This window comes from Fusobacterium perfoetens (assembly GCF_021531475.1).
Classification (GTDB): Bacteria; Fusobacteriota; Fusobacteriia; order Fusobacteriales; family Fusobacteriaceae; genus Fusobacterium_B.
On sequence record NZ_JADYTX010000003.1, the window covers coordinates 1 to 54860 of the forward strand.

The 54860-nt window shown below is 28.6% G+C and carries 77 protein-coding genes and 4 tRNA genes (1 of these 81 running past the window's edge); 49 read left to right on the top strand and 32 right to left on the bottom strand.

What is annotated here, in order from left to right; all coding sequences use genetic code 11:
• Window positions 1–126 precede the first annotated feature (126 nt).
• The 3 genes from I6E15_RS01055 to I6E15_RS01065 all read right to left on the bottom strand — a co-directional run bounded on the left by I6E15_RS01055 (window position 127) and on the right by I6E15_RS01065 (window position 4455).
• Window positions 127–2160 carry a transglycosylase domain-containing protein gene (locus I6E15_RS01055; RefSeq protein ID WP_235243527.1) on the bottom strand — a complete coding sequence of 678 codons (2034 nt, stop codon included), beginning with the start codon at window positions 2158–2160 and terminating at the stop codon, window positions 127–129.
• A gap of 14 nt (window positions 2161–2174) precedes the next feature.
• The gene (gene rlmN, locus I6E15_RS01060) at window positions 2175–3224 is read right to left on the bottom strand and encodes a 23S rRNA (adenine(2503)-C(2))-methyltransferase RlmN (RefSeq protein ID WP_177162010.1); all 1050 of its coding nucleotides are present in this window, start codon (window positions 3222–3224) and stop codon (window positions 2175–2177) included.
• Window positions 3225–3330: 106 nt separating this feature from the next.
• Window positions 3331–4455, bottom strand: a complete 1125-nt coding sequence (locus I6E15_RS01065; RefSeq protein WP_235243529.1) for an alanyl-tRNA editing protein — start codon at window positions 4453–4455, stop codon at window positions 3331–3333.
• A 131-nt stretch (window positions 4456–4586) separates the two neighbouring features.
• Between I6E15_RS01065 and I6E15_RS01070 the strand changes: the two genes are divergently transcribed.
• A tRNA-Leu gene (locus I6E15_RS01070) sits at window positions 4587–4673 on the top strand.
• A gap of 281 nt (window positions 4674–4954) precedes the next feature.
• Here I6E15_RS01070 and I6E15_RS01075 read toward each other — a convergent pair.
• Window positions 4955–6349 (bottom strand): aminopeptidase P family protein, encoded by a 1395-nt coding sequence (locus I6E15_RS01075; RefSeq protein WP_235243531.1) that lies wholly within the window; start codon window positions 6347–6349, stop codon window positions 4955–4957.
• A 215-nt stretch (window positions 6350–6564) separates the two neighbouring features.
• On the opposite strand from I6E15_RS01075, the gene I6E15_RS01080 reads away from it, so the two are divergent.
• A tRNA-Leu gene (locus tag I6E15_RS01080) sits at window positions 6565–6653 on the top strand.
• A 64-nt stretch (window positions 6654–6717) separates the two neighbouring features.
• Here I6E15_RS01080 and I6E15_RS01085 read toward each other — a convergent pair.
• The 22 genes from I6E15_RS01085 to I6E15_RS01185 all read right to left on the bottom strand — a co-directional run bounded on the left by I6E15_RS01085 (window position 6718) and on the right by I6E15_RS01185 (window position 15531).
• Entirely contained in the window at window positions 6718–8121 is a 1404-nt protein-coding gene (locus tag I6E15_RS01085) for a recombinase family protein (protein ID WP_235243533.1), read from the bottom strand.
• A gap of 59 nt (window positions 8122–8180) precedes the next feature.
• On the bottom strand, window positions 8181–8558 hold the full coding sequence (locus tag I6E15_RS01090) for a helix-turn-helix domain-containing protein (protein WP_235243535.1): 378 nt from the start codon (window positions 8556–8558) through the stop codon (window positions 8181–8183).
• A gap of 9 nt (window positions 8559–8567) precedes the next feature.
• On the bottom strand, window positions 8568–9248 hold the full coding sequence (locus tag I6E15_RS01095) for a hypothetical protein (RefSeq protein WP_235243538.1): 681 nt from the start codon (window positions 9246–9248) through the stop codon (window positions 8568–8570).
• Window positions 9249–9262: 14 nt separating this feature from the next.
• The gene (locus I6E15_RS01100; RefSeq protein ID WP_235243540.1) at window positions 9263–9424 is read right to left on the bottom strand and encodes a hypothetical protein; all 162 of its coding nucleotides are present in this window, start codon (window positions 9422–9424) and stop codon (window positions 9263–9265) included.
• Between the two features lie 21 nt (window positions 9425–9445).
• The gene (locus tag I6E15_RS01105; protein ID WP_235243542.1) at window positions 9446–9652 is read right to left on the bottom strand and encodes a hypothetical protein; all 207 of its coding nucleotides are present in this window, start codon (window positions 9650–9652) and stop codon (window positions 9446–9448) included.
• A gap of 132 nt (window positions 9653–9784) precedes the next feature.
• A complete protein-coding gene (locus I6E15_RS01110) occupies window positions 9785–10363 on the bottom strand; it encodes an rRNA adenine N-6-methyltransferase family protein (protein WP_235243544.1) in 579 nt (192 codons plus the stop codon).
• Complete coding sequence (locus I6E15_RS01115; protein ID WP_235243546.1) at window positions 10354–10569, bottom strand: hypothetical protein; 216 nt, start codon at window positions 10567–10569, stop codon at window positions 10354–10356. Before I6E15_RS01115 ends, I6E15_RS01110 begins: the two co-directional genes overlap by 10 nt.
• A gap of 2 nt (window positions 10570–10571) precedes the next feature.
• On the bottom strand, window positions 10572–10934 hold the full coding sequence (locus tag I6E15_RS01120) for a hypothetical protein (protein WP_235243548.1): 363 nt from the start codon (window positions 10932–10934) through the stop codon (window positions 10572–10574).
• A 12-nt stretch (window positions 10935–10946) separates the two neighbouring features.
• Window positions 10947–11597: a hypothetical protein gene (locus I6E15_RS01125; protein WP_235243549.1), complete on the bottom strand. Its 651-nt coding sequence runs from the start codon at window positions 11595–11597 to the stop codon at window positions 10947–10949.
• Between the two features lie 17 nt (window positions 11598–11614).
• Window positions 11615–12406, bottom strand: coding sequence for a hypothetical protein (locus I6E15_RS01130; protein ID WP_235243551.1), 792 nt, complete (start codon window positions 12404–12406; stop codon window positions 11615–11617).
• On the bottom strand, window positions 12406–12570 hold the full coding sequence (locus I6E15_RS01135; RefSeq protein ID WP_235243553.1) for a hypothetical protein: 165 nt from the start codon (window positions 12568–12570) through the stop codon (window positions 12406–12408). The genes I6E15_RS01130 and I6E15_RS01135 overlap by 1 nt, the downstream gene beginning before the upstream one ends.
• A complete protein-coding gene (locus I6E15_RS01140) occupies window positions 12560–12844 on the bottom strand; it encodes a hypothetical protein (RefSeq protein ID WP_235243555.1) in 285 nt (94 codons plus the stop codon). Before I6E15_RS01140 ends, I6E15_RS01135 begins: the two co-directional genes overlap by 11 nt.
• 1 nt (window position 12845) lies before the next feature.
• The gene (locus I6E15_RS01145; protein ID WP_235243557.1) at window positions 12846–13025 is read right to left on the bottom strand and encodes a hypothetical protein; all 180 of its coding nucleotides are present in this window, start codon (window positions 13023–13025) and stop codon (window positions 12846–12848) included.
• On the bottom strand, window positions 13009–13167 hold the full coding sequence (locus tag I6E15_RS01150) for a hypothetical protein (RefSeq protein ID WP_235243559.1): 159 nt from the start codon (window positions 13165–13167) through the stop codon (window positions 13009–13011). Before I6E15_RS01150 ends, I6E15_RS01145 begins: the two co-directional genes overlap by 17 nt.
• Window positions 13157–13891 (bottom strand): phosphoadenosine phosphosulfate reductase family protein, encoded by a 735-nt coding sequence (locus I6E15_RS01155; RefSeq protein WP_235243561.1) that lies wholly within the window; start codon window positions 13889–13891, stop codon window positions 13157–13159. Before I6E15_RS01155 ends, I6E15_RS01150 begins: the two co-directional genes overlap by 11 nt.
• Window positions 13892–13952: 61 nt before the next feature.
• Window positions 13953–14075, bottom strand: coding sequence for a hypothetical protein (locus I6E15_RS10135; protein WP_268827896.1), 123 nt, complete (start codon window positions 14073–14075; stop codon window positions 13953–13955).
• Between the two features lie 10 nt (window positions 14076–14085).
• Window positions 14086–14274: a hypothetical protein gene (locus I6E15_RS01160; RefSeq protein ID WP_235243563.1), complete on the bottom strand. Its 189-nt coding sequence runs from the start codon at window positions 14272–14274 to the stop codon at window positions 14086–14088.
• 9 nt (window positions 14275–14283) lie between these two features.
• A complete protein-coding gene (locus I6E15_RS01165) occupies window positions 14284–14640 on the bottom strand; it encodes a hypothetical protein (RefSeq protein WP_235243565.1) in 357 nt (118 codons plus the stop codon).
• On the bottom strand, window positions 14630–14890 hold the full coding sequence (locus tag I6E15_RS01170) for a hypothetical protein (protein WP_235243567.1): 261 nt from the start codon (window positions 14888–14890) through the stop codon (window positions 14630–14632). Before I6E15_RS01170 ends, I6E15_RS01165 begins: the two co-directional genes overlap by 11 nt.
• A gap of 11 nt (window positions 14891–14901) precedes the next feature.
• A complete protein-coding gene (locus tag I6E15_RS01175; RefSeq protein WP_235243569.1) occupies window positions 14902–15087 on the bottom strand; it encodes a hypothetical protein in 186 nt (61 codons plus the stop codon).
• A gap of 9 nt (window positions 15088–15096) precedes the next feature.
• On the bottom strand, window positions 15097–15315 hold the full coding sequence (locus tag I6E15_RS01180; RefSeq protein WP_235243571.1) for a hypothetical protein: 219 nt from the start codon (window positions 15313–15315) through the stop codon (window positions 15097–15099).
• A 66-nt stretch (window positions 15316–15381) separates the two neighbouring features.
• A complete protein-coding gene (locus tag I6E15_RS01185; RefSeq protein WP_235243572.1) occupies window positions 15382–15531 on the bottom strand; it encodes a hypothetical protein in 150 nt (49 codons plus the stop codon).
• A 312-nt stretch (window positions 15532–15843) separates the two neighbouring features.
• On the opposite strand from I6E15_RS01185, the gene I6E15_RS01190 reads away from it, so the two are divergent.
• From I6E15_RS01190 to I6E15_RS01205, 4 genes are all read left to right on the top strand, one after another.
• On the top strand, window positions 15844–16611 hold the full coding sequence (locus I6E15_RS01190) for a S24 family peptidase (protein WP_235243574.1): 768 nt from the start codon (window positions 15844–15846) through the stop codon (window positions 16609–16611).
• Window positions 16612–16639: 28 nt separating this feature from the next.
• Window positions 16640–17278, top strand: a complete 639-nt coding sequence (locus I6E15_RS01195; RefSeq protein WP_235243576.1) for a hypothetical protein — start codon at window positions 16640–16642, stop codon at window positions 17276–17278.
• A 116-nt stretch (window positions 17279–17394) separates the two neighbouring features.
• The gene (locus I6E15_RS01200) at window positions 17395–17556 is read left to right on the top strand and encodes a hypothetical protein (protein WP_235243577.1); all 162 of its coding nucleotides are present in this window, start codon (window positions 17395–17397) and stop codon (window positions 17554–17556) included.
• A gap of 150 nt (window positions 17557–17706) precedes the next feature.
• Window positions 17707–18255: a hypothetical protein gene (locus I6E15_RS01205; protein ID WP_235243579.1), complete on the top strand. Its 549-nt coding sequence runs from the start codon at window positions 17707–17709 to the stop codon at window positions 18253–18255.
• A 42-nt stretch (window positions 18256–18297) separates the two neighbouring features.
• On the opposite strand, the gene I6E15_RS01210 is transcribed toward I6E15_RS01205, so the two are convergent.
• On the bottom strand, window positions 18298–18666 hold the full coding sequence (locus I6E15_RS01210) for a YjcQ family protein (protein WP_235243580.1): 369 nt from the start codon (window positions 18664–18666) through the stop codon (window positions 18298–18300).
• Window positions 18667–18738: 72 nt separating this feature from the next.
• Here I6E15_RS01210 and I6E15_RS01215 point away from each other — a divergent pair.
• The 32 genes from I6E15_RS01215 (at window position 18739) to I6E15_RS01365 (ending at window position 41774) form a co-directional block, all read left to right on the top strand.
• Window positions 18739–18826 (top strand) — tRNA-Ser (locus tag I6E15_RS01215).
• A gap of 3 nt (window positions 18827–18829) precedes the next feature.
• Window positions 18830–18902, top strand: a tRNA-Pro gene (locus I6E15_RS01220).
• 602 nt (window positions 18903–19504) lie between these two features.
• Window positions 19505–20311 carry a helix-turn-helix domain-containing protein gene (locus tag I6E15_RS01225; RefSeq protein WP_235243582.1) on the top strand — a complete coding sequence of 269 codons (807 nt, stop codon included), beginning with the start codon at window positions 19505–19507 and terminating at the stop codon, window positions 20309–20311.
• The gene (locus tag I6E15_RS01230) at window positions 20311–21558 is read left to right on the top strand and encodes a replicative DNA helicase (RefSeq protein ID WP_235243584.1); all 1248 of its coding nucleotides are present in this window, start codon (window positions 20311–20313) and stop codon (window positions 21556–21558) included. Before I6E15_RS01225 ends, I6E15_RS01230 begins: the two co-directional genes overlap by 1 nt.
• Before the next feature lie 96 nt (window positions 21559–21654).
• Window positions 21655–21903 carry a hypothetical protein gene (locus I6E15_RS01235; protein WP_235243586.1) on the top strand — a complete coding sequence of 83 codons (249 nt, stop codon included), beginning with the start codon at window positions 21655–21657 and terminating at the stop codon, window positions 21901–21903.
• A complete protein-coding gene (locus tag I6E15_RS01240) occupies window positions 21893–22531 on the top strand; it encodes a hypothetical protein (protein WP_235243587.1) in 639 nt (212 codons plus the stop codon). Before I6E15_RS01235 ends, I6E15_RS01240 begins: the two co-directional genes overlap by 11 nt.
• An 11-nt stretch (window positions 22532–22542) precedes the next feature.
• Window positions 22543–23046 carry a DUF3310 domain-containing protein gene (locus I6E15_RS01245; RefSeq protein WP_235243589.1) on the top strand — a complete coding sequence of 168 codons (504 nt, stop codon included), beginning with the start codon at window positions 22543–22545 and terminating at the stop codon, window positions 23044–23046.
• Entirely contained in the window at window positions 23039–23164 is a 126-nt protein-coding gene (locus tag I6E15_RS10140) for a hypothetical protein (protein ID WP_268827897.1), read from the top strand. The genes I6E15_RS01245 and I6E15_RS10140 overlap by 8 nt, the downstream gene beginning before the upstream one ends.
• A complete protein-coding gene (locus tag I6E15_RS01250) occupies window positions 23164–23712 on the top strand; it encodes a dUTP diphosphatase (RefSeq protein ID WP_235243591.1) in 549 nt (182 codons plus the stop codon). The genes I6E15_RS10140 and I6E15_RS01250 overlap by 1 nt, the downstream gene beginning before the upstream one ends.
• The gene (locus I6E15_RS01255) at window positions 23712–24014 is read left to right on the top strand and encodes a hypothetical protein (protein ID WP_235243592.1); all 303 of its coding nucleotides are present in this window, start codon (window positions 23712–23714) and stop codon (window positions 24012–24014) included. The genes I6E15_RS01250 and I6E15_RS01255 overlap by 1 nt, the downstream gene beginning before the upstream one ends.
• Window positions 24015–24085: 71 nt before the next feature.
• A complete protein-coding gene (locus tag I6E15_RS01260; protein WP_235243594.1) occupies window positions 24086–24361 on the top strand; it encodes a hypothetical protein in 276 nt (91 codons plus the stop codon).
• Entirely contained in the window at window positions 24361–24594 is a 234-nt protein-coding gene (locus I6E15_RS01265) for a hypothetical protein (protein WP_235243596.1), read from the top strand. The genes I6E15_RS01260 and I6E15_RS01265 overlap by 1 nt, the downstream gene beginning before the upstream one ends.
• On the top strand, window positions 24581–24919 hold the full coding sequence (locus I6E15_RS01270; RefSeq protein ID WP_235243598.1) for a VRR-NUC domain-containing protein: 339 nt from the start codon (window positions 24581–24583) through the stop codon (window positions 24917–24919). Before I6E15_RS01265 ends, I6E15_RS01270 begins: the two co-directional genes overlap by 14 nt.
• A gap of 49 nt (window positions 24920–24968) precedes the next feature.
• Window positions 24969–25190: a hypothetical protein gene (locus I6E15_RS01275; protein WP_235243600.1), complete on the top strand. Its 222-nt coding sequence runs from the start codon at window positions 24969–24971 to the stop codon at window positions 25188–25190.
• Between the two features lie 393 nt (window positions 25191–25583).
• Window positions 25584–25766: a hypothetical protein gene (locus I6E15_RS01280; protein WP_235243602.1), complete on the top strand. Its 183-nt coding sequence runs from the start codon at window positions 25584–25586 to the stop codon at window positions 25764–25766.
• A 284-nt stretch (window positions 25767–26050) separates the two neighbouring features.
• Window positions 26051–26863 (top strand): ParB/Srx family N-terminal domain-containing protein, encoded by an 813-nt coding sequence (locus tag I6E15_RS01285; protein WP_235243604.1) that lies wholly within the window; start codon window positions 26051–26053, stop codon window positions 26861–26863.
• Complete coding sequence (locus I6E15_RS01290) at window positions 26856–27734, top strand: hypothetical protein (protein WP_235243606.1); 879 nt, start codon at window positions 26856–26858, stop codon at window positions 27732–27734. The genes I6E15_RS01285 and I6E15_RS01290 overlap by 8 nt, the downstream gene beginning before the upstream one ends.
• A 4-nt stretch (window positions 27735–27738) precedes the next feature.
• On the top strand, window positions 27739–28425 hold the full coding sequence (locus tag I6E15_RS01295; protein WP_235243608.1) for a ParB/Srx family N-terminal domain-containing protein: 687 nt from the start codon (window positions 27739–27741) through the stop codon (window positions 28423–28425).
• Window positions 28389–29045 (top strand): DNA methyltransferase, encoded by a 657-nt coding sequence (locus I6E15_RS01300; RefSeq protein WP_235243610.1) that lies wholly within the window; start codon window positions 28389–28391, stop codon window positions 29043–29045. Before I6E15_RS01295 ends, I6E15_RS01300 begins: the two co-directional genes overlap by 37 nt.
• 13 nt (window positions 29046–29058) lie before the next feature.
• Window positions 29059–29730 carry a phage terminase small subunit-related protein gene (locus I6E15_RS01305; protein WP_235243611.1) on the top strand — a complete coding sequence of 224 codons (672 nt, stop codon included), beginning with the start codon at window positions 29059–29061 and terminating at the stop codon, window positions 29728–29730.
• On the top strand, window positions 29720–31051 hold the full coding sequence (locus I6E15_RS01310) for a PBSX family phage terminase large subunit (protein ID WP_235243613.1): 1332 nt from the start codon (window positions 29720–29722) through the stop codon (window positions 31049–31051). Before I6E15_RS01305 ends, I6E15_RS01310 begins: the two co-directional genes overlap by 11 nt.
• A gap of 5 nt (window positions 31052–31056) precedes the next feature.
• Complete coding sequence (locus I6E15_RS01315; RefSeq protein WP_235243615.1) at window positions 31057–33219, top strand: phage portal protein family protein; 2163 nt, start codon at window positions 31057–31059, stop codon at window positions 33217–33219.
• Window positions 33220–33228: 9 nt separating this feature from the next.
• On the top strand, window positions 33229–33774 hold the full coding sequence (locus I6E15_RS01320) for a phage virion morphogenesis protein (RefSeq protein ID WP_235243617.1): 546 nt from the start codon (window positions 33229–33231) through the stop codon (window positions 33772–33774).
• 1 nt (window position 33775) lies between these two features.
• Window positions 33776–34570 (top strand): radical SAM protein, encoded by a 795-nt coding sequence (locus I6E15_RS01325; protein ID WP_235243619.1) that lies wholly within the window; start codon window positions 33776–33778, stop codon window positions 34568–34570.
• 147 nt (window positions 34571–34717) lie between these two features.
• Window positions 34718–35719 carry a hypothetical protein gene (locus I6E15_RS01330; protein WP_235243620.1) on the top strand — a complete coding sequence of 334 codons (1002 nt, stop codon included), beginning with the start codon at window positions 34718–34720 and terminating at the stop codon, window positions 35717–35719.
• On the top strand, window positions 35706–36056 hold the full coding sequence (locus I6E15_RS01335; protein WP_235243622.1) for a head decoration protein: 351 nt from the start codon (window positions 35706–35708) through the stop codon (window positions 36054–36056). The genes I6E15_RS01330 and I6E15_RS01335 overlap by 14 nt, the downstream gene beginning before the upstream one ends.
• Before the next feature lies 1 nt (window position 36057).
• Window positions 36058–37053, top strand: a complete 996-nt coding sequence (locus I6E15_RS01340; protein ID WP_235243624.1) for a hypothetical protein — start codon at window positions 36058–36060, stop codon at window positions 37051–37053.
• Between the two features lie 40 nt (window positions 37054–37093).
• Window positions 37094–37474: a hypothetical protein gene (locus I6E15_RS01345; RefSeq protein WP_235243626.1), complete on the top strand. Its 381-nt coding sequence runs from the start codon at window positions 37094–37096 to the stop codon at window positions 37472–37474.
• Window positions 37475–37486: 12 nt separating this feature from the next.
• Window positions 37487–37921 (top strand): hypothetical protein, encoded by a 435-nt coding sequence (locus I6E15_RS01350; RefSeq protein WP_235243628.1) that lies wholly within the window; start codon window positions 37487–37489, stop codon window positions 37919–37921.
• Between the two features lie 14 nt (window positions 37922–37935).
• Complete coding sequence (locus tag I6E15_RS01355) at window positions 37936–38454, top strand: hypothetical protein (RefSeq protein WP_235243630.1); 519 nt, start codon at window positions 37936–37938, stop codon at window positions 38452–38454.
• 51 nt (window positions 38455–38505) lie between these two features.
• Window positions 38506–39138, top strand: coding sequence for a hypothetical protein (locus I6E15_RS01360; protein WP_235243632.1), 633 nt, complete (start codon window positions 38506–38508; stop codon window positions 39136–39138).
• Window positions 39135–41774: a phage tail tape measure protein gene (locus tag I6E15_RS01365; RefSeq protein WP_235243634.1), complete on the top strand. Its 2640-nt coding sequence runs from the start codon at window positions 39135–39137 to the stop codon at window positions 41772–41774. Before I6E15_RS01360 ends, I6E15_RS01365 begins: the two co-directional genes overlap by 4 nt.
• Before the next feature lie 23 nt (window positions 41775–41797).
• Here I6E15_RS01365 and I6E15_RS01370 read toward each other — a convergent pair whose 3' ends face one another.
• Window positions 41798–42370: a hypothetical protein gene (locus tag I6E15_RS01370; RefSeq protein WP_235243635.1), complete on the bottom strand. Its 573-nt coding sequence runs from the start codon at window positions 42368–42370 to the stop codon at window positions 41798–41800.
• Window positions 42371–42450: 80 nt separating this feature from the next.
• Here I6E15_RS01370 and I6E15_RS01375 point away from each other — a divergent pair, with 80 nt between their 5' ends.
• The 11 genes from I6E15_RS01375 to I6E15_RS01425 all read left to right on the top strand — a co-directional run bounded on the left by I6E15_RS01375 (window position 42451) and on the right by I6E15_RS01425 (window position 50961).
• The gene (locus I6E15_RS01375) at window positions 42451–42858 is read left to right on the top strand and encodes a hypothetical protein (RefSeq protein ID WP_235243637.1); all 408 of its coding nucleotides are present in this window, start codon (window positions 42451–42453) and stop codon (window positions 42856–42858) included.
• Window positions 42855–44435: a hypothetical protein gene (locus tag I6E15_RS01380; protein ID WP_235243638.1), complete on the top strand. Its 1581-nt coding sequence runs from the start codon at window positions 42855–42857 to the stop codon at window positions 44433–44435. The genes I6E15_RS01375 and I6E15_RS01380 overlap by 4 nt, the downstream gene beginning before the upstream one ends.
• A 15-nt stretch (window positions 44436–44450) precedes the next feature.
• Window positions 44451–45446: a hypothetical protein gene (locus tag I6E15_RS01385; RefSeq protein ID WP_235243639.1), complete on the top strand. Its 996-nt coding sequence runs from the start codon at window positions 44451–44453 to the stop codon at window positions 45444–45446.
• Between the two features lie 15 nt (window positions 45447–45461).
• The gene (locus I6E15_RS01390) at window positions 45462–46616 is read left to right on the top strand and encodes a hypothetical protein (RefSeq protein ID WP_235243640.1); all 1155 of its coding nucleotides are present in this window, start codon (window positions 45462–45464) and stop codon (window positions 46614–46616) included.
• 12 nt (window positions 46617–46628) lie between these two features.
• A complete protein-coding gene (locus I6E15_RS01395) occupies window positions 46629–47777 on the top strand; it encodes a hypothetical protein (protein ID WP_235243641.1) in 1149 nt (382 codons plus the stop codon).
• A 331-nt stretch (window positions 47778–48108) separates the two neighbouring features.
• On the top strand, window positions 48109–49164 hold the full coding sequence (locus I6E15_RS01400) for an RNA-directed DNA polymerase (protein WP_235243642.1): 1056 nt from the start codon (window positions 48109–48111) through the stop codon (window positions 49162–49164).
• Window positions 49152–49427 (top strand): hypothetical protein, encoded by a 276-nt coding sequence (locus I6E15_RS01405; protein ID WP_235243643.1) that lies wholly within the window; start codon window positions 49152–49154, stop codon window positions 49425–49427. The genes I6E15_RS01400 and I6E15_RS01405 overlap by 13 nt, the downstream gene beginning before the upstream one ends.
• 13 nt (window positions 49428–49440) lie before the next feature.
• Window positions 49441–49959 carry a hypothetical protein gene (locus I6E15_RS01410; protein WP_235243644.1) on the top strand — a complete coding sequence of 173 codons (519 nt, stop codon included), beginning with the start codon at window positions 49441–49443 and terminating at the stop codon, window positions 49957–49959.
• 54 nt (window positions 49960–50013) lie between these two features.
• Window positions 50014–50421 carry a D-Ala-D-Ala carboxypeptidase family metallohydrolase gene (locus I6E15_RS01415; protein WP_235243645.1) on the top strand — a complete coding sequence of 136 codons (408 nt, stop codon included), beginning with the start codon at window positions 50014–50016 and terminating at the stop codon, window positions 50419–50421.
• Between the two features lie 13 nt (window positions 50422–50434).
• Window positions 50435–50611, top strand: coding sequence for a hypothetical protein (locus I6E15_RS01420; protein ID WP_235243646.1), 177 nt, complete (start codon window positions 50435–50437; stop codon window positions 50609–50611).
• Window positions 50608–50961 (top strand): hypothetical protein, encoded by a 354-nt coding sequence (locus tag I6E15_RS01425; RefSeq protein ID WP_235243647.1) that lies wholly within the window; start codon window positions 50608–50610, stop codon window positions 50959–50961. Before I6E15_RS01420 ends, I6E15_RS01425 begins: the two co-directional genes overlap by 4 nt.
• 432 nt (window positions 50962–51393) lie before the next feature.
• Here I6E15_RS01425 and I6E15_RS01430 read toward each other — a convergent pair whose 3' ends face one another.
• The 4 genes from I6E15_RS01430 to I6E15_RS01445 all read right to left on the bottom strand — a co-directional run.
• Window positions 51394–51711 carry a cell division protein SepF gene (locus I6E15_RS01430; RefSeq protein ID WP_177161994.1) on the bottom strand — a complete coding sequence of 106 codons (318 nt, stop codon included), beginning with the start codon at window positions 51709–51711 and terminating at the stop codon, window positions 51394–51396.
• Window positions 51712–51724: 13 nt separating this feature from the next.
• A complete protein-coding gene (locus I6E15_RS01435) occupies window positions 51725–52663 on the bottom strand; it encodes a DHH family phosphoesterase (RefSeq protein ID WP_235243648.1) in 939 nt (312 codons plus the stop codon).
• Between the two features lie 77 nt (window positions 52664–52740).
• Window positions 52741–54654, bottom strand: coding sequence for an HPr(Ser) kinase/phosphatase (gene hprK / locus I6E15_RS01440; RefSeq protein WP_235243649.1), 1914 nt, complete (start codon window positions 54652–54654; stop codon window positions 52741–52743).
• Between the two features lie 14 nt (window positions 54655–54668).
• Window positions 54669–54860 carry the 3' portion of a hypothetical protein gene (locus I6E15_RS01445; RefSeq protein WP_235243650.1) on the bottom strand. 12 nt of this gene lie beyond the right edge of the window, so the window shows 192 of its 204 coding nt (coding positions 13–204); its start codon lies beyond the right edge, outside the window — the gene reads right to left on this strand; it ends in the stop codon at window positions 54669–54671.

Consider the following 54860-nt stretch of genomic DNA (forward strand, 5'->3'; position numbering starts at 1 on the left):
CATATAAAGTAAAAATATTAAATTAAACAATTTTTATCATAGAAAGTTAAGATTTACAGAAAACTCTTCACACCCTCTAAAAAGAAAAAATGTTACAAACCAGTAATAGTTTGTAACACTCTTTTTTTAATTATATAGGATTTCTACTAAATCTTTTTTATATTTGCTTGCTTTTTCAAGCTCAAGTCTGTTGTCTCTTATCAAGAATTTTCTTGAGTTCCAACCATCAGATAAAAGTCCTGAGAAAGCATCTAAGTTTTGATAGTATAATTCTCCACTAGCAACTAAAGTATCTATAAACTCAAACTTACTTGGAGTATAAAGTCCCTCATTTATTATCTCTTCATAATATCTTTTCCATAGTGGTGCAACAAGTTCTCCACCTGTTGTTTCCATTTTTTTATTGTCATCATATCCAATATAAGCTGTCGTTACATATTCAGGAGTTATTCCAGCATACCAAACACTTAAAGAATCGTTTGTTGTTCCTGTTTTTCCTCCTTGCTCAATATGTCCACCTTTTTTAGTTATAACAGTAGCTCCTTTACTTGTTCCATATTTTACAGAACCTATTAAAAGATTTGTTGTAAGAGCTATATCTTTTGAGTCAAAAACTTTTTGTACAGATGGTGTATTTTTTATTAATGTATTTCCATTACTATCTCTCACTTCTGTAACAACCATAGGTTCAACAACATACCCACCATTTGAGAATATTGCAAAACCTTTTGCTAAATCTTTAGGAGTTACCGATAAAGTTCCCAAAGCTGTACTTAAATTTAAATCAGTTTCCATATTAGCATTTAATTTTTTTAGATTTTCAGATAGTTTTCTTGGAGTAACACTTTTTAAAAGTTTTATAGTAACACTATTAACAGATCTAACAAGTCCGTCAAACAGCGTGATATTATCTCTGTAAGTTACTCCATAATTTTTTGGAGCCCAACCTTGATCATATAAAACCCTTGAATCTTCTATAATTGTATTTTCAGAGTATCCATCTATTATAGCAGAAAGATATACAAATGGCTTGAATGAAGAACCAATCTGTCTTTGTGACATTATAGCTCTATTGAAATTACCCGTTACATAATCTCTACCACCTATGATAGAAGTGATATAACCATTTGAAGAATTTATTGTTATCATAGCACCTTGAAGTTCTTTATTTTTAGCAATGGCTGGATATTCGTTGAAAACTCTCTCAGCTACTTTTTGCATATCGTAGTTTAAAGTAGTATAAACTTCTAATCCACCATTATAGATAACCTCTTCATCAAAATTATCATCTAAATAATCTAAAACTAAATCTGTAAAACTTGGAGCTAAAGATTTATTAACTCTACTTCTTGGATAAACAATTGTTGTATGAGCTAAATCCATTCCCTCTTTAAAATCCTCTTCCAATACAAACTTATGTTCCAAAGCCTCTTCATATTGGTCTTTTGTTATCATATTAAAGTTATACATTTGTTTTAGGACAAGCCTCATTCTTTGAAGAGCGTTATCAAGATGTTTTCTAGGATTATAAAATCCTGGTCTATTAGGTACACCTGCTAGAAGTGCCGCCTCTGGAATATTTATATATCTAATATCTTTTTTGAAAAGAGATTTTGCCGCACTTTTTATTCCGTAATCTCCGTCACCAAAATAGATTTCATTTAAATATTTAACAAATATTTCATCTTTTGTGTATCTTTTCTCTATCTCTATTGTAAGTATCGCCTCTTTTATCTTTCTAGAAATTTTCTTTTCATGACTTAAGAAAGCGTTTCTTGCTAATTGTTGAGTAAATGTACTAGCCCCTTGTCTTCTACTTTGATATTTTATATTTACAACTATAGCTCTTAAAATACCGATTGGGTCAATACCATAGTGACTGTAAAATCTTCTATCTTCGATAGAGATAAAAGCATCTTTAGCACATTGTGGCACTTCATCAAACTTAGCTGGTATTCTTGATTCTTTGTATAAAACATCTATAACCTTTCCATTGATGTCATACACTTTTGTAGGAAGTGATGGAGAGTAAGATTCTATCAAAGTTTCAATATCTGGCAGTTGTTTTTTATAGTGGTTAATCACTAAGAATACACTTAAAATCCCACTAAAAAATAGAAATACAAAAGCTAATAAAATAATTTTAAAAATTTTTTTCATATGACTTCTCCATATTATTTAACAGTTCTTTGTCTTAATTGTCCGCAAGCTCCGTCTATATCAGTTCCTTTTTCTCCTCTGATGATAACATTAACTTTTCTATCATTTTTTAGATAGTTGTAGAATTTTTCGATTTTCTTGTCACTAGGTCTTTCAAAATCATTTTCAACAACTGGGTTATAAGGGATTAAGTTCAAAGCGTGGTCAAATTCGTGAACAAAATCTGCTAAAGTCTCAGCATCACTTTGAGAAACATTAAAGTCTTTTATTAAGATATACTCAAAAGTTATTCTTCTATTTGAAGTTTTTTGATATTCTTGTAATACTGTAAATAGGTCTTCTAAAGGATATTTTTTATTGATTGGCATAAGTTCATCTCTTTTTTCGTTAAATACAGCGTGTAGAGATATAGCTAACTCAACTTGCATTTTTTCCTCTAAAAGTCTTTCTATTCCTGTGATAACTCCAGAAGTTGAAACAGTTATTTTTCTTCTTGAAATATTTAAACCTTTTTCGTCAGAAAGGATTTTTATAGCTTTTATTAAGTTATCAATATTTAAGAAAGGCTCTCCCATTCCCATAAATACAAGATTGTTTACAGATTGTTCTTTATTTCTAAGTCTTCTTTCTATTGTGTAAACTTGGTTTAAAATCTCGTGTACTGTTAGGTTTCTCTCATAACCAGATGCCCCAGTTGCACAGAATTTACATTTTACAGGGCAACCAACTTGAGTAGACACACATACAGTATTTCTATCTTTATGTTTTAATAAAACTGTTTCGATTGTATTTCCATCTTCTAGTTTAAATAAAAACTTTTCAGTTCCGTCTATTTTAGATATTTGATGATTTACTATGTTTAGTAAAGGTATATATGCTTTTTCACTTAAAGTTTCTCTATCTTTTAGAGAGATATTTGTCATATCGTGTATATTTCTTGCAAGTTTTGAATGTAGCCAGTTATATATTTGTTTTCCATAGAATTTTTTCATTCCTAAAGATAATATATAATCTGTCATCTCAGTTTCATTGAGATTTAAAAGTGCCATTTTTGTATTTTCCATTATTCCTCCGTTATTTTATCATTCTTTTAAAAAATTTATAAATCATTAAAATAAATATAATTGACTATCTATTTTATCAGTTTTTTTATAAAATGACAAGCAAATATTATATAATAGTGTTTAATATTTTTATTATCTCATCTTTTGTCAAAGTTCCCTTGATATTTCCTTGTTTTGGACTTCCTCCACCTTTTAAGTTTGGATATTCTTGACTTAATTTTTTTATAATCTCTCCACAATTTAGAGTATTACTTGAAAGCATAATAGAATCCTCTGTTATACCTATAAAAGTTTCCTCTCTTTTAGCAAAAGATTTTCTTACTTCGTTGATTATAGTTTTATTTTCCTCACAGATTATGATTCGTTTATCATTTATTGTAATTGGATTTTCTAAGATCTCATTCAAGAAATATTTAGCATATTTTTGAGTTAGATTTGAATAATCTCTTTTTAAATTTTCATGCTCTCCCATATATCTTTCAACCATATCTATGATTTCATTATCTCTACAGCTAAATTTATGATTTAACTCCCTTATAATTTTATCTTTTTTATTATAGTCAACCAAAGCTCTATCTCCAGCTAAAAGATAGCATCTTGTATATTTTCCTTTGATTCTTTCTGAGAAAACCAATTTTAAAAGACGGATATCCTTTATATTTTTTACATGGAAACCTGCACAAGCACAATTGTCATACTCTGGTATCTCTACTATTCTTACAAGTCCCTCTTTTATCTTATCACTTAATGGTTTTCTAAGATTTATCTCTTTTGCCTCTGGGATAGTTACATTTTTTTCTAAGACTTCAATACCTAATTTTATAACCTCGTTTGTCTTAGCAAGTAACTCCTCTAAAGTCTCAGAAGATATTTTATCGCTATCTAAATCAACTGTTGTGAAATCCTCAGCCATTCTGAATCCAACATTGTTTAAATTAAAATATTTTTTAGCAATCCCTGATAAAAGATGTTCTGCAGTGTGTTGTACAGCTATATCCTCTCTTCTTTTAAAATCTATTGTATAATCATATTCCTCTAGATTAAGCTCTCTATCTATTACTATTTCCTCAGCTAAAACCTCTAAAACTGTAGCTTCTCCTATTGCTCCTCTATCTCCTAACTGTCCGCCCTTACCGTCAGTATAAAATTTTATAGGATTTTCATCTAAATATTCTACAGTTATATTATAATTTTCTTTTTCTTTTCTACAATTAGTAACTTTTAATCTCATTTTTCCCTCCCTGCTAAAAAAACGCTATGATATATTATACAACACTTTAGAGTAATTTTAAAGGCTAATTTTTTCAAAAACCTATTGACAACCTTGTGAAAATATTGTATTATATTACTTGTTATAAGAAAGCCTGGATGGTGGAATTGGTAGACGCGGCGGACTCAAAATCCGCTGGTAGCAATACCTTGCGGGTTCGAGTCCCGCTCTAGGCACCATTTTTAGAAAATTATCTCCTAATATAGGAGATTTTTTTATTTTTTGGATATATCCTTTCTAATTTTTTAAAAATCAGAGGAAATATCGTACTAATGAAGAAAAATAGATAAAATCAATAGGAAACTTTAAAAAGCATTTTTAAATTATGTGATATAACGCTTTCAAAAATAAATCAAAAAGGAGAATCTGCATAATGTAAATTCTCCCAATTTTTAATTAATTTTTTGTACCTATATAGTTGAAAGTTACTAATTTTCAATTATATATTTAATGTTTTTTATTATTCAAAAGCTTTTTCTCTTACTTTTTCCACTTCTTCAGGATATTTTACCATCTCTTCACCAAGTCTTCTATTTCCTGTCTTAGTTACTAAGAAATCTCCCTCATATCTCATTCCACCAAAGCCTATGTATTTTTCAAGCTCATCATAATTTATATATTCTACAAATTTTTCTTCAATTTTCCATTGTTTGATTAGTTCTGGTATAAAATATATTCCCGGCTCAACAGTAAAGATAAAATCTTCCTCTAACTCTCTTCCAAGTCTTAAAGATGCTAAACCGAATTGTTCACTTTTAAATTGTCCATTATAACCAACTATAACTTCTCCGATATTTTCCATATCGTGAACATCTAACCCCATCATATGTCCTAGACCATGTGGCATAAATAAAGCATGAACACCTTTAGAAACTATCTCTTCTACATCACCTTTTAAAATATTTTTTTCCATTAATCCTTTAGTTAATACCTTACAAACTTCTAAATGAACCTCTTTATAAGTTATTCCCGGTTTTATAAGTTCGCTAGCTCTGTCAAACATAGATATTAAAAGGTTATACATCTCTTTTTGTTCAGGAGTAAATTTTCCAGAAACTGGCATTGTAGTAGTCATATCCCCACAATATCCATTTTCAAGTTTTGCTCCAGCATCAATTAATAATAAATCCCCCTCTTTTAAAATATTGTTGTGGTTGTGGTTATGAAGTATTTGCCCATTGATTGTGCAAATAGTATGGAATGATGTGCCACAGTTGTAGCTTTTAGCAACTTTTTCTATCTCAGCCACCACTTCATATTCTTTCATTCCCGGTTTTGCCACTTCCATAGCTTTAAGATGCATCTCTCTTGTAATATTTACAGCTTTTTCTATCTCTTGAACCTCTTCAGGAGTTTTAAAGTTTCTTTGTTCTGCCACAGCATAACCTAAAGCATCTGAAGAATATCTGTTGACTTCACTTGGTTTTATTCCAAACCACTCAGATAGTTTTAAAATATTTTCTGGTAAATATTGATTTATGTAGTGAACTCTTCTACCAGCATTTCTGGCATCTCTTAAATAGTTCCCTAACTCTTCATAAGGGAAAACATTGTCTACTCCAACTAATTTACATTGGTCAGCCAAAGTTATTTGTGGTCCTCCCCAAATTATATCATCTATTGTAAGCTCATTTCCAAAAATTATCTCTTGTTCTTTATCTATATCTATTATTCCCATAAGATTTTCTTTGTTCAAACCAAAGTAATAAAGGAATGTTGAGTCTTGCACAAAAGGAAAAGCATTGTCAAGATAACTTGTTGGAGAAAGGCTATTCCCACAAATCAAAATAACTCCTTTTTCAAATTGATTTTTTAGTGCTAATCTTCTTTTCTCATAAGTTCTTCTTGAAAACATATATATCCCCCTCGTTGTAAAAAAATAGTTTTATATAATTATAATATGTTTTTTTAGAAAAATCAACTTTTTATAACTCCTTTAAAAATTTTATTCATTGATAAATAAAGAAAAACTCATTTTTTTAATAAAAATTATTGACAGTTTTTATAAAATATGATATTATTATTCTTGTCTTGAGGAAGTAGAAAATAAAACCTACTAAACTTAAGAATGCCTGGATGGCGGAACAGGTAGACGCACAGGACTTAAAATCCTGTGGTATCTTGATACCGTGCCGGTTCGATTCCGGCTCTAGGCACCACAGATTACCATACTTTTTAAAAGTATTAACATAGAAAAAACTCCTAATATTTTTAGGAGCTTTTTTATTTTATAAATATTTTTATTTCTAATGGTTTTGTATTTATTAATTCTATGTGATGAATGAGTAATCTAAACATATATTTTAAATCTTCCATATCTCTCTCATCTTTATTTTTTAAAACTTCTTTTAAAATTTCTAAATTTTCTAGTTGTTCATCAGAACTTACTATTTCATCTTTTAAAGTTTTTTCTAAAATTCTTTTTTCAGATTTTATATTATTGATTTTTATTACTAATTCTTGCATTTCTTCGTCTAGTTCTTTTTCAGATATATGCCCTTTTCTAAACATATACCTTATTCTTTCTTGCTCTTTCTCATAACTATCTAAAAAAGTTTCAAGATTTTTTATTTTAACTTTGTAACTACTTTTGCTGACTTCTACACTATTTAATTCTTTTAGTTCTGCCATTTCAAATAGTTCTTTTTCAATCTTAGGCTCTAATCTCATCTTGCTAATAGATTTTCCACAAACATTACATCTATAATCAACTCTACCGTTTTCTTTTGTATGAGCATACATTTTACCACCACAAGGACATCTAACTATCCCAGTAAACATTAATGTTGATTTTCCTGCCGTCTTTTTTCTTCTAACTTCTATTGTAGAATTAGCTTGATTAAATGTTTCCTCATCTATTATAGGCTCGTGGCTACCTTTGAAATATTTGTAATCCTTATTAACTTTAATTTCTCCAGTATTAATATTATTTTCTTTTTTACCATATCTTAAATACCCAAGATAAAATTTATTCTGTAAAATCCATTTTATAGTTGATGGATTTTTACCAAATAACTCTCCAGTTTCTTTTAAGCTCCTACAAGCTATATAATAATCAAATATAGCTCTCACTTCATTAGCTTTCGTTTCATCTATTAATATTATTTTATTATCCTCTTTATCTTTTTTATAACCTAGTGGGAGCTTTCCACCTTGCCATATTCCCTCTTTTGCTCTAGCCCATTTATTAGATTTTACCCTAACCGATATTTGCTTTCTCTCGTACTCTCCAAGACTTGATTGTATCTGAAAGAATAACATTCCAGTAGGAGTATTTGTATTTAATTCAGGCTGTGAGATACTTATAAAATGTATATCATTCTTTTGTAGCTCCAATACGAAATTCAACATCGTTAATGTAATTCTTGATATTCTCGAACTTTCCCACACAACTAAAATATCAAACTCTCTATTTTTTATTTTTTCTTGGAGTTCTAAAAAACCTTTTCTGTCGTCGTTTCCTCCGCTCTCAACATCTTGTATTATATCAATTAAATCATACCCTTGAAGTTGACAGAAGTCCTGACATTTCTTTATTTGAAATTCCAAACTTCTGCCCTCCTCTTGTGTAATTGTTGATACTCTACAATATGCTATTGTTCTATTTTTCTTCGCTGACAATAACATTTTCTCTCTCCTTTTGATTTTGTCTTATCTTATAAATAATATTTACTATCTCAACTTTATTAATCATTGTCAACCCCCTTTTCTAAATCTTTTTTTAGAATAATATTTATAGTTTTTATTGTTCTTTCACTTATTTTATCCAAGTTTTCAGATAATAGTATTATCAGTTTTCTCTTATTTAACGAATCTATATTTTTTAAATCTATTAATATGCTAGAACTATTTAATTTTGTTATTGCCTTATATATTTCTTGCATTTCCTCAGAGATATTATATTCAGTAAATAATCTATTTAATGTGGTCTCTGAAAAATTTCTACGACCTGTTTCTACTCTATATAAGAAGTTTTTAGTTATACCTAATTTATTTGCCATTTCAATTTTGCTATGCTTATGTCTTTTCCTAAGACTTATTAGCAAGTATTTTATATCTACCATAAAACACCTCTACACAATATGTTTTCTTTTTTTATAAATTTTAATATTATTCATTAGTTTATCTTTTTTATTATCAAAAGCTACTTTTTCAACGAAGTTTTTGTATTCCTCAAAAGTTTCAAATTCGCTTGTAACTATTATTTCGTTTTCTATGAATTTTTCGTATTTGCTAAAAAGATTCTTTAAAGTATTAATATCCTTTTCAAGACCATATTTTTTTATTGTAGGCTCCAGTTGTTCTAAATACTTGATAGAATACATCACTATACAAAAGGTACTTAAAAAATCTTTAGGAAGTGTATTCTCCTCAATTTCTGCATTTACTGAATTTTTAGGTCTTTTACAATTCTTAGGCATTCTCTCTGTTGAATCTGCAATAGCTCTATAAGTTGCACTTGCTATTGTATCAACTTTCTTTAAATCACTGCTATTGACTTTGTACCCATAAAAATTTTTTCTTAATTTTTCACATATATTGTATGCTCTTTTTAAAACTAAATTTCTGTAATAGATATTTAAAAACCCCCCCATTTTTATTTCTTCTTCCCAAATATCTATATGGGTTTTAAGGGATTTGTTAATAATTCCAACAGCTGTTTGAAGTTTTATGAAATATCTACTTTCAGAAACTTTAACCATTATAAGATTTTTTGTTTCCTCTTGTTGACTTTTTACCATACCGTTTAACATATTTATATATTCATTTAACCTCTACTCCTTATCTTTAATGCTATAATTCTTTTAGATTTCATAATTTTAAAACTTTTGCTGTTTATTTTATCTATAAACTTTCTTGCACTCTCTAAATCATCAAAAATCTCTAACAACTTTCTGTCTATTCTATCAACTACTGCAAATCTAAACATAGGCTACCTCCTATATTTTAATTATTTTTTTGTAAGTTCTATTTTAAATAACTTTCCTTTTGCTGTTAACCATACTTTTTTATCGAGGTTAATTTTGACTGATTTAAAATTTCCTACTGGAACAATACCAATTCCATTTTTTATAACTGATTTAAAAATTTTATATTTCAAAATACCTCTTCTTTTTTTTAAAGGCAAATATTTGTAATATAATTTACTCTTTCTCATTTCTTCTCCTTTTGAACTAGTCGGAAATACCGACCAGTTCGTTATAAAATTCTTATCATTAATTCAGATACAAATGCTCCAAGTATAAAAGACAAGCATATACAAACTAGAAATAATAAAGGTATTAGATATTTATACATCTTCTCTTATTTCCTTTCTAAAAATTTCTTCACTCCAACATAAAATATTTTTAGAGTTCTTAGAGAATTTTCTTCTTAAAAGGTCCATTTCTTCAAGATTATCTCTAGAAATAGTCGCCCATATATCTAGCCATATTAAATCAAATTTTTCATCAGTGTTGAAATCGCAAATATCTTCGTTTATTATTTGTATTTTTTCATCTTGATAATATTTTCCAACAAGTTCAATTACTTCTTGGCTATTTTCAATTACTGTTATTTTTTTTACTTCTTTTTTATCCTTGATAGCAGTTAGAAACATTCCAAGTCCTAACCCTGCTACAAGTACATTTCCTTTAGCTTTTTTTATTGCTTGTTGATGAGTTGCTACCTCCATTAAGGTATTGGACATCCATATATCTCCATTCTCTTTTAAAACTTTAAATGTTCCTGCTTCAACTACTTGTTCAGGTCTTTTATTTATCTTACAACTAAGATTGTGTAATTCGGCATCAAAAGGGGAAATTATTAATGTTTCTACTGAAAAATCTCCTATTTTTTCATCTTTGATAAAGTCTAAATTTATTTGCATTGCTCTCCCTCCACCCACTCTGCTATATCTTCTAAAAAATAACTTTTATTTCCACATTTTTTACAAAAATGATGCAACAATTCCTTATTTACTATTTTTGTTTTTTGGTCTATTATTTTTCTATTTTTATCTAATGTTAAAATAGAGATAGCTTTTGTTTCTATTTTAGATTTAATTTCTACCCCACAATCTTTACATCTCCACATTTTTATATCTCCTTAAAACTATTTTTATCTTTAATTTCTTTATATAGAAAATTAAGAATATTTCTATCAACAGATTTTTTAAAACTATAACGATTAATAGAGTATTTCATATTATTTATAAACTTTATTTCTTTAAGTAATATTTTTTTAAATAGCTCTATATCATATTTGTCAAAGTTATTAATTATTTCTAGTTGATTAGCTTTAAATTTTTGGTCCGACATACAACTATGTAAAAGAGATATATCAGAACCTATTCTATATCTAACTTGTATTCCGAATCCTTTTCCTCTGTAATCAAACCCATATACTTTAAATATAAGTATATTTCTATCGATTACTTTTCTTAATTTTATTCTTTTCATAAATTACTTTTATTATTCCTCTTTAGATTGTCTAAACACTTTTTCATAAGCTTTGAAAAATTGTTCTTTAGTTATTTTTTTATTCTTTATATTTTCTTTAAATTTTTCTATACTATCTCTTGTAAAATATTCACAAGATGGTTTTTCAAATAGTTTTACACAAGTTATATTTATTTCTTGTTCTTCGTGATCCCAGTGTAAAGAAAAATTTTCTTCTCCACATTCAAATTTTATTACTTCTAATTTTTTTAATTCTTTTTCTAAATTAAAAGGTTTTTCAGGGATATTGAATTTTATCTCGTCCCAAAATAAAAAAGGGTTAATATCTGTTAAATTATATTTTCCGTCTAAATCAAATCTATGTTCTCTATTGTAATTATCAAAAGTTACTTGAATAGGATTTTCATAACAGAACTCAGCCTTTAAAATTTTTCTTAGTTCTTCAGGCTCGTATCCTAAAACATCTGAATAATCTCTACATAATGCAAAAATCATTTTCATTTGGTCGAGGGATAGTCTTTGCACTGGAGTTACCTCCCAATTTGCAACCTTCAGAACTTTGAAAAAGTTATTTACCTTTTCTTGTGTTATTGTGTTTTTATGAGAGGGTACAAGCACCCTAACATTGTTATTTTCTTTATCTATGTCTATTATGTACTGCATTTATACCCTCCATAAAATTATTTGTTTAATCTTTTTTTGATTTCCTTATATTCTTCTTTTGCTAATTCACTAGGTTTTTTATGATATTCTCTTTCGCAATATTCATCTAAATTAACATCTAATATATCTGCACATTCCATTAAATCTTGTAGTTCATTTTTAGAGATTTTATTTTTCGATACTACCAAATGGTCGTGTACTTTTTTTAATACCACAAGGTCAAGATTGCCTATATTTTTTACTCCATAATATTTCATTATTTCTGACATTTTTTGTGAACTTGCTATTTTAGAAATTGCTTTGCAAATATCATCTTTTTCTTTAGATTTTAACTTAGTTTCTATTTCTTCCAGTTGCTCAACAGATAATAACCCAAGTTCATTTAATCTATATTTTTCTTCGTATTCCTCTCTATTTTTATCATCTATCATATTATTGATAGAATCTATAAATTGTCTTTTCTTTGCTCTTAATGTTTCTTCATAAGTTGAAACTTCTGCTCCATCTATTCCAATTCCTAAAAATCCTAATGCTCTACCAACTGCTGATGTCTCACAATTTTCAATATGAGATGTTTTATTAACCATAGACGACTTATTGTCCTTTTCTTCCATAGCCGTTCCCTCTGATTTAATAACTCCATTGCCATCTCTTATTATAGCTTTAGCAACAGCTCTAGTATCTGTAACTTCTATCCAGTTTATTTCTATTCCGTAATCTTTGTACTGCTCTGTATTACGGAAATACTTAATTCTTTCAGCAACTGTTACATATTTTTTTCCCTTGATGTCAACTGTTTTTAGTTCCATTAATTTTCTTCCTCCTCTATCTTTTTAAAATTTTCATTGTGATACCAACCAGTTATTGTTCCGTACTGCATACCACAACTGCAAATATATATTTCTTCCTCTTCTTCATCAGTGTACCAATACCCAGTATTTCGCATTTTTTCTCCACATAAGCTACATTTCATTTTCTAGCTCCTTTTCCAAGCTTTCTATTTCTATTTTATAATCATCAAAGAACTCATTTACAACATCTTGGATAGTTCTTCCATAACTACATTTATTATCATCTAAGTAAATTGAATAACCACTGTCACAGAAGTTTATAAAACTCAAATCTTTTTTATTGAAGATTTTACACAATCTTTTTATTTTCTCGTCGATAGAGTTGTACTCTACAAGCTCATTGATAGAGCTTGTTAGTAAATTAAATTGTCTATCTATTTGCTTTTTAAATTCCATTTTAACTCCTTTCAATATTCTTTAGATATCTTCTAAACCTTTCTATACTAGATACCTTTTCATTTCCTCTGAAATGAATGTTTTCGAATTTTATTCCGTCGTTAAGTATTACATACCAAGATTCTTTGCTTATTTTTCCTTGTTCTTTTAATTTCACAAGCAAGTTATTTATCTCCAACATTTAATGCAACTCCTTTGAAAATATCATCGCATTTTATTTGCTTTTTATCTAAAAAGTTAGCAAAAGCTAAAACTGTAATTTCAGCTTCTAAGTTAGCTTTTTTTATAAATCTTTTTACTGCTTCCGTCTCTTTAACTCCCATTGTTTCCCTCGCCTTTAAAATAATTTTTTTGTTTATATTCTTTCTTAAATTTCTTTTCGAGTTCTTCTACTGAATAATCAGCCCTAAAGTTTCTTCTTGCTTTTCTATCCCATTCTTTTAAGATTTTCCAAAGACGAGGAAAATCATCGTATAGAGTTCTTAAGGATTTTAAACTTTGTAAAGGGCAACACCAACAAGAAATTCTATCAAACTTTCTATATAATCCATTCCAGTCAAAACCTTTACTGTAACAATATCTAAGAGCCATTTCTTCTGTAATACCCCATTCAGCTAGAGGAAATCTTATATTTTTAAAATTTTTATTTTTCTCTAACCTTTCAGGCTCATCTACTGCTATTCCTATGAACTGAACTACATCATTGCTGTACTTTTGTTTTAAATATCTTCTTAAAACATCTTGCTTAAAAACTCTTGTACACCACCTTGATAGAGGTCCTGCCCAATCATATCCTTTTTGACCTTTATTTTTACCTTTCTTTTTCTCGTACTGAAACATCATATATTCATATGAATGTTCAGCTTTTAGAATTGTTATAGGTCTATTTATATAAGCTTGTACTCTTTTTATATGCTCATACATTTCAGGAAACTCAACAGTAGTATCACAAAATATTATTTCATCTATCTGTATATTTTTTTCAATCATTAATAACAACATTGCTGTACTGTCTTTTTCCCCTGAAAAACTTACTATATTTTTCATTGTTCCTCCTTAAAATCTTGATAAGTCCTCTAACAACTTAGAGGATATATTAAGAACTTAATTAACAATTTAAAGATATTAAAAATCCTATAAGCATAATTACTATTGCCAAGCAAGTTATTTTGATTTCAATATCAATCTCTTTTTTTATTTCTTCCATATCTTTTTTATCTGCTTTCTTCATTGTGTCCCTCCTATATAAACATCTTGAAGATTTTTAAAAATCTTTTACCAAAGTATTTTTCTATAAAACTATACAGCTCTTTATTTCCTATTTCATCATCAATGTTTAAATCCTCAACTATCCAATATAGTAGAGTTCCTATAACTAGTAGCCCTACTGTTATTCCTAACCACCATATACAAAATTCATATCCACTCATAATAACCTCCTATCTAATGTGTTGCATATAATATATGTCACGTTCTTCTTGTTCGTAGTTTGAAATGGATTTTCTAAGTTCTTCTTCTCTCCAGTCCCAAAAATCTTCTTCTGTCCACTTTAAAATTTTTTCTCCTAACTTATCAAATGAAGATTCTTGGAAATCAACATCATCACTTAATGTCCACGTTAACCAATTTTTTCCATCTTCCATTTCTGTTTCAAATGAAAAATTTATTCCAAACTCTTTACGCTCTCTGTTGACATAAAAGAAAAATCCGTCGTAATCGTTATCAGTTACTTTTATAACTCCATCGTCTACCATTTTTTGTAAACTTAGTAATGCTAGTTCAAATTTATTTTCCATTATTTTCACCTCTTACTCTTTCTTTAAATCTTTTAAACTCTTTAAAATTTAAAGACTTTTTAAATTTGTTTAGCTTGCTTACTGTCTTAGCTTTATGAGGTTTTATTAAGTTTCTTATAAAAAAACCTCTTAAATAATTTCTATAAATATTGTTACTTTCTTTACCAATATATCTATTGAAATTATCTATTATTTCAAAAACGTGTTTTATAAATTTTTCTTTTTCTCTTACTTTTTTTATCTTTACCATTTTCTACCTCTTTAAAACCAACCATATTCCTTAACTGTTGTGCTGTCTATTAGCTTTCCCTCTAGTGTATAAGTTAATCTGTTTAGCACTCCTTGAATATTAAATGCGTCTTTCTCTGCTAGTTTTCTATCGTCGTAAACTCTTACTTCGTCGCACATCTCATCTACTACTTGCCATTTGTAAACTTTATCTTCCATTTGTTCCCCCTAAACTATTTCAAATTTTTCTTCGCTTTCAAGTATGAAAGTATCTCCTAAGCAATCCACTATTTCAAGTCCTTTACTATGAAGTCTAAATGTGAAGTCATAACCTACTACTGCTTTAAACACTTGTGTCCAATCACTGTTGTCTTTAAATATTCTTGCTCCGTTTTCTAGTAGTTTTTTTAGTTGTCTTGTATTTTTACCATATTTTTTTATCTTCATCGTTTCCCCTTTCTAGCTTTAATCTTTTAATATGTCCCCTAATCTCTTAGGGGCTGTATCAAAAGGTTAAAATCCAAATGCTCTTTCTGTGATTGTTTCTACTGTATCATCTACTGATTTAATGTTTTTCCATATTGTTTCAGCTTCTTCTACTGAGCTTATGTAATCTATTAATTCGGAAGCTCTATCAAATATTTCTTTTGTTTTTACTTTCATTTCTGCTACCCTATATCCGTTCCCTCTAAGGTTTCTAATGAAAGCTGTTTTGCTTTTTGCTTCCTGCTCTATTACTCTGTATTATCCATATTCGTTTTTTGCTAATGCTTTATATACTGCCATTGTCTTTCCTCCTGAAATCAGTTGATATTTGTCAACTTTATTTATAAAAAAAATATAACTTTTTATCTTTGTGAATTTATTATATAACTTTTGTTGATATTTGTCAACTGTTTTTTTGAAAAATATTGATATTTATCAACAAATACATTATTATATATATATAAAATATTAAATAAAAAAGGAGGATATATGGATAAAAAAAATTTTGAAGTTACAGATGAACAAGCATTTGAATTAGGAAAACTTTTAAAAGAAAGACGTGAAGAATTAAATTACAGCACCAATCACATAGAAATACATACTGGAATAGATAAGGCTGATTTATCAAGAATAGAAAATGGCAAAAAAAAGAAAATAAACCCCATATACCTCAAAGAATTAGCAAGAATTTTAAAACTAAATCAAATTGAATTATTTAATAAGATAGGGTATATTGATGATAAATATCTTCCTAAAAATGAAATAGTTGAAACTGATTTTATAACAATTCCTGTTTACAGTAGTGTTTCAGCAGGATTTGGTTGTGAAGTTTGTTCAGAGCCTATTGATTATTTACCATACCCTAAAACTAGCGGAGAGATTATAGCTATTAAAGTTAGTGGAGATAGTATGGAAGATACAATCCCTGACGGAGCTATAATAGTTGTAAAAAAAGATGTTATGGTTGAAGTTGGAGAAATAGGAGTATTCTTAACTAATGGAATAGACTATAAAGAGGGTTTTGTAAAAAGACTTAGACATAAAAATGGAACTTATGTTCTTGAAAGTGATAATAAAAAATACCCAGACATAGAAATAAAAACATCAGATATAGTAGCTTGTGGAAAAGTTATAAAAATAATGAATGATACAAATAAAAAAATAAAAGACCCACTATATGAATATATTGATATGCTTAGCGAGGAACAAAGAAAAATTATAGAGCCTATGCTAAAAGGATTAGTTAATAAAAAATAACTATATAGAAAAGGAGAGGTAATTAATTATGAAAAAAATTTTAGCTGTTTTATGTATCTGCATGAATTGCATTTCTTATGCAAATATTTATTTAAATAAGATATCTAACGATTTAGGATATCCTATTTACTTTTTCAAGACAGATGGCTATGACAAAAACAAAGATTTTGAAAGTTTTTTTAAGGAATGTAAAAAAATAAAAGTAGAAAAAGGGTATAGTGAGGTTAGTTTTGTTATTGAAGGAGAAATAGGAAACTTAGACAGAATAGATATAAGAGGTAACAATTATATTTTAGTAGATAGAGAAAAAGGATTTATAACTAGCTATACAGAAGAAGAGTTTTTAAATAAAAGAATAATTGGAAAGAATAATCAAAGAAATGATATTAAATTAAATTATAATATAAAAGAGGAAAAAATAGCAGGTTTAAGAAAATTAACTTTAAGAATTAAATTAAATAGAGAAGCTAGTCAAGATGAAATGGAAAAAATAGCTAAAGAAATTTATAAATCAGAGTTAAAATACAAAAAAAGTTATAGAATTGAAAGCACAAAAACTAATGTTCGTTACGAAGAATTTATTTTATTTTTTTATTTAAGTAATCAAGATATTTATTCTCAAAGTTTTGGAAAAGTGATATTAGATAAAAAAGGAAAAATTATATAAAATATTTTAAAATTATTATTATGATAATAGGTACCTAAATAGGTGCCTATATTATTTTTCAAAACAGTTGACATTCATCAACTGTTAGTGTATAATATTTATAGAGGTGAAACGAAATGACATTCCAAGATTTAAAAATAGAGTTAATAAAAAGAAAATGTAAATTCATCAAACTTGTCAAGCTAGATGGTAGAAGTTATCAGTATTTACATAGAGAATGTAGCAACAACAATAAAAAAGTAATTGAAACTCTTTTTAAAATTTTAGAGAAACTTTAATTTTTTTGTTTATTAAGTTGACATACATCAACTTGATAAGCGAAAAATGAATGTATTTTAAAAATGATATAGACCTTGTCGTACCTCTCAATGATGTAGCCAATGATAAGGTCGCTTTATAAAAATATAACTTACTTAAAGGAGCAGTAAATGGAAAACAAAAGTGTATTTGAATATAAAGTTACTAAAATAAATGATGGGTATTCAGCTATAACGATTACTCATCAAGATGAAAAAGTATTCGTAAGAGGTATGTTTACAGACATTGAATTAAATATTTTTTCTAGGTCTAATCCTGCTTTAGGGGTTAATGGTTACTGTATTAAAGGATATTGCAAACACTTAGATTTAATGCCTATCGTTGCTGAAAACTGTGTTATTAAGAGCATTGTTAAGAGTTTTGAAGCGTTAAAAGAAAAATATAACAGAAAAAACAAACTAGATGATTTTATAAAAAAGAATATTGCTATAAGAAAATTTAGAAAATTTGAAAAAAACTGTTATTTAGAATATTTTGGAGATGGAAGATGGGGATATGAAATAAGTTTTTTCAAACCTAAAAAAAATAGAGTTTGCATTGATTATGAAAAAGCTGAAAATTTAGTAAAAGTTTTAAATGATGATAAAGTAACTCTATATGATTTTGACTTAGCGATTACTAAACTTGGATTTTCTTATATAGGGTTAATACCTTATTAAAAAATAGCAACGATATTAAATATCATTGCTATAAATCAATATTTATTTTTTAAACAATGAGAGAAAATCAATTATAAGAGTTCCTAAAGAAGTAAATACATTAAATATTATTTTTAGAACATTAAAAATTTTTTTAAAAAAAGAATTATCTTTTAAGAAGTTTTCTCCTTTTTCAGTGAGTTCTAAGGAATAAAAATGTAATTTGCCACCACCTTGGTCAAATTCAATAATATTAACTCCTTGGATAAAATTTTCTTGATAAAGGTATTTAAGAATCTTAACTAATTTTTGATTATCTAAATTTTCGATATTTTCAATAAATAACTTTTCAGTAAATTCTTTAGGATTTTTAGAATTTAGATTTTCTTTTATAAATTTTAAAAGTTCGATGATAATTTTTTTATCATACATTACAAATCACCCCCTTTTATTTTATTTTTTATCTCGCAAATACATTATAAAACTTTAAGGGGTGGTTTTCAAGGAGGGTTAAACCTAATGGCAAGGTAGCTGTTTGCTAAACAGTGAGTAGGCGTAAGCCGTGTGAGTTCAAATCTCATATCCTCCTCCATATGTGAATGTAGCTCAATTAGGGAGAGCATATACCTCGGAAGTATAGGTTGTAAGTTCAAATCTTACCATTCACTTCACTAGAACAACAGAACATTGGAAATCCCATATTATATCTCCGAGTTTAAGGAGTTCTCATTAAAAACTCCTAACATATGAGAATGTGTCTGAGGTAGCAGTGGTGGTGGGATTCTTAGTTGAAACCACTATATCATAAGCAAGTTCGATTCTTGCCGTTCTCTCATAATCTTTCCTAAATATTAAGGCTAAGGGAGTGCCTAAAACTCCCAACTGTCAACCGTTAGTTGACAGTTCAGCATATTACCGACGCCAGCAAAATGGTTAGGTGTGGTTAGCTAATGGTTATGTAAGGGAACGATTATTTTTTTATAAAGTTATTAAATATAATAAATTATAAAAAATAAAGAATAACTCAGGAAACGATTTAGGAACGATTAATTTATTAAATTGAATAATCTGAAAAATATAAAAAAAGGGAGGGGAATCTCCTAATAAAAAAGTCTCAAAAGTTCAGATTATTCTATTGAGTAAATTAAAAATTTTATATTTTAGTTGTACTCATCAAGATTATTTGCACTAGACTTAATAGTCTTGGTGGGTACGAATAAACTATAAAAAAACAGGGGTCTAGTGCAATAGCTCCTGGCAAGGAGGAGTAATGAAAAAAGAGAATTATATATTAATTCAAGGATTTATGGTTACAGACTTAAATTTAAAAGGAAACGAACTTTTAGCGTATGCAATTATCTATGGATTTTCTCAAGAAGAGGGACAAACATTCAGAGGGAGTTTAAGTTATCTTGAGAAATGGCTAAACGCAAGCAAACAAACAGTTATAAACACTCTTAAAAGTTTAGTAGAAAAAGGACTTATTAAGAAAACCGAAAAAGTAATAAACAATATAAAATTTTGTGAATATTCTTGTAATATTGAAGAAATTGATAAGATGTCAAAAAATTTGACTACTAGTCAAAAAGACAATGAAAAAGTAGTCAAAAAATTTGATAAGGGTAGTCAAAAAAATAGACATAATAATATAAATAATAATATAAATAATAAGATAGATGATAATAATATATATACTATGCCTGAAGAAAATTTAATTGATGAAGAACTAGACGTTTCATCAATCGATTTTAAAAATAATTTTTTGGAATATAAAGAATTAGTATCTAAAGCAACAGGTATGGGAATGAATATTGTTGATAATCTTATGGCTAATATAATTCACACTCTTAAATCACAGTATGATATTAAGTTCCTCATTCAGAAAATTAAAGAGAGTGATTTTTTAATGGGGAAATTAGAAACTAAACCAAGTACAGCTAATTTCTCTAAAAAAGTTATGCTAGATAGGATAATGGCTGATGAGTATAAGAATAAAATTAGTTCTAAACCACAAGAAATAAAATCTCCTGCTACAAGAATAATCGGAGATATAAATCCTTGGGAGGTTGAGGACTAATGAATAAAATGGCTCATATGTTAGATAAAATTATTGTTTTAAAACTTGCTACTAATCCTGAAATGATTGAAAAGGACTTTATAACAGAATTATACAAGACAAAAGATGTGTTCAATCCTTGGTATAAAGAGGGTATCACTAAGATATACCAAGCACTAGAAAAAAATATTATAGTCAAGGTTGAAGAGAGTTTTGATGAGAAATATTTATGGGAAGTTTTAAAAGATGAGGAAGTTACAAGAAACTCATATTATTACAGCTCAAAAGATAGTATTCTACAAGATGTCAAAAGGGAATATGTAAAGGCACAAGCTAAATACATAAGCACAAATGATGATACTGAGGATATTATTCAAAAACTTGATAATATGAAAAGCGTATTTGAAAAAACTCAATCAATAAAAGTTGTTGATATAGGAAAAATGGTTAATAAATTCTTTGAGAATATAGACAAGAAATTATTAAACAACAGTGTAAAAACTAGAAATTGGTTGAGATATAACAAAGCTATAAATATGACTGGTGGAGATTTAATTGTGATAGCAGGAAGACCAGGAATGGGAAAAACAGCCTTTGCTTTGAGTTATATGCTAGAACTAGCAAAAAACAAAAGCAAAGGGATATTCTTTTCACTAGAAATGTCAGAGGGACAGTTAATGGAGAGAATAATATCTCAAATGTCCAATGTATTAATGATTAAATTTATGAATAAAGAGGGTTGGGAATCTATCACAAAAGAAGAACATAACAGAATTACAAATGCTTGTGAGGAGATAAAAAAAGAATACTCTCCGTATATTGATATTATCAGTGGAAACTTCTCAACGACCGATATTTACAATGTGGTTGAAGATAAAAAGCCTGATTATATTATGATTGACTATTTGCAAATATTAAAAAGTGCAGATAGAACAGCTGACAGAATAAGAGAGATAACTAACATTTCAATAGAGTTAAAAAGAATAGCAATGAAATTTGACATTCCAGTAATTGCACTATCTCAATTATCAAGAGCAGTAGAGCAAAGAGCTAATAGAAGACCTATGCTATCGGATTTAAGAGAATCAGGTCAAATAGAGCAAGATTCAAGTATTGTATTAATGCTTTATAGAGATGAATACTACAACGAGGGTACAGAGGCTAAAGGAGAAATAGAAGTTGCAATATCTAAAAATAGAAATGGAATGTTAGGAACTATATTATTTAAGTTTCGAAAAGGAGTACAGAGAGTATATGAAAGCTATTAAGGAACTTCTTGAACAAAAGAAAAAACTAGCTAATAAACCTACAATAATTCTACTTGATAGACTTAAGCTAAGAAAATTAAAACGGAGTTTCAGAAAATGAAAAAAATAGTTAGAGTTGATATTTTTAGAGGCATATTTTCTAAAACTCCAGTAGATACAATGTACCAAATAGTTAAAGGAGAGGGTAAAACAATGAATGAATATTGTGCAAATGATAAATGTAGACATAAATATAAATGTCCAATTTATCATTATGTAAATGAAAAAGTAACTAACGAATTCTACTTAAAAAAATACAATCCTGAGGATTGTAAATATAATACGGAGGGAAAAAATGGGAACTAGCAATAGAAGAGATACTTTAAGATGGCTTGTATCAGAGTTAAAAACTAGATTTGGAGTAACGATTAACACTGGAAAATTAAATAGCAATGATGATTGTATAGAAGCTCTTTATAAGATTTACTATGAAGTAGTTAATAAAGAACAACTGAAAAAAATCGAAGAATTAGACAGTAAGATAAAACAGTTGGAAAAAGATTTACACAGTCGTGAATTAGAAATCAATAAGAAAAGCAACAAATTGAAAGATTATCAAAAAGAAAACGAAGAACTAAATAAGAAAAACTCAATCATAACGAAAGATGATTTTATACATAAAAAAGCTATTGAGGAGTTTAAAAAAGAAATAGTTTCCCAAAAGGACACCATAAACAATTTACAAAATAAAATAATAAATCAAAAAGACGAAAAAATTCTTTTGAAAGATGAGATTTTAGAACTTAAAAATAAATTATGCAAATCTGATTGCTTAATAAAAAATTTAAAAGACGATAATAGTAAACTTGAAACTTGTTCAAATAGATTAGAAAAGTCAAAAGAAAAGCTAGAAGATAAAATCCACGAGTTAGAGATGAAACTAGAAAATAAACGTTCTTGGTTTGAGAGAACATTAGAAAAAGTATTTTGGTAGGTGGAGAGTAAATGTTAAATGAAGATTCTAAGAAAATTTTAGTTACTATGTCAGAAATGATATTTTACCAAGAAAAAGAAATTAGCGAGTTAAAGTTTTATAAAGAAAATTTAATAGCTCACCTAAACCAAAAGAAAGAATTGTTAGAAGAGAAAAACAACGAATTAAAAAGACGTGTATTAGAAACAAATTCTCTAAATGAAAAAATAAAAACTCTAGAAGAAGAATTACAACAAAAAGATAATTCCTCTAAACTTAGAAAAGAGTTGAAAGAGAAAGATAATGTAAACAGTCCAAATCACTATAAACTAGAGGGACTGGATATAGAAAGTATTGATGTTATATTTGCAGTTGTTAGAGGTATAAAGAATGGTGTAATAGCTGATTGTGTAGGTAATATTCTTAAATATGTAATGAGAGCTGAGAAGAAAAATGGTTTAGAGGACTATAAGAAAGCTAGAAAATATTTAGATTGGTGTATAGAGGAGAAAGGGAAAGAAAATAAAAATGAGTAGTGATTTAAAAGATTTATTAATATTCACATTATTAGGAATAGGAATATCAATCATAGGGATTGTATTTGAGCATTTAGCTGATAAATTAAGAAAAAAAATAACTAAAAAGGAGAAATAATGGAGAAAAAGCCTAAAAGTTTTCAAGAATTATTAAACTTGCAAGCGTTATTAGATGAAACAATAGATAGACCAAGAGAGAATGGATTTAAACCAAGGCACCGAACATACGAAGATATAAAAATGTCTATAATAGCAGAGGTAATAGAATTCAATGAGGAAACAAAATTCTCACATAAAACTTGGAAAGAAAAAGAATTTAATGAGGAAAATTTAAAAGAAGAATCTATTGATATATTATTTTTCTTTTTACAATTCGTAAACAAAAGTATAAGAGATAACTCTATCTTAGATTTGAGATTTTTTATAAACAACTGGGATACTTTATTCAAAGATAAAAGCAGGATAGATTATTCAGATGGATTGGAGCTTGGAATAATAAGAAATGTATCTCGTGATGATATTTGGAGAGCCTTTGTATACTTAATTGATTTATATAGAGCTTATTCTATAAGTCAAGATGAAGTATATTCTATTTATTACAGAAAATGGCAAAAGAATATGGAGAGAATAAAAAAGGACTGGACTTTAAAAGGAGTTGAAAAATAATGATAGATTATATTATAGGTGGACTTATTATATCAATAGGAATTTATGTTTTTTATAGGCATTGCAAAAAAAATATAAAAATAAAGAGTTTAGAAAAGGAAATATTATGGGGATATCCTAAAACTTGTGAAAATTGTAAATACTTTGAAAAAGATTTTTTACAAGATAACGGAACTTGTGAAGATGGAACTTATAGAGAATGCAACAATCGGTGCGAACTGTTTAAATTTAACAGTATGATATATTACAAAGCTAAAAAACAAGCTAAATTTAGATATGAAGTAAAAAGGGAAAGAAAATAGGGTTAATAGTTTTTAATACACAAGACAGCGAATATATTATCAAATTAGAAATAAAAAACAAGGAGAAAGATATGATTAAAAATTATAAAAAAAGAATGCCTAAAATACAAGCTATCAAATTCGAAGATACAGCTAAAAATATTGAAGAGATTAACAATTTTCTAAGTAATTCAGGGATTGAAGAAATAAAAGTTGATTATTCAGACAAAAACAAACCTGTATTAAAATTTAAAATAGATAAGAATACAATCAGAGTTCCAAAGGGAGATTATATAGCTAAAAATAAAGATTATATTTTCTCTTGTAGTAATGAGAATTTTAACAAGAATTACGAGGAAGTGAAGTAATGGGAAAACATTTCGAAAAATTATTAAAAGACAGAGAAGAACTTATTCAAGAAATAAATAGAATACATAATTTCTTGACTAAACAAGCAGGAGTTCCAATTCATTTCAGAGAGATAGACACGGAACAATTTACATTAATGTCAAAAGAATTAGAATTAAGAGTAAAACTACTTGAAATATTAGATAAAAGAATTGAGTACGATAAGGAGAAAAAGAAAAATGTTGGAAAGTAAAATCCAGTCAGGAATAATTGATTACTTAAATATATTAGAGAAACAAGGAAGATTATTCTTCCACAGAAGTAATAACAACCCAGTATATGACCCAGTAGGAAAGAAATTTAGAAGTCTAGCAAAAGGACAGAAGAAAGGATTTCCTGATATAGTTGTTCTAGCTGATAAAAGATTTATCGGTTTAGAGGTTAAATCTGAAAAAGGTTATCAAACAAAAGAACAAAAGGAAATTGAAAAATCTTTCTTAAAGCAAGGCTTTGAATACTACGTAGTACGTAGTATAGATGATGTTAAAAACGTCCTAGGGAAATATATAGCGAGATAAAACAAAGCGAGGGTATGTTTATATATCCTCGTTAAATTATGGAGGAAAAATGGCTATTAACAGTAGTATAGTTAAACACAATAATAGTATTTTACGTTTAATGATAAAAGAAATTAACGAGGGGATATATAACGATAAATGGATAAAAATCAAAATTGATGAAGATGGATATATATCAGGAATAAAAAAAGAGGAAGATATAAAATATAAAGGATTTACAAAAAGAAAAAAACCTACAAAAAATTATAACTTAAATGATAAAAACTACTAAATTTTTGGTAGTTTTTTTTATTTTTTTCTAAGAAAGTGTTGACTTTTAATACGTTGCATAGTATAATATATGTGTAGCAAGGAGCTATAAAAAATAAGAAAGGAGGTTTAATAATTGAGGGATTTACTAAAAAAACTGGAAAGAATAATAAACTCCCTTCCAGTTTCTCTAAGATTCATAATCTTGGTAATATTAATAAACAATCTAACTTTTATAGTAATGGCATACATCTTAGTTAGATAATATTCCAAGACCTTGGGGAGTAGGTTAACTCCCCACCTCAATTATAACAAATATGAAAAAAGAATACAAGACATTTATAACAATAGTATTTATTATTTGGTTAATAACAGTTATTAGTTTAGTGATTATATTAAAATAAAAGGAGGCATAATGGTAGCTGAGTGTCAGAAAAGAGCAAATAAAAAATGGGCAGAAAAAAATCCTGAAAGAACTAAATACCTTTCAGATAGAAGCAGAGCAAGAAATTTTTTAAAAAAGCAAATTTTAATAGAAGATTTAGAAGAATTTAAAAAATTAATAATAGATAGAGAAAAGGAACTTAAAGGGGAATAAAAAAGTCACTATATTTTTTTATAGAGCGAAATAAAATTTCCACAAAATTATATTATTCTTTTATTATCAATATATTATAGATTTTTATACTAAAGTATGATATAATTATTTCATAAATTTAGAGCTATTTTCTTACAAGTGTATTGTAAGTCAGGCAAAGACAATTGAATATAACCGTTGAAAAAACGTGACTTAATCGGGTAGATTAAAAATTTAAACTGGAAAACAGTTATTTTTAGTCTACCTTTTTTTATTTTTATAACAAAAAATTGGAGGTGTGAAATTTGATAGAAAGAAAATTAAGGGTTGATTATATTTCTGTAAATGACATCAAGGAATATGAAAATAATGCTAAAGAACACCCAGATTGGCAAGTTGAACAAATAGCTAATTCAATCAGAGCTTTTGGATTTAACGACCCTTTGGCACTAGATGAGGACAACCAAATAATTGAAGGGCACGGAAGATATTTGGCAGCAAAAAGAATGGCTATGAAAAAAGTTCCTTGTATATACTTGAAAGGTTTATCAGAAGATGAAAAAAGAGCATACATTATTACTCATAACAAATTAACGATGAACACTGGATTTGATTTAGAGGTGTTAGAGTATGAACTAAACTCTTTAAAAGTACAAAACTTTGATTTAGGTCTAACTGGTTTCACAAATTCAGAACTTGATGATTTATTGGAAAAAAGCAAACAAGAACTTGAAGATTTTGAAACAGAAGAAAAAGATAGACTTGATAACGATTATTCATTAAAAATAGAAGCTCCAATTTATGAGCCTAAAAATGAGAAACCTGAAATCTCTGAAATGGTTGATTATACCAAATACAATCAACTTATCGAGGAGATAGAAAATAGAAAAGATATATCAGAAGAAGAGAAAAAGTTTTTAAAGTTCGCAGCAACAAGGCACATTGTATTCAACTATGAAAAAATAGCAGATTATTATGCTAACTCTGATAAAAATACACAAGAATTAATGGAAAATTCAGCACTTGTAATAATTGATTTTGAAAAAGCTATTGAGAATGGTTTTGTTCAAATGTCTAAAGAGACAATGCAAGAGTTTGGAGCTGATTGTGATGAGTAATGAAATAGATTGGAAAAAAGAAAAGTTCGCTATTTTTATTCTTACTCACGGAAGACCTGACAATGTAGTTACGTATGACACCGTTAGACGACACGGATATACTGGAGAGATATATTTACTCATCGACAATGAGGATAAGATGGCAGACAGCTATTATGACAAATATGGTGATGAAGTAATTATGTTTGACAAACTAGCTATATCTAAAACTTTTGACCAAGCAGATAATTTTGAAGATAGAAGAGCTATTGTTTATGCAAGAAATGCTGTATTTGATGTAGCTGAAAAATTAGGCTTAGACTATTTTATGCAACTTGATGATGATTATACAAGTTTTTCTATAAGAATAGATGAAAATAAAAATTTCACACATAAAAGTGTTAAAAATTTAGATAGACATATAAAAAGTTTATTAGATTTTTATAAAAAGGTCCCTAACTTAAAAGCAATATCTTTCGCACAAGGTGGAGATTTTATTGGTGGAGTTAGTTGTTCTTTATTAAAAAGTAATCTAGCTAAAAGAAAATGTATGAACTCTTTCTTATGTTCGGTCCACAGAAAATTTACTTTCAAAGGTAGAATTAATGAAGATGTTAATACATATACTCACGAAGCTAGTAAGGGTATGTTATTTTTTACATTCCCATTTGTAATGCTTAATCAAAAGGTAACACAAACAAATAATGGTGGAATGACTGACATATACAAAGCTAATGGAACTTATATAAAAAGTTTCTACTCGGTATTGTTCCAACCCTCATCTGTAAAAGTTTCACTAATAAATGGTCCTAGTCAATCAAGAATACATCACAAAATAAAATGGGTCAATACTATTCCTCATATTATAAGTGAGATTTATAAGAAAAGGTGATTAGATGATAAAAGATTTACAAATTGAAATGATTAGTATAGACAAGATAATTCCTTATGAGAATAATGCTAAGTTACACCCAAGGGAACAAGTAAATCAAATTATAGGTAGTATAAAAGAATTTGGTTTTAACGACCCAATAGCCGTTAATGAAAAAATGGTAATTATAGAGGGACACGGAAGAATGTTAGCTGCACAAAAAATGGGACTAAAAGAAGTTCCTTGCATAGTTCTTAAGGGATTAACACCTGCACAAGAAAAAGCATATATGCTAGCACATAATAAGTTGACAATGAACTCCGATTTTGACATTGAATTACTGGAAGAAGAATTAAAGTCATTAAAGAATGAAAATTATGATTTATTAATGACAGGATTTAGTGAAGATGAATTTAAAGAGATATTTGATACAAATACGGAAAGCCAACTTTTAAAAGATAGGTATGAGCTAGAAGAAGAAAGCAAGGGAGCTTTGAACAGAAAATTTATAGTACCCCCATTCTCTGTTATAAATAGCTCTGCTTCTCCTTGGGTAGATTTAAAAAATAAATGGAAAAATTATTTTGATAGTAAAAAAGGTAGAGCAAAAGATTTAATAGGAACAATGTATGGAACTAGTGAATTTGATGGTGCAATTTGTGAAGTCTTTTATCAGTGGTTTATGCCGACGGGGGGGGGGGCAAGATACTAGATTGTTTTAGTGGTGGAGTTGTAAGAGGTGCTGTTGCTGAAAGTCTTGGGTATAAATACACAGGTTTTGATATAAGACAAGAACAAATTTCGCAAAATAAAAAAATATGCAAGTTTTTAAATTTAAGTCCTAAATACATATGTGATGATAGCAGAAATATAGAAAAATACAACTTGGATAATGATTATGATTTATTATTCAGTTGCCCACCTTATGCTGATTTAGAAGTGTATAGTGATTTAGAGGGAGATATATCAAATAAAGAATATGATGAGTTTTTAAAATTGTATGAGGATATAATAGAAAAATTTACTTTAAAGTTAAAAGATAATAGATTTGCTATTTTTGTTGTTGGAGATATAAGAGATAAACAAGGCTATTATAGAGATTTTATATCAGATACAGTGAAAGCATTTAAAAAGGCAGGTCTTAATTTATATAACCAAGTAATTTATGTTGAACCTGCAGGTACAGCTCCTATAAGAGCAGGAGGACAATTTAATTCGTCAAGAAAAATATGTAAGATACATCAAAACATTTTAATTTTCTATAAAGGTAATATAAGAAAAATAAAAAACGAGTTTGGAGAATTCGAAAATAATATAGAAACATTTATTTAAAAGAGGTGATGAAGTGGCAAGGATAAGAGACCCTGCTAGAGAAAAGGCATACACCTTATGGAAAGAAGCAGGAGGAAGAAAAGCTCCTAAGGGAATATTAAAAGAGATAGCAAAAATATTAAATAAAAGTGAATCTCTTATCAGAAAATGGAAGAATACAGATGAATGGGATAATGGTAACGTTACTAATAATACAAATAGTAACATTACTAATGGCAATGGTAACGTTACTAATAGAAAATCGCTCATAAAACAAGCAAAATCAATGGTTGAAGAAGGAAGCACAATAAAAGAAGCTTCGACAAAAACCGACATTAATTATAGTAGTCTTAGGGATATTGCAGCCAAAGAGAATTGGCTAGAGCAACAAGAAAAATTTATGAAAAGAGTATATAAGAGATTACAAGATGAATTATGTGAGGAACATATATCAGAAAGAAAAAAGACTATTAAATCTCTTAGTTATTTAAAAGAGAAAACCTTAAATGATGTACTACAAAATTCTTTTGCAAATCTCAAACACTATAACACAGCTATAAAAAATATCGGAGAAGCCACAGAGCTACAATCTAAATTCTTAGGACTTCCTGAAATGAAAATGTATATAAGACAAGATAAAGAAGATAAAGATTTAGAGAAAAGTAAACCTATATTTATAGCAGGAGGGGACGAACTTGAAGATTAATCAAGAAAAAGAATATGTATACCTACCTGAAATAGTAGGAAAAAGATACAAGACATTTTGGAACTACAAAGGAAGATATAGGCTTGTAAAAGGTGGAAGAGGTAGCAAGAAAAGTTACACAACAGCTCTTTGGTTTATTGCTCATATAATGGAACTGAAAGACAGTAACTTATTAGTTGTTAGAAAAGTTTTTGAAACTCATAGAGGAAGTACATTTGCGCAATTAAAAATAGCAATGAAACGTCTTAAAGTTTACCATTTATGGAAATGTACCACATCTCCAATGGAAATGACATATTTACCAACTGGACAAAAAATTATATTTAGAGGACTAGATGACCCTTTAAAAATAACTTCTATTACAGTAGATGTTGGATATTTATGTTGGGTATGGTTTGAAGAAATGTATCAAATAGAAAATGAAGATGATTTCAATAAAATTGATATGTCTATTAGAGGAGCTATACCGAGTAATTTATTTAAACAGATAACTGGGACGTTCAATCCTTGGGCTGAAACTCATTGGTTAAAAGAAAGGTTTTTCAATACTGGAATAGAAGATAGAGAAAATTTGATAAAAAAAGGTCTTGCAATACACAGGAATGATGATGAAGTTCTAACAATGACAACTAATTTTAGAGCTAATGAATTTCTTGATGAATCAGACCTAAAGGTTTTTAGAACTATGGAAAAAGAAAACCCTCGAAGATTTGAAATTGAGGGTAATGGTAATTGGGGTATATGTGAGGGAGCTATATTTTATCGTTGGGAGATACAAGAATTTAATATAGATGAACTTATAAAATCCAAAAGATTTAAAACTTGCTTAGGTCTAGACTTTGGATTTAGTAATGACCCTACTGCTCTTATATGTAGTCTAGTAGACGAAACAGCAAAAGAAATTTATGTATTTGATGAGCATTACGAAGTTGGAATGTTCAACGAAGATATAAAAAATCTTATAGAGTACAAAGGATATTCAAAGTCAGAAATTACAGCTGATAGTGCAGAAGAAAAATCTATAAAATGGTTAAAAAGAAATGGTATTCCGAGAATTAAAAGTGCTTTCAAAGGACCAGACAGTATTATATTTGGTATTCAATATTTACAAGGATATAAGGTATATATACACCCTAGATGTAAGAACTTTATTATCGAGATAAAAAATTACGTATGGGCTGTTGATAAAAAGACAGGTAAATCATTAAATAAACCAATAGATGAATACAATCACTTAATGGACGCTTGGAGATATTCGGTTGAAAAACTAATGCTTAAAAAAGGTGTTAGCAGAGAGAAATTTAAGTATATTACTAATTAAAGGAGGTGGGAAAAATAGATAAGAAAATTAAAAAAGATATGATTGTATCTAAAGTAATAGAGCTAACAAATAAATATCCTATTTCATATGATGAAAAAGATGAGGAAATTATAAAAAGAATGTTAAAAGATGTAGATATAGCTTCGGCAACACAAAAACTTGAAAGGGCTGTTGCTAGTAGAAAACTTATTCCAAGAACAAGAAATCAAGAATTGAGTGAGGTAGAAAAAGATATTCAACAAAGATTTTCAGGAATTAAATTCAACAGAATAATAAATCATCTTATAACAGCAAGATACTTTGGGTTTTCTTGTTTTGAGATAATTTATAATGAGGATTTCACAATAGAAACTCTAATACCTATACCATTTGACCTTATTACATATGATTTTAAAGAAAATAAATGGAAGTTAAAAATAGGTAGCGAAACAGTAGAACTAAACAAGCAAAAATTCTTATTAGCGATACATAAATGGGACCCTAAAAATGCAAAAGGTAAAAGTATATTTGATTGCTGTAATAAGACATTCTTAAATAAAGAACTTTACCAAAGACAACTTACTTCTATTTCTCAAAAGTATGGAGATATTATTGTTATATACCCATATGATGTAAATATGAAAGAAGAAGAAAGAGAGGAACTAAGGAAGTCGGTTGAAAATATAGGTTCATCTCACAGCATTGGAGCACCAGTTGATTTTAATGAGGAATTCGATTTAAAGAAAAATATAGATTTCATTAAGTTATCAGATTTAGACCCTAGTATTTATACAGAACTTGAAAAAATAGAAAAAGAAAAAATTGTACAAAATATTTTAGGCTCTACATTAACAATGGACAACGGAGGAGGAACTGGCTCATATTCTCTCGGAGAGGTGCATAGGCAAGGTTTTGAAGAAGTTGTTGAAGAAATATGCAGGTTTGTTTCGGATAGCTTGTATCAGCTTATAGAGTTAGATTCTAGCTTCTTTGGATATAATCCTAAAGATTTTTACTGGGAACTAGAAAAAGTTATTACTGATGAAGAAAAAGAGGTAAAAGACAGAAAGAGAGAAGAAGTATTATCTTTAAAAATGGATAATATAAATAAATTTCTTACTGGAGGATATAAATTATCAAAAGGGTATCTTTCTAATTATTTAGGAATAGATGAAAAAGATATAGAAGAGGTAAAAATATTACCTACTATATCGAATGGACCAGAGTTCTCTGAAACCAAATTAGATAAACTATTGAAGAGAGTTGAGGAACAAAACTCGACAGTTCTCGAAGAAATAGAAGATAGCTTTGGAGAGTTCTTTGATGATATTTCACCACAACTTAGAGAACAATTAGAAAAAATTAAAACAATAGATGATTTAGAAAATATAGTTTTAAATATGCAAAACTTTAAAGATAAAATGCTTATTAGTTTTTTAAAAGGAATTACGGACGATATAGCAATATCAACAGGTATTTTTATAAGTGAGGAATTAAATCCTTTTAAAATAAAACCTGAAGAAGCTATACAATTCTTTTTAAAGAAAACACCAGTGTTGTTTGATAAGTTAGATGATATTTCAGCAAGTATTCAAGAAAAATATTTTTACATAAAGAAAAGCACAAGTTTAGAAGTCACGAAAGCATTATATAAAAATCTTTTATCAGCTCTGGAAGAGGGGAAATCATTTAAAACTTGGTTAAAAGATTCAGGCAATATATTAAGTTTATCAGGATTTGGAGACAATCCTTGGTACTTGGAATTAATATACAGAAATAATATGATGACCTCATATAATGCAGGAACTTTCTATAATCAAGAACTTAATAAGAAATATAAACCATATGGTATGTATGACGCCGTAGGAGATAACAGAACTACTGATTTATGCCTAGCATTAGACGGAAAGGTTTATCCTTTAAATCATAGTTTTTGGAAGAGCTTCCTACCACCAAATCATCACGGTTGTAGAAGTAGAAGAATCGCTTTAAGCAAAGATGACGTTAAGGAATATGGTTTAACTATAAGCAATACTCTAACCGATAAAATCAAAGAATTGAAGAAAGAACTTGGAGATTTTAAAGGCAATCAAGTTGAAAATTTAGCTAAATCTTTAGAAAAAAAAGAAACACAAGTAAAAGAACTGAAAAAAGAAGTTACTAAAAAACTAGAGCAATTATCTTTATAGGGAGTAAAAATGTTTAATGTAACGGATAATAGCAAGTTATTTCTCAGTGGTATGGAAAAACTAAAAATAAATGCTCAGAACACAATTCCTCTGATGAGAAGAATAGCAGAAGATATGAAAACAAAGGTAGATTTTAGATTCAAGCAATCAAAAGACCCTAATGGTAATTCTTGGGAGCCGTTATCAGAAGCTACAATATCTCAAAGAAGAAAAAACAGCAGTAAACCTCTAATTGATTCAGGAGAGTTAAGAGCTAGTATCAATGCAAAAGTTACTCCAACAATGGCTATTGTAGGAAGTAATAAAGAGTATGCAGCCTACCAAAACTTTGAAGCTAAAAAGGGAGAGTTCGGAACAGTAAATGTAACTGAAAACGTAAGGGAATTTACAAGAACTAGAAGAGGTAGAAGAGAGAATGTAAGAGCATTTAGAAGAACACGTAGAATGGATATACCTTGGGGATATAAACCTGCTAGACAGTTTATAGGATTTAGTGATAATCAACGGAAAATTTATGCTTCTTGGGTTAGAAAGTATTTGTTGAAAGGAAAGTAAAATGCAAAATTTAAAAATTATATTTGGTACTAAATGCAATCTTAATTGTGATTATTGCTATCAAAAGCACGAGAATAACGAAATATCACAAGAAGTTTTAGATAAAATTATAGAAAAAATCAATAAGAATAACGAAAGTTATAACATTCATTTATTTGGTGGAGAGCCATTACTGTATTTAGAAAAGATTTTTTATTTACTAGATAGAATTGATATTAAAAAACATAATTTCAGTATATCTACAAATGGAACTTTAATAAATGAGTTTGGGAAACTAGAAGAGAAATTAGGTTATCCTATACAAAATTTAATATCTAATAAAAGTATTGGAAACTATGAAAAATTAAATAAAAATTCTCAATTTAGATTTATTTTAACTAAAAGCAATTTAGAGGAACTTGAAAGAAAATTAGATTGGTTTTTAGAACAATATGGGAATGATTTTTCTATTTACTGTAATTTCTATGAGGAATGGTCGCAAGATTTATTAAATAGAATTGAAGTTATAGAGAGAAAAATACATCTAAATTATCCAAGAATAAGAGTTTTAAAACCTCTAATAACTAAAGGCACTCCTTGTAATTGTAGAAGCATTATAATTAATTGGAATGGAGATTATTTAAAATGTCATAGAGACCCTAATAAGGTTATAGGAAATATATTTACTGATGAATTTATAGTTTCTAAAAATACTGAATGTATATTTAAAGATGATATTCAGAATAATTTTATTAGAACTATGAGTAATACAGAAGAAATGGCTTGTTGTGATTATGACGCAGTGTTTTATTGTTAAAGGAGGGATAAAATGTTTCAAACATTTTTAAACGGAGTACAACCACCACTTATAATTATAGTGACTGGGTTGGCAATAGTTGGTATTTTAGCCTTGATTAAACATCACAAGGATAAAAAAAATAAAAAATAGAAAGGAGGGAGAGGAATGCCGAAAATTTTTAAAGCAGGGAATTATGGTAAAAAAGGAAACTACTCAATAGATACCTTAAAATCTTGGGTAGGAAAAGAATTTAATATTACAGCAGGACACGTTGGGGATTGGTTAAAAAACGGATTTCCAACAACAGCAATTCCAGTTGCAGGGAGTTGTAAAGTTACTAATGTAGATGACCAAGGATTTTTAATAGGGGAATTTAATTACAACTCCTTTGGAGATAGTATCAAAGACAAATACCCTAATCTATCAATAGGGATTGGAGAGGACGGAACACCTAATCATTTAGCATTGTTAGGTTATGCACCACCTCATATAAAGGACTTGGACCAATCTTTTAGTGAGTTTTCCCAAGATTTAACATCTATCGAAGAAACAGAAACGATAGAGTTTGCTGAAGAAAGTGACCAAGATAAAATTGATGAATTTATAGCATTTTTTAGAGCAGTAGATGTTTCAAAAGTAAATTACAAGGCATTATTTGATGTTCTTTACGAGAAAGACGATGAAAAATATGCCGTTAATAAACTAAAAGATTTAGGTTATACAGTAGAAAAAACAGCAGAATTTTCAGAGGAAACATTAAAATCTATCGCTAATACTTTAGGAATGATAGTTACAGCTAAACCAGTGAATGACTTAACACCTGATGAAATTTACGCAAAAGCGAAAGCTGAATTTACTAGAGAAGCAGAGAAAGAAGAAACAAAGAAAAATATTATCAAGATGTTTCCACCAGTAATGCACAAGATACTTGAATTTGCTATTGATAAGGCTTATGAAGAAAGCGAATATACAAACATCATTGAGTTCTCGGAAGATGACAAAACAAGTATGGCAACTAAGTTAAAAGAGTTTTCTCAAAAAGAAACACCTTTTAAAGAACTATTTAAGAATGTCACTAGTAAAATAGAATTTTCAGAGGAAGAAAACAAAGAAAAAAGCGAAGAAGAAATAAAAATAAGAATAGGAGGATATTATGAATTTAGTTAAAAATGTAGCAACTTATGATACAAAAGTCCTTAAAATTTCAGGACCTTTAGGAAAGAACTTCACATTAAAAAGTGGAGAAAAAACAATACAAGCAGGACAATTATTATCTTACGATAAAGAAACTGGAAAGTTAGTTAAATATGCAAAAGATACAAAACTTGCTTTCACAATAGCATTAGAGGACGCAGACGCAACATCAGGAGATGTACCTGTATTAGTAGCAGTGCCTGGAACTGTATTCAATTCAGCTGAAGTTAAAGGAGCAGATTTAGAATCAGATTTTAATGTAGTTAAAGAATTATGGGAAAATGGAATAATTTTAGAGGAGGTAAAATAATATGGCACTAACACAACAACAAGAAGCTATGGTTGGAGTTTACGGACAACTACCACACGTAGTAAATAGATTTTTCACAAGAAGAATTAAAAAAGGGAAAATTCCTTTTATAACAAACACACAAACAATCAATTTTGAAATTTTAGAAGAATTTGTAAGAAAAGCAAAAATTTTACAAAGAGGAGCTAAATTTCCTAATGCAAAATTAAATGGAAGTTCAATTAAATCTGTAACTCCTGAAGTTATCAAAGATAGTTTCCCTTTCTTTGTGACTGATGAGTTAAACAGACAAGCAGGAATGTCTATCTATGTAAATGGTAAAAAAGTAGATAATACAACTTATGAAAGAGACAGAAGAATAGCAGGTTTAAAACAATCTATTGAAACAGTTCAAGAAGAAATTTCGGCAGGTGTATTCTTAAAAGGAACTTACAAATCTCCTGACACTAAAAACGAGGTTAAATATGATTTTGCAAAAGAAACATCAGTTGCTAAAACAGCTGTTGAAGATTGGGCTATATGGTTAACTAAACAAATAAATGAATTTACTAAAAAATCAAAAGTTCCAGTTTCGGAAATATTAGTTGGAGAAAAAATATTTAATGACCTTTTAAAAACTTACAATGCTGTATCAAATAAAGTTATTCCTGCACAAGTTAATAGAGTTAAAACAGAGGACGGAGATTTTGAATTACATTTCAATGCCTTTGGATTTGATTTAGTAATGATACCACAAATTTCTGATACAGAGGGTAATGCTATTGATTTTTCGGATAAAATTATATTCTATAATGATTTGGCTTATTTACCTGCATATGCCGGTGTCTTAAATGTTGTAAATGGTGTCGCAAGTATGGAAGCGATAGATACTATTATAAGAGAAACTGACGCAGACAAAGAAACAGGAGAAGCTAAAACTCTTGGAGAATCAGCATATTGTCCAATCGTTGTAAATTCATCTCTTATAAAAATAGTTAAAATTACAGGTCTATCTTAGAATTTGAGGGGATTTTTCCCCTCTCCTTTAAGGAGGAACTATGGAATTTGAATACTTAAAAGATGATTTTATGCCTACACCGGTGAAAAATATATTACTTGCTTTTTCTGAATACTCGGAGAATAGATTTAACGAAGTAGCAGTAGAATTTGAGAAAGAAGCATTAGGAGTAATAAATGCTAATATCTCTTTAAGTGAATTATCAAAGGACACAGAGTATGGAACACCATTAATAAGAGGGTTATGCACTAACTATGTAACAGCTAAACTTCACGAAATGATAGCACACCCTGATTACATAGATTTGGCAGCCGACTTAATGGTAACTTTTAGGGATAATCTAAAAAGGATAAAAGATTCTAAAAACGAAGCTGAAGAAAAGCAACTAGAAAATAAAGTAGCTTCTTTAATTATTCGTTAAGAGGTAATAAAAATGGAATATATAGAAAAAGCAATTCCTTTAGGACCTTGTCAATTTTTCCTTAATGATGATGAATTAGGTTATACAGTAAAAGGTGAAAACACTTTATTGAAGATAGTTCCAATAATTCAAGAAATAAAAACCGATGAAAGCTCAGAAATTAAAGATATTATTGAATTAGGAAGAAATATAAATGTTGAAACAACTATTTTAATCTCGAAAAAAGCTTTGGTTAATTTAGATATTGATTCAAAGATAACTTCATTAATAAGAAGAGGACAGATAAGAATTGTGTCAACGGAAGATAACAGCATAATAAAACTATTTAATGCTATTTTAGTTTTAGAATTTAATTTTAATTTTAAATCAGATAAATTTCATAGTGTAAAGGTAAAAATCAGTGCATTAAAAGACAATAAAAACAGAGATATAGAAATAATAAATTAAAGGAGGGAAAATAAATGGCAGTACAACAAAAAGAATATCCATTAGGAGAATGCGAAATAAAATTTACTCCTAAAGAGGGAACAGAAGTAAAGATATTAAGAACATTAAAAGAAGAAGAATGTTCGTTAGTTGTTACAACGGATGGATACAAAGTTGAAGTGGACCAATTAGAGGGACCATATTTGTATAATACTAAACTTGGAGAAGCTACTTTTAAATGTTCAACAATATTAGATATTGCAGAACTAACAAAAATGACAAACTTAATGGAAGAGGGAACAAGTGGAGTAGCATTTTCTACATCAGGAAAACCAATGCAAGTTGGTAAATTAGAGATACACCCACTTTCTAAAGGAGAATCTAAAGATTTTGACATCACAGCTCCAAAAGCATTTTTAAAACCTGAAATAAATATAGCATATAAAAAAGAGGGGCTTGCAAAATGTGGCTTAACTTTTGAGTTTGCAGCAGATGAAAATCCTGAATCTCCAACTTATAAAAAAATATTTACAGTAGGAAATTATACAAAATAAAATTAACCTCTCTTTTATAAAGAGGGGTAATTACATATAAGGAAGAAAAAAATGATTGAATTTTCAAATATTAACAATTATATAGATGAAAAATATTCTGTATTTATTAGGGCAAAAGATTATGATGTTAAAATACCAAATTTAAGAGATTGGCTTTTTATAACTTCTTTAGATTTTACTAAGCTAGACCGTAATTTCAGAGATAAAGTTAATTGTATTACAGATATAATGATACCTGACTTAAATATAAATGATTTAACAAATATGGAATTACTGGATATTGTATCAAAATGTTTTAATATTTTATCAAGAAAAAAAGAAGAAACTTCCAAAGATGAAGAACAACAAGAAGAAAGTACAGATAGTGTATATATGAACTTTGACTATCTAATGGCTAAATATTGTAGGTATACAAATTCATCTCCAAAAGAAGCCTTAGAAACTAATATATTTGTATTTCTTGGTGTCTTAAATGGAATTGATTCTTTAATAGCCGAAGAAACTCTAAGAATGGCAGAAATATTTGATAATCATTTGCATTTGAAGTCTAAAGACGGAAGTTTCAACTATAAAAAGACACTTGATAAATATAGAGATTCTTTTAAAAAAGGAGTTAATGTCGTTGCAGGGATAGATACTAACAAATTAAATAGTTTAAAAGCGTTATTGGAGAGTGGTAAATGATGATACCTTATTCAGATGAATATATATTACAATATAAGGCAACATTAGCGACAGGTGGTTATACATCTGGTCTTGAAAAAATGAAGCAATCCACAGAAAAAACTACTAGCAATATCAACAGTAATTTCTCTAAATTGAATAGTATTATAGGTAATGTTACTAAAAGCAAATTGTCACTTGCAGCTGCCGCTATGTATTTTGGTAACAAAACAAGACAAGCTATACAAGATATGATAGCTTTCCAAAAACAATTAACGACTGTAAATACTCTTTTGAAAGGGTCGCAACAAGAACTTAATCGTTTTGGAAATGAATTTATAAATTTATCAATAAGAACAGGACAAGCAAAAGAAGATATTGCTAATGGAGCTTACCAAGCATTGTCAAGTGGAATATCTAAAGAAGATTTAACAAACTTCTTAGAAATAGCAACAAAAACAGCTCAAGCAGGATTAACAACAACAGAAACTTCTATAAAAACAATTTCATCAGTATTAAATGCTTATAAAATGAGTGCCATAGAAGCTACTAATGTAGCAGATTTATTACTAACTATACAAAATAAAGGAGTAACAACTGTTGGAGAATTAGGAGCTTATCTATCAGATGTTACATCTATATCATCATCATTAAATATTAATTTAGATGAGGTAGGAGCAGCAATAGCAACTCTTACTCAAAATGGTAATAACACAGCTAAAACAATGACAATGTTAAAAAGTATGTTCACTGAATTATCCAAAGAGGGGCAAAAGGCTGCCGACGTATTCAAAGAAGTGTCAGGCGAAAGCTTTAGTGCGTTTATAAAAAATGGTGGAACTTTACAAGAAGCTATGAAATTATTAGAAGAACACGCCAAAAAGACAGACAAATCTCTTATGGATTTATTCGGAAATACAGAATCAGGAAGTGCTGCCTTAAACTTAACAGGGTTAAATGCAGAAGTATTTGCTAAAAGATTAGAGGATATGAAAAATAAATCAGGAGAATTAAATACTTCTTATGCTATTGCAACAGCAAATATAAAATCTGAATGGGATAAATTATGTAATGCAATGGATTCTAAATGGAGAAAAGTTGTTATTGCATTAGAAAAACCAATTTACGTAACTTTAAAAACTATAAGAAAGGCTGCCGATGGAGACAATAGTGCCTTTGAAGATTATGACAAAAATAAAAAAGAGGTTAAAGTTCTTGAAGAAAAAATTGTTAGTATAGTAACGAATGATAGACTTAACCAAGCACAAAAAGAAGTTTCTATAAAAAGATATACTCAGAGAATAGAAAAATTACAAAAAGAAATAGATACAGTTGAAAGAAAAATGGCTGAAGACAGAAAAAGACAAAAAGAGTTGGAAGCCGAAGAAGAAAGAAAAAGAATCTTAAAGGAAGAAAAAGAGAAAAAAGAAGTAGAATTACAAGCTATCACTAACAGAACAAAAGAAATAGAAGAAAGAGAAAAGCGACATAAAAATAACTTAAATATCTCCGAGATTAACTATCTTTCTAAAAAAAGAGATTATATCTCACAACAACAAGATTTATTAGCTTTAGGTATCATCTCGGAAGATGAATATAATAGAAATATAAAAATAAAAAACAAAGAATTAATGACAGAGCAGGAACAAGCTAATCTTGAAAGCCTTAGACAAATGGAGCAATATTATAGAAGTATTGACAATATTGTAAAGGCTAACGAGTATAAAAAGAAAGTTATTGAGGTTGAAATTCAAATAAAAGAAAATTCTATTTCATCTCCTGAGAATAGAGAAGATTTGTTTTTACAATCCCAAGAAGAGCAAATGAAAGAACATCAAGCTAATATATTAGCTGACGAATGGGAGTATTTAACACAACTTGCTGAAATGAGGGAAAACGGCTTTTTATCAGAAGAACAAATAGAAACTTATAAAATTGACAGAATGAGGGAAGTCGAGCTAAAAAGATTAGAGTTAGAAGCAGAACAATTACAAAATAGATTGAATTTCTATAATAGCGATGAAGCTTACAAGCAACAAGCCGTTGATACTTTAAAAAAAATAGAAGAAAACTCTTTAAAACAAGAAGAAATTAGAAATCAAAAAGATGTTTCATTAAGTAAAAGACTTTCTAATTTAAAAACAGATATTCTAAAAAGGTCAAAAGACGCATTACTAGATACTTATGATATGGTAGCTAAAGGACAAATGAAATCATTAGAAGATTTTAAAAAATTTGCTGCCTTACAATTAGCTGAAGTAATGCTTAGTCACGGAAGAGAAGCTATGATTGACGGAGGAAAAGCTACTGTAAAAGCTATAACTTTGGCAGCAACACCAGGTCTAAGAAGTCAAGCACCACCATTATTTGCTGCCGCAGCTAAAGATTTTGCCTTTGCTGCCGCAATGGGAGTAGGAGCTAATGCTTTATATAGTAGTGCTAATGAATCAGAAAGCGAGAGTGTGGATAACAGAAGTAACGAAAGAACAAAATTTGACGAAAGTATAGATTCCAGAGTTGAATCGGCAGAGAAAGAATCAGAGGGAACTGTATATATAGATGTATCTAATTCATCTTTAATGAAAATTCTGATAAAAGATATAGAGAAAGAACTAAAAGACGGATATAACGTTACACTGATAGGTAAAAAAAGGTAGCCTATAAGACTACCTTAAATAAATTATTTCACATTGTGAGTTTTTAAACCTAGATAAATTTCAAGTAGGTCAACGAACCCTTTCTTATTTTCTTCTCTGAAAGGTAAATCATAATAACCAGTGCTTGATAGTATTCTTAAAATAACAGGTTTTTCATTATTCATTAAATTATAAAGTTTTTTAGCTTGAGTTCTGTTCAAATTAATATTTGGAATATATGCTTTGATTACATTTGATAAATTTGATATTTTAGCATTCATAACAATTTCTTTATTTGAGAAAGTTATTTCTTTTATTATATTAGAAGCTCCATCTTCATATAAAGGGAAAAGTAAATTTAAAGATTTTTCTTCAGGATAATATCTTAATTCTAAAAGAATTTGTTTGCTAGTATCAAGAACAAAATTTGTTTCAACTGATATAGCACTTACAGAATAGTATTTTTCCAAAGTTATATTATCTTTTAAAAGAAAAACATCACTATCTGTAACTTTCAAATAAGTAATATTATCCTTTTCAACAGTTTGTCCTACTTGCATATTTGTGCACCCAAGTAGAGAGAATAGCAAAATAAAAAGTGTTAATAATTTTTTCATAAATTTTCCTCCTTAAAATATTGTTTAATAATTAATACTATATTTTTTTAAAAAAGTCAATAGCTCGAAAGGAGGTTTTAATGCAAAGACAAATTTCAACTTTTATTTCCAAGTTACAAGATTATAAAATAAAAGGAATTAAATACAATGGAGTAGATGATAAAAATGGTATTATATGTCAAGTAGCAGAATCAGGAGAGGAATTTAATATAATAAGGTGGTTAATACATAGATTTACGTTATCTATACAGTATTTAACATATGAGGAATGCGAAAATATTATCAAAGAATTATTAGAATTAAAAAAAAACAGAAAATTGTTAATTATTAATAAAGAGATGATAGAAAATAAAGGATATATAGATTTTAAAGAAATTAAAGGAAATCCAAGCTTTTCATATGAGATAAAAGATATTTCTCCAAAGCCTATGTTAGGAAAACCATTTTACGAATTATCAATAAAATTAAATGAAAGGATTGATTTATGATGTTTGATAAATATTACCACTATATAGCGAAGATATATGACAGTTTAAGGCAGGATAAAGGAAAACCATTATATTTATCTACTAAGAAAGGATTATCTTTTGAAAATATATTGTGTAAACCTTATATGAGCGTTCCAAATGGTGGTGGTAGCTCTATTACACCTATTTCTTCACAATGCTCTGTATCATCGTTAAAATTCGATGTAGTGAATGTTGATTATGAAATATCTAAATGGTTTTATGAAAGATTAAATAATGGAAACTCTATGATGTATGGAGAAATGGTAGATGTCTATGCAGTTTCAAATACTGGAGAAACATCTTTGATATATAGAGGACTTATAAGAGACGTATCTAATGATAATTTTGAAAGTAAATATACTTTTGAGGTAGCAGACTTCCAAGAAAGATTGAAATCATCTGTATTTGATAGAGAATTATCAGAATATAACGAAGAAACTATTTCAGATATAAACACATACAGACTTCCATATATAATGGTAAATGAAGAAAGGAAAGGATTTTCTATTAAGGAAGTTGACGAGGGAAAAACCAACGACAATGGCGAAAAAATCCTAACTAGAGTTATTACATTCGAGGGACACGTTATTGATTTTATAGAGATGATATTTAAAATGATATTCTCTACACCTGAATTAGCTGTACAAGTTCCATATTTAACAAATAAATATTATGATTTCGTTGATTTAGAATCATTAAAAAGTATAAGAGAAGCACTAAGTAGACCAACATACAATTTCTATTTTGAATTTAGAGAGCCTATATCAGACCCATACGAATTTTTAATAGAAAATATATATAAACCTTGTGCAATATTCCCTTATTTGAATCTTGATGGAAAATTAGGTTTAAAACTACATAAACAACCTGCTATCGGAACTCACGGAATAACATTATCAGAGAACAATATAATATCCATTGACGAAAAAATAATAACTAATGAGAATATCACTAATAACATTATAGTTAAATATGATAAAGATTTTAAAGAGGATAAAGAATATTCAAAGAGATATTTTTCTTCAATAGCGTCTTTTAATAAATTTAGAATGTTGATACCAAGTACACCATCTGAATATATTATATCAGGAGTAAATAAATTATCTGAAACAGACAAGGCTACATTTACAGCTACCCTTGCAGATAGTATTTTTAACAGATATGGTAGCACTGGAATAGAATTAAAAATAACAATCCCTTTAGAAATTGGAGTTAGGCATAAAGTCGGAGATTATTTATTCATTATGCACAAAACTTTAGTAGCTTGGGAGGGAGAGGTATCAGGAACAAAAGGTGTTGGTTATGATTCATCTCCTGAAGAAGAAACTGATAAATATAATGGTATAGCTCATCTTGATGTCAAACACGATTGGGGAGGATTTATTTCTAATAATACTCTAGGAAAAGCGATTGACGGAACTTGGATAGTAGATACCACGATGAAAGAAATTTCACATAAAATATTTAACTCTAGAGAAATCAGAAGCTGTATGACTAATCACGAGCTTATAAAACAATGGTTAACCGAAGAGGGCATAGATATTTCAGGTGTGTAAAAAAGGAGAATATAAATGGCTAAACTTATGGAAATAATTGAAAAAAATCCTAACTTTGAAAAAGGTACTGTGACTTTAAAATTACTTGATACAAACTTTACTCAATTAACTAGAAAAATAGGTAATAACCCTACAAATTATCATTATCTCAACGCAAAGCCTGAAACAATGTTATCTAAGCAGTTATTAGTATCACTTAATCAAGACCAACTTAAGATGATAGCACTATTAAATAGATGGCTCAATGCAGTTAATAATCAAATAGATATTTACAATAAAACTATGGGAAATTTAAGCCACTTCATATATAATTTTACTTCTCTTATTGATTATTCAAGCAAATATGTTCCTAATCAAACTCTAGCTGATTATTATTTATTAACAGAGTTTGTAAATGCTGAAAAAGAAATGTATGAGTTCGGTAGATTTTGGGGAGCTAAACATATATATGAAACTGGGCAAAAAATGAAAGAGTGGAGTAAAAATAGAGATTATGGAAGTTGTGTAGGCAGTATTTATTGTCAATATGAAATTAGAGATGGTTGGGATTATAAATGGCAATTATATCAAAATACACATAACCTTGATGTAAAAATAGAACACGAGGGTGGACGTCCTGATTTCTGTGATATGACTGTATCAGGACTGACTAAAATACCAGTAGGAGAAACAGCAGTAGTGATAGCTCGTGCTGATTGGAAATACAAATACGATTATAATAAGACCTTTAATTTTTGGGCACACTGTATAATGAAAATTACTAGAAATAAATTAGGAGTTGATATTGATGACGGAAGAATAACTTTCAAAGCAGAGGGAGATGGAAATGAAGTAAGTTGGTATGAAAATTGGGGAGATGGAAGTGGGACTACACGCTGGGTTACAGCTTTTGACAATATAAGAAGAGCACCGAGAATTAATTCTCGAAGTGGTAAAGGAAGTCCACATTTTGATTATGATACAAAAGATGGCAAACCATTAACTTGGTTAAAATCAAGAGTAATATTATAAAAAAGGAGGTCACAAATGAAAAGAGTTTTTAAAATTGTAGTATCATCTTCGAAAGCTCCAATTTATGAATTAGGCACAAGATTTACCCAAGAAGATAATAAATCACATTTTTTAGAAATAGAATTTAAAGACGAGATAGATTTTAACGGAAAAAGTCTAAAAGCAAATTTCATAAGAGCTGACGGAGTAGTAGTTACTGCAATAGTTACAAAATTATCTAAAATAACGAGCGTAGAAGTTCCTACCAATGCTTTATCAGTTATTGGAGAGCTAGGGATAGAATTAGTAATTATTCAAGGAGATACAGTTTTAACGATAAATAAAGTTGTTAAACTACGTGTAGTAAGTACAACGGCAGGACAAGGAAATACAGTTATTGTTGGAGATAATTTCCTGAATGAAGTTAACAAAGTTACTGCTGAATTATTAAAAATACTTAATGGAAAAGCAGAAGAACAAGTAAAAGCAATAGAAAATAAATCTCTTCAAGAAAGAAGTTATATCCAACAACAAGTTGATACATCGAAGAAAGAATTAAATGATATAAAAACTAGTGCTATTTCAGAAATAACTAATAAAGAATCTATAATAAAAGACGTAGCAACAAAAGGTGTAGAAGAATTAACCTCTACAAAAGACCAAGCAGTTGCTGAACTAACTCTTATGATGAAAGATTTAGATGTTACAAATATTATTACCTTGCTTGGAAACAGTTATAGAGGAATATATGTACATACTAATGATTATATCGAGGGGGATATTTATTATAAAAAAGACAGTAGTACAGTTTCTTTTGAAATCCCTAATTCTAGTGGTGTTAATTTAACAAAATTAAATCAAACTGTTGAATTGAAGAAATTTTATAAATTAGTTAATGGAATGGAAAAAGAATTTAATATAACATCTAATGATGATAATTCAGTAGTTGGATTTTTTATGGGAAATTCTTTGAAACTTGATAGAGTAAATTCAGCTATAACATTTGAATTACCTATCATAACAAACGTTGTAGCAGTTGAGTTTCAAGCTACCAATAGTACAGATTTAATAAAAACTATTGTATTGAGTGAAAATACACCTACACCAACAATCATTAAGACACAAAGGGACAGACCTTTGACAAGTTCATTAACTCAAAGAGAAACAAATTTAAGAAAATTTAATTATTAGGAGGAAAAATAAATGGCAGATTATACACAAAATACAAAAGCGAATTTACCACATTTAAGTCAATCTTATTCATCACCTTTTGATAGTCACCCTGTCTTTTCTCAAATCGGAGGGTGGGTATGTGATGAAAATACGGCTGATTTAAAATATAAACTAAATAAAACAGATTGGAGTAAAAAAGCAGACGGAAGTCCATCTAATCTTGATGGAACAGACGGAGATGTTATGGTTAAAGTTCCTGCTTTCTTTATGAAAGTTACTAGAATGCCTAATGGAAAACCAAAATTTGAAATTGACGACATAATTCCTGATGAATTTGGAAGCAATGGAAAGCCTGGATTCTTCGTTCACCCTGCGTTTAAAATGAGTAATGGGAAAGTAAGACCATATTTTTTATGGGGAGCATATCCTGCATTTGAAAAAAGTGGAAAATTAAGAAGTATATCAGGTGTTCTTCCAACTACATCAAAAAACAAAGGAGATTTCAGAGATTTAGCTAGACAAGGTAGAAATACAGACTATGATATTTCTTCTGTATTTGAGAGAGTAGCTATACAAATATTATTTTACACTGAATTTGGTACTTTAGATTCTCAAACAGCTTGTGGAAATGGGATAGTTAATATGACTTGGGAATCAGGAACAGGAGCAGAACAAAATCAAAGAATAACTGGAGGAAGTGATGCTCTAGGAGATAGAAGTGGTTATTTAGAAAATGGAGCATACAAAAATGGTAAATGTTCCGTAAGATATAGAGGAATTGAAGATTTATGGGGGAATGTTTATAACTTTTTAACTGGGATAATGGTTACTGATAAAGGGTGGCATTATACAAATGAACATTCTAAAATGGACACAATTTCTTCAATGACACTATATGCTAAAGATTTAAAAGAAAAAGTTCCTAATGGATATATTTCAGATATGGAATACCCAGTAGGTGCCGAATGGTTATTTTTACCTAAAACTACTGGAGGGTCAGCTACTACTTATTTCTGCGACTACTATTATACACACGACCCAGGCGAAGAAAACGTACTGCTTGCCGGTGGTCATTGGGACAGTGGCTCTTTTGCAGGGCTTGCGTATTGGAATTGCCCTAATGTCGCTTCGACTTCGGGTGTGAGTCTCGGTGCTCGCTTGTCTTGGGCAAAGCAATAGCACAAAAGCAGTAGCACAAGCAAAGCAATTTTTTAAATGAAATATAGGTTGAATTACTTATACCGAAAAAGACACTACTTACCGGTGGTAATTGGAACAATGGCTCTAATGCAGGACTTACGTATTGGAATTGCAATAATGTCGCTTCGACTTCGAGTGTGAATATCGGTACTCACTTTATGTCTTAAAATTCAAATAAAAATTATAGTGATTTGACCTTGCCACTTGGCAAAACATAAGAAAAACGTTGATAAATGTGTTAGTAGATATAATATCGAAAACTCGTTAATTTTTCCAAGACAAACTATATCAACAAGAAAAGAGGTTATCAATGAAAAGAGTAGGTAATGTGTGGGATAAAATAATCTCATATGAAAATTTAATGAATGCTCATTTAAGAGCTAGTAAAGGCAAAGGGCATTATAAAGAAGTTATAAGGGTTAATGAGAATCCTGAACATTTTATCAAGAATCTTAGATTTTTACTTGCTAATAAAATTTATTATATCAATTATAGTGATTATAAAATGGAAACCATAGATGATAAAGGGAAACAAAGAGATATATATAAATTATCCTATTACCCTCATAGAATAGTGCAATGGGCAGTAGCTCTTCAAGTAGAGGATAGATTTTTAAAGAACTTAATACACGATACTTATTCCAGTATAAAAAACAAAGGTATAATTTTAGGTGTAAAAAGAATTAAAAAAGCCTTAAAAAATGAAGAAGAAACTAGATATTGCCTAAAACTTGATATGAAGAAATATTATCCCTCAATAGATAATTATATCTTATTTGATATTATAGAAACACTAATAAAAGATAGGGAATTGTTAGAATTATTAAGAATGATAATATTTAGTTACGGAATTAAAGGGCAACCTATTGGCTCATTATTATCTCAATGGTTTGGAAATTTGTATTTATCTAAATTGGACCATTACATAAAAGAGAATTTAAAAAGTAAATGGTATTTCAGATATTGTGATGATATTGTATTATTAGGAAGCTCCAAAGAAGATTTAAGAAAAAAATTAAGATGTATAGAGATAGTAGCACAAGAAAAATTAAATCTAACTATCAAAGAGAATTTTCAGATTTTTCCTGTCAGGACTAGAGGAATAGATTTTTTAGGATATCGTTTCTTTGGAGAATACACTTTATTAAGAAAAAAGATATTAAAGAAAATGAAAAAGAAATTAGTACCACTTCAAGATAAGAATATTTTAACTAATTCAGATAATAGTGCTATATGCTCATATAAAGGTTGGTTAAAGTATTGTGATAGTTATAGGCTATGGGAAAAATATTTTACACCATTAAAAGATAAATATTATATATGTGAAAAAGGTTATAAAAGGAGAGTGAACATATGTTTAAAATAGACAAAGAAAACAGAAAAATAATAATTACTGATGAAGTTTCAAGAAAAGTTATAGAAATTAGAGAGGGAGAAGCTTTAAATAGAAAGTTTTTAGAGGGAACACAAGACAAATATAAATGTATCTTAAAACTCATCGAAGTAGACATTGTAGACCCTAAGACTGGAGAAAAAACAGGAAATAAAGAAACAAAGGCATTCGCTCAAAGAGAAAATAACGAGGGTTGGTTAATGGAGTTTGTGGAAGAGGAATACAATTACGCATAAGGAGATGTAAAAATTGGAAAAAATTTTCAAGAATATTAAAGAAAATATATCTTATTTTACAAATGAAAATGATTCTTGTGAAACTATAATAAATAAAATAGTTAAAAAATTAAAAGAAAACAATGTTACTTTAGAGGTTGGAGATTATGAAATTTTAGAGTTTGGAGAAAACTTCTCGAAAGTAAATTTTAAAATCAAAATACAAAACTTAGAGAATATCAAAGAAGAAAATATAGATTTGATATTACCAAATAATTCTTTTTATGATTGTTTGGTTAAAAGTTTTAAAAGAGTTACTGAATTGTATATCATAAAAACTTTTAAAATAGAAAAATCACCTAATACTGAAAAAGAGGGTATCACAGATAAGCAAAGAAGTTTTATAGAGGATAAAATGAAATATAATTCTCAGGTAATAGAGAAAGAACTTGATAAAATGCAGGTATCATCTATAAAAGAGCTTACAAAGGCTCAAGCTTCACAAATTATTACTTTTATTCAAGGTAATAAACATAGAAGTAAAGAATTTTAAGAGGTTATATTAGCAAATTAATAACTTCGAAAAATAATTTTTAAGGAGGAATTTATGAAAAAAAGCTATTTTACAGTAGAAGAAATCAGTCGTTCGGAAATGGCGAACAAGTCAAATATAAAGAATATTCCTAATAGATTAGAACTTCATAATATTGAAACTATAACTATTCCACAAATGAATATTATTAGAGAATTTTTAGGAGTTCCTATCATTGTGAATAGTGGTTATAGGTGTAAAGAATTAAATAGAAAAGTTGGAGGAGTTTATAACAGTAAGCACCTTGAAGGACTAGCTGTCGATGGAATACCAAAAGGTTTAAATCTTAGAGAATGTTGGAATAAACTAAGAGATAGTAAATACGCAAGTCTTTTAGACCAGTGTATTCTTTATGAAAAAAGGGGATTTATACATTTTGGATTTACAGTAGGAATACCAAGACAACAATTTTTTGAAAAATAAGGGGGAGTGATAAATGGGGGTAGTGTTATTATTTTTAAAAAAATTTGTAGTTAAATATTTTACATCATTAGCACTTGAAAAAATAGTTATAATATTTCTTAGAGAGCTAGTAAAAAGAACAGATAGTAAAGTTGATGATGAATTGTTTGAAGCAGTATTCAATCAAACTAAAGTAGGCGAGGAGCAATGAGGGTACTGCTTGAAAAAATGAAAAATATTAGTGAATCTGTTATAGCTATTGTGACAGCTACAAGTGTTATTATAGGAGTTCTATTAGCAATATACAATGGAATATATAGATTAAATCAGACTGTGACTTCAGTTGTAAAGGCTATACCTTTACTAGAAGAACATAATAGATTTTTAGAAATTACAGTTGACTATGACATATATCTTGCAGAAAGTCAACTAAATGAAAAAGGTGGAATAGATATGTTGCTGATGAGAAAATTAGTTCAGTATGAATCGGAACTAGCTTTAACATCTGAACAACTGAATAATATAAAATACTTAAAAAGTAAAAGTAAATATTATCAATAAAAAAATAGAACAGAGAAACAATATAAGAGGGAGAAATCCCTCTTACTTTTTTATTGACGTCTACTTTAGAGAAATGTTATAATAGAATAAAGTTGCCAGTTTCATTCTTAGAGCATAATATTTCTCTAGGAATTACCAATAGTCTAAGTAATTTAGATTATTGGTTTTTTATATTATTAAATATCATTTTAAATTATAAAATAAAAAGTGGTTGTCAATTATTAGTTGATAACCACCTTTTTTAATGCTATAATAAATTATAGATTTTTAGCTAGAAGATAAAAAGTACCCTAAAATTTAGCTCGTATCTAGGCACCACTTTTAAGAATTAATCTCCTAGTTTTAGGAGATTTTTTTTATTATTAAAATATTTTTTATAATAAAAAAGGAATTACTAAATTTTATCTCTTTGGTAATTCCTCTTTATTTTAATTATTTCTTTGAAAACATTGGAACTATTTCTTCTTCTTCATCATAAGCGTCAAACTCTTTTTTTAGTTCAACATTTTCATACTCTAAGAAATACTTTCCAGTTTTTGGTATAGTACAAATTGTATTCTCTCCAAGATATAATATTTGTCCCTCTTGAATGAATAAAGCTCCGTTCAAGAAATCAAGTATTCTTCTTTTTACGCTATCATTTACATCTGATAGGTTTATATGAACATATTTTTGAGCTTTGATATACTCAATGTATTTCAAACACTCTTCAAATCTTTTTGGTTTAAAAAAGGCTATATCATAATTCATATTGTATCACTCCCTATATTTTTTCTTTTATGATTTTTATTATCTCTTCTTCTGTTAATGTAGTCGTAAATCCAGCAGCCTTTCTATGACCTCCACCATCAAAAGATTTCGCTACTTCGTTTACGTCTATATCTCTTTTACTTCTTAGACTTCCTTTTATTTTTCCATTTCCCTCTTCTTTTAGGAAAACTGCTACTTCACAATCTTTATATTCAAGTAATTTTTCAACTATTCCCTCCGTTTCATCTTTTTGAATATTATTTTTTGTCATAAAATCCTTTGTAAGTAAAAATGAAACTAATTTTTTCTCGTTATCTATTTTCATTTCTGACAGAGCAATTCCTAAAGTTCTTATAAATCCTAAAGTTCTACTTCTATAAATTTCGTTTATTATATTATCTCTATCAATTCCTAGAGCTAGCAACTCTCCAGCAATTCTGAAAGTATCCATTGATGTAGAATCATATTGAAAGTTTCCAGAATCTGTAACTATTCCTGTATATAGGCTTTCTCCTGCTAAAGTATCTATTTCAATTCCTAAATCTTTTATAACTCCATAGACAACTTCACTAGCTGAGGAGATATTTTTTACAATGTTTAAATCTCCGTAATTATCATTACTTATATGATGGTCTATATTCACCAAGAAAGCATCTTTTCTTAAATCTGCCACCTTTCCTATTCTTTTAAATACAGCTGAGTCAACAACTATAAAAAGGTCTGCTTTTGGCTCGTCTTTTAGTTCATCAAATTTTTCTATTTTTTCAGTTCCTTTTAAAAAAGAATAATTATAAGGAACTTTATCTTCTAATATAAATCTTATACTTTTATCTGGATATTTTTTTGTTAAAGCCAGATAAAGCCCTAATCCACTTCCTATAGCATCTCCGTCAGGATTAATATGAGAAGAGATTATTATATTTTTACTTTCCTCTATTTTCTGTAAAAGCATATTTTGCCCCTTTCTTTTGGCTAAGTTTTTCTTATATTGTATTATACATTATTTGGGACTAAATTCAAAATATTTTTTTATTTCTTAAAAACTCCCTTTAACTTTTGATAGCTGTCTTCTGGGTTATGTCCCAATTTTTTCGCCATCAAGTTCATAACAACTATTTCTACCATTGCCGCAGCATTTCTTCCAGATGACATATATAGCTCAGCCTTATAAACCTCTTTATCCAATATTTTATCTGTTCCAGTAGAATAGTTTACCCTTGTCAAATAATCATCAGTTTCTTGCTCTTTAATCTCGATTATAGCCTCTACATTCTTGCTTAAAACAACAGAACTCATTCCGTATAAAGTTTTTATATCAATTATTCCAAGACCTCTTATCTCCATAAAGAATGGTAATTTTGACGCAGTTCCTATAACTTCTCCATCTGTACTTTTTCTAAATTTTACCAAGTCATCAGCTACAAGTCTGTGACCTCTATGGATAAGCTCAAGAGCTGTTTCACTTTTTCCAATTCCACTTCTTCCAGTTAAAAGGACACCAAGTCCATACATCTCTAAAAATACTCCGTGGACTGTAAGAGTTTCCGCAAATTGTTGCTCTAAATATGAGTTAAGACTAGCAATTACTCTTGATGGAGTTTTTTCTGATGATCTTAACACAATTTTTTTATTCTCTTTTACCAATGTCTTAAAATCTTCAGGAAGTTTCAAATCTCCACACAGTATTATGCTTGGAAAATTGTACGAAAAGAATTTCTCCAAATTTTCCTTTCTCTTATTAGGAGGTAGTTGCTCTAAATATTCAAGCTCTATGTTAGTTATAAGTTGTAAACCTTTATTTTCATAAGTTTCTTCTTCCAAATTAAAATATCCAGAAAGAGCCATTGCAGGTCTTGTTATACTAGTAGATGTTATATAGTTTTCTTTTAGATAATCTTTTCCATATAATATCTCTAGTCCATTATTAACTCTTACGAATTCTTCCATAGAAAGTTTTTTTTCGTCCATATCTTCCCCTCTTTTTTTTCTCGCTCTTTTTTCCATAATAATTCTTTGAGATTCTTCCATAAAATATTTTGCTGAGTTTACTCCAAGAAGTTTTAATCTCGAGTCAATAGCAGCTGTCTCTATTACTACTGCCAAGTTTCTTCCCTTTCTTGCTGGAAGAGTGATTTTCTTTATAGGATAATCAAGTATCTCCTCATAAACTTCATCAAGTCCAAGTCTATCATAAAACTTTTTATCTTGCCATGGCTCTAACTCCACAATAAGCTCTATTTTCTTACTCATCTCGTTAGATATTATCCCAAAATTCAAAGTAAGATTTATATCCTCTTGATCTTCTCCCATAAGCAAGAAAAAATCTTTCTCTGGGTGTGTAAGAACTCTTGTATTATATCCAATAAGTCCTCTGTCTGTTTCTTTTACCAAGATATTAGTATCAGAGATAAATTTATGTCCTCTTTCAATAAGCTCTATTGTAGCTCCCATTTTAATATCTCTTTCACCTTTTAGGATAACTCCCATTCCGTACACATCAAGAAGAATAACATCATTTATTATAGTCTCTCTTCCTAGCATATTTCTCAAATAATCATTTAAATCTCTTATAAATTCAGTGGTTCTATGTTTTGTTCTAAGCACCACCTTATTATAAATCTTAGCTCTTTCTAAGATTGTTTCCACATCTTTAACTTTAGAGCTAAGTACCAAAGCTGGAAATTTATGAGAAAAATATTGGTCTAGTATAGCGTCTCTTTTTTCCTCACTAAGTCTTGAAAGATATTCACTTTCTTTATGTCCCATTACGTGAATAGATCTTTGAAGTTCCTCTTTATCCATAAAAAATCCAGTAAATTCATAACCAGCTCTATGGATATCATTTGCCATTATATTTTGTTCAAAATCTCCGTCAACTAATATTTCTAATTTAAAATGTTTTACTATATCTCTAAGAGTTACTGTTTTTTCTTGACCTATCACTTATTGCCTCCTAGTTATTTTTCGTCGATTTTTATCTCTTTGATTATTTTATTTTCATCTAAAAAAGCCATTCTCAAAGTGTTGGTATTTTTATTCTCCTTAACGATTATATTTTTTATTTGGTGTAAATACCCTGCCTCTTTATAGCATAAGAAACATACTATTACCCCTATCACTGTATTAGTTATAAATAACAATATCTTTTT

Coding starts and splice junctions, on each gene's coding strand:
- I6E15_RS01055 (WP_235243527.1), bottom strand. CDS start 2,160: ATGAAAAAAATTTTTAAAATTATTTTATTAGCTTTTGTATTTCTATTT.
- rlmN (WP_177162010.1), bottom strand. CDS start 3,224: ATGGAAAATACAAAAATGGCACTTTTAAATCTCAATGAAACTGAGATG.
- I6E15_RS01065 (WP_235243529.1), bottom strand. CDS start 4,455: ATGAGATTAAAAGTTACTAATTGTAGAAAAGAAAAAGAAAATTATAAT.
- I6E15_RS01075 (WP_235243531.1), bottom strand. CDS start 6,349: ATGTTTTCAAGAAGAACTTATGAGAAAAGAAGATTAGCACTAAAAAAT.
- I6E15_RS01085 (WP_235243533.1), bottom strand. CDS start 8,121: ATGTTATTGTCAGCGAAGAAAAATAGAACAATAGCATATTGTAGAGTA.
- I6E15_RS01090 (WP_235243535.1), bottom strand. CDS start 8,558: ATGGTAGATATAAAATACTTGCTAATAAGTCTTAGGAAAAGACATAAG.
- I6E15_RS01095 (WP_235243538.1), bottom strand. CDS start 9,248: ATGTTAAACGGTATGGTAAAAAGTCAACAAGAGGAAACAAAAAATCTT.
- I6E15_RS01100 (WP_235243540.1), bottom strand. CDS start 9,424: ATGTTTAGATTTGCAGTAGTTGATAGAATAGACAGAAAGTTGTTAGAG.
- I6E15_RS01105 (WP_235243542.1), bottom strand. CDS start 9,652: ATGAGAAAGAGTAAATTATATTACAAATATTTGCCTTTAAAAAAAAGA.
- I6E15_RS01110 (WP_235243544.1), bottom strand. CDS start 10,363: ATGCAAATAAATTTAGACTTTATCAAAGATGAAAAAATAGGAGATTTT.
- I6E15_RS01115 (WP_235243546.1), bottom strand. CDS start 10,569: ATGTGGAGATGTAAAGATTGTGGGGTAGAAATTAAATCTAAAATAGAA.
- I6E15_RS01120 (WP_235243548.1), bottom strand. CDS start 10,934: ATGAAAAGAATAAAATTAAGAAAAGTAATCGATAGAAATATACTTATA.
- I6E15_RS01125 (WP_235243549.1), bottom strand. CDS start 11,597: ATGCAGTACATAATAGACATAGATAAAGAAAATAACAATGTTAGGGTG.
- I6E15_RS01130 (WP_235243551.1), bottom strand. CDS start 12,406: ATGGAACTAAAAACAGTTGACATCAAGGGAAAAAAATATGTAACAGTT.
- I6E15_RS01135 (WP_235243553.1), bottom strand. CDS start 12,570: ATGAAATGTAGCTTATGTGGAGAAAAAATGCGAAATACTGGGTATTGG.
- I6E15_RS01140 (WP_235243555.1), bottom strand. CDS start 12,844: ATGGAATTTAAAAAGCAAATAGATAGACAATTTAATTTACTAACAAGC.
- I6E15_RS01145 (WP_235243557.1), bottom strand. CDS start 13,025: ATGTTGGAGATAAATAACTTGCTTGTGAAATTAAAAGAACAAGGAAAA.
- I6E15_RS01150 (WP_235243559.1), bottom strand. CDS start 13,167: ATGGGAGTTAAAGAGACGGAAGCAGTAAAAAGATTTATAAAAAAAGCT.
- I6E15_RS01155 (WP_235243561.1), bottom strand. CDS start 13,891: ATGAAAAATATAGTAAGTTTTTCAGGGGAAAAAGACAGTACAGCAATG.
- I6E15_RS10135 (WP_268827896.1), bottom strand. CDS start 14,075: ATGAAGAAAGCAGATAAAAAAGATATGGAAGAAATAAAAAAAGAGATT.
- I6E15_RS01160 (WP_235243563.1), bottom strand. CDS start 14,274: ATGAGTGGATATGAATTTTGTATATGGTGGTTAGGAATAACAGTAGGG.
- I6E15_RS01165 (WP_235243565.1), bottom strand. CDS start 14,640: ATGGAAAATAAATTTGAACTAGCATTACTAAGTTTACAAAAAATGGTA.
- I6E15_RS01170 (WP_235243567.1), bottom strand. CDS start 14,890: ATGGTAAAGATAAAAAAAGTAAGAGAAAAAGAAAAATTTATAAAACAC.
- I6E15_RS01175 (WP_235243569.1), bottom strand. CDS start 15,087: ATGGAAGATAAAGTTTACAAATGGCAAGTAGTAGATGAGATGTGCGAC.
- I6E15_RS01180 (WP_235243571.1), bottom strand. CDS start 15,315: ATGAAGATAAAAAAATATGGTAAAAATACAAGACAACTAAAAAAACTA.
- I6E15_RS01185 (WP_235243572.1), bottom strand. CDS start 15,531: ATGAAAGTAAAAACAAAAGAAATATTTGATAGAGCTTCCGAATTAATA.
- I6E15_RS01190 (WP_235243574.1), top strand. CDS start 15,844: ATGGATAAAAAAAATTTTGAAGTTACAGATGAACAAGCATTTGAATTA.
- I6E15_RS01195 (WP_235243576.1), top strand. CDS start 16,640: ATGAAAAAAATTTTAGCTGTTTTATGTATCTGCATGAATTGCATTTCT.
- I6E15_RS01200 (WP_235243577.1), top strand. CDS start 17,395: ATGACATTCCAAGATTTAAAAATAGAGTTAATAAAAAGAAAATGTAAA.
- I6E15_RS01205 (WP_235243579.1), top strand. CDS start 17,707: ATGGAAAACAAAAGTGTATTTGAATATAAAGTTACTAAAATAAATGAT.
- I6E15_RS01210 (WP_235243580.1), bottom strand. CDS start 18,666: ATGTATGATAAAAAAATTATCATCGAACTTTTAAAATTTATAAAAGAA.
- I6E15_RS01225 (WP_235243582.1), top strand. CDS start 19,505: ATGAAAAAAGAGAATTATATATTAATTCAAGGATTTATGGTTACAGAC.
- I6E15_RS01230 (WP_235243584.1), top strand. CDS start 20,311: ATGAATAAAATGGCTCATATGTTAGATAAAATTATTGTTTTAAAACTT.
- I6E15_RS01235 (WP_235243586.1), top strand. CDS start 21,655: ATGAAAAAAATAGTTAGAGTTGATATTTTTAGAGGCATATTTTCTAAA.
- I6E15_RS01240 (WP_235243587.1), top strand. CDS start 21,893: ATGGGAACTAGCAATAGAAGAGATACTTTAAGATGGCTTGTATCAGAG.
- I6E15_RS01245 (WP_235243589.1), top strand. CDS start 22,543: ATGTTAAATGAAGATTCTAAGAAAATTTTAGTTACTATGTCAGAAATG.
- I6E15_RS10140 (WP_268827897.1), top strand. CDS start 23,039: ATGAGTAGTGATTTAAAAGATTTATTAATATTCACATTATTAGGAATA.
- I6E15_RS01250 (WP_235243591.1), top strand. CDS start 23,164: ATGGAGAAAAAGCCTAAAAGTTTTCAAGAATTATTAAACTTGCAAGCG.
- I6E15_RS01255 (WP_235243592.1), top strand. CDS start 23,712: ATGATAGATTATATTATAGGTGGACTTATTATATCAATAGGAATTTAT.
- I6E15_RS01260 (WP_235243594.1), top strand. CDS start 24,086: ATGATTAAAAATTATAAAAAAAGAATGCCTAAAATACAAGCTATCAAA.
- I6E15_RS01265 (WP_235243596.1), top strand. CDS start 24,361: ATGGGAAAACATTTCGAAAAATTATTAAAAGACAGAGAAGAACTTATT.
- I6E15_RS01270 (WP_235243598.1), top strand. CDS start 24,581: ATGTTGGAAAGTAAAATCCAGTCAGGAATAATTGATTACTTAAATATA.
- I6E15_RS01275 (WP_235243600.1), top strand. CDS start 24,969: ATGGCTATTAACAGTAGTATAGTTAAACACAATAATAGTATTTTACGT.
- I6E15_RS01280 (WP_235243602.1), top strand. CDS start 25,584: ATGGTAGCTGAGTGTCAGAAAAGAGCAAATAAAAAATGGGCAGAAAAA.
- I6E15_RS01290 (WP_235243606.1), top strand. CDS start 26,856: ATGAGTAATGAAATAGATTGGAAAAAAGAAAAGTTCGCTATTTTTATT.
- I6E15_RS01295 (WP_235243608.1), top strand. CDS start 27,739: ATGATAAAAGATTTACAAATTGAAATGATTAGTATAGACAAGATAATT.
- I6E15_RS01320 (WP_235243617.1), top strand. CDS start 33,229: ATGTTTAATGTAACGGATAATAGCAAGTTATTTCTCAGTGGTATGGAA.
- I6E15_RS01325 (WP_235243619.1), top strand. CDS start 33,776: ATGCAAAATTTAAAAATTATATTTGGTACTAAATGCAATCTTAATTGT.
- I6E15_RS01330 (WP_235243620.1), top strand. CDS start 34,718: ATGCCGAAAATTTTTAAAGCAGGGAATTATGGTAAAAAAGGAAACTAC.
- I6E15_RS01335 (WP_235243622.1), top strand. CDS start 35,706: ATGAATTTAGTTAAAAATGTAGCAACTTATGATACAAAAGTCCTTAAA.
- I6E15_RS01340 (WP_235243624.1), top strand. CDS start 36,058: ATGGCACTAACACAACAACAAGAAGCTATGGTTGGAGTTTACGGACAA.
- I6E15_RS01345 (WP_235243626.1), top strand. CDS start 37,094: ATGGAATTTGAATACTTAAAAGATGATTTTATGCCTACACCGGTGAAA.
- I6E15_RS01350 (WP_235243628.1), top strand. CDS start 37,487: ATGGAATATATAGAAAAAGCAATTCCTTTAGGACCTTGTCAATTTTTC.
- I6E15_RS01355 (WP_235243630.1), top strand. CDS start 37,936: ATGGCAGTACAACAAAAAGAATATCCATTAGGAGAATGCGAAATAAAA.
- I6E15_RS01360 (WP_235243632.1), top strand. CDS start 38,506: ATGATTGAATTTTCAAATATTAACAATTATATAGATGAAAAATATTCT.
- I6E15_RS01365 (WP_235243634.1), top strand. CDS start 39,135: ATGATGATACCTTATTCAGATGAATATATATTACAATATAAGGCAACA.
- I6E15_RS01370 (WP_235243635.1), bottom strand. CDS start 42,370: ATGAAAAAATTATTAACACTTTTTATTTTGCTATTCTCTCTACTTGGG.
- I6E15_RS01375 (WP_235243637.1), top strand. CDS start 42,451: ATGCAAAGACAAATTTCAACTTTTATTTCCAAGTTACAAGATTATAAA.
- I6E15_RS01380 (WP_235243638.1), top strand. CDS start 42,855: ATGATGTTTGATAAATATTACCACTATATAGCGAAGATATATGACAGT.
- I6E15_RS01385 (WP_235243639.1), top strand. CDS start 44,451: ATGGCTAAACTTATGGAAATAATTGAAAAAAATCCTAACTTTGAAAAA.
- I6E15_RS01390 (WP_235243640.1), top strand. CDS start 45,462: ATGAAAAGAGTTTTTAAAATTGTAGTATCATCTTCGAAAGCTCCAATT.
- I6E15_RS01395 (WP_235243641.1), top strand. CDS start 46,629: ATGGCAGATTATACACAAAATACAAAAGCGAATTTACCACATTTAAGT.
- I6E15_RS01400 (WP_235243642.1), top strand. CDS start 48,109: ATGAAAAGAGTAGGTAATGTGTGGGATAAAATAATCTCATATGAAAAT.
- I6E15_RS01405 (WP_235243643.1), top strand. CDS start 49,152: ATGTTTAAAATAGACAAAGAAAACAGAAAAATAATAATTACTGATGAA.
- I6E15_RS01415 (WP_235243645.1), top strand. CDS start 50,014: ATGAAAAAAAGCTATTTTACAGTAGAAGAAATCAGTCGTTCGGAAATG.
- I6E15_RS01420 (WP_235243646.1), top strand. CDS start 50,435: ATGGGGGTAGTGTTATTATTTTTAAAAAAATTTGTAGTTAAATATTTT.
- I6E15_RS01425 (WP_235243647.1), top strand. CDS start 50,608: ATGAGGGTACTGCTTGAAAAAATGAAAAATATTAGTGAATCTGTTATA.
- I6E15_RS01430 (WP_177161994.1), bottom strand. CDS start 51,711: ATGAATTATGATATAGCCTTTTTTAAACCAAAAAGATTTGAAGAGTGT.
- I6E15_RS01435 (WP_235243648.1), bottom strand. CDS start 52,663: ATGCTTTTACAGAAAATAGAGGAAAGTAAAAATATAATAATCTCTTCT.